At 60.1% G+C, this 56,615-nt stretch carries 54 protein-coding genes and 1 riboswitch (1 of these 55 cut by a window edge); of the genes, 12 read left to right on the plus strand and 42 right to left on the minus strand.

Going from position 1 to position 56,615, the window contains the following annotated elements:
- The 14 genes from KUIN1_RS18760 to mtnA form a co-directional block, all read right to left on the minus strand.
- A protein-coding gene (locus tag KUIN1_RS18760; RefSeq protein WP_024638889.1) for a ComEA family DNA-binding protein crosses the window boundary here: on the minus strand, nt 1-324 show its 5' portion. Its footprint begins 39 nt before the window's first position; only the first 324 of its 363 coding nucleotides appear in the window; the start codon lies at nt 322-324; the stop codon falls past the left edge of the window.
- A 159-nt stretch (nt 325-483) separates the two neighbouring features.
- Nucleotides 484-2,478 carry a polysaccharide biosynthesis protein gene (locus tag KUIN1_RS18765; protein ID WP_003404223.1) on the minus strand — a complete coding sequence of 665 codons (1,995 nt, stop codon included), beginning with the start codon at nt 2,476-2,478 and terminating at the stop codon, nt 484-486.
- 104 nt (nt 2,479-2,582) lie between these two features.
- On the minus strand, nt 2,583-3,593 hold the full coding sequence (locus tag KUIN1_RS18770) for an MraY family glycosyltransferase (protein ID WP_024660911.1): 1,011 nt from the start codon (nt 3,591-3,593) through the stop codon (nt 2,583-2,585).
- Nucleotides 3,586-4,566 (minus strand): UDP-glucose 4-epimerase family protein, encoded by a 981-nt coding sequence (locus KUIN1_RS18775; RefSeq protein ID WP_003404227.1) that lies wholly within the window; start codon nt 4,564-4,566, stop codon nt 3,586-3,588. The genes KUIN1_RS18770 and KUIN1_RS18775 overlap by 8 nt, the downstream gene beginning before the upstream one ends.
- Before the next feature lie 199 nt (nt 4,567-4,765).
- Nucleotides 4,766-6,208, minus strand: coding sequence for an MBL fold metallo-hydrolase (locus tag KUIN1_RS18780; protein WP_152092171.1), 1,443 nt, complete (start codon nt 6,206-6,208; stop codon nt 4,766-4,768).
- Between the two features lie 415 nt (nt 6,209-6,623).
- Complete coding sequence (locus tag KUIN1_RS18785) at nt 6,624-6,866, minus strand: lipopolysaccharide assembly protein LapA domain-containing protein (RefSeq protein ID WP_003404230.1); 243 nt, start codon at nt 6,864-6,866, stop codon at nt 6,624-6,626.
- Nucleotides 6,867-6,890: 24 nt separating this feature from the next.
- The gene (gene ihfB, locus KUIN1_RS18790) at nt 6,891-7,187 is read right to left on the minus strand and encodes an integration host factor subunit beta (protein WP_002554561.1); all 297 of its coding nucleotides are present in this window, start codon (nt 7,185-7,187) and stop codon (nt 6,891-6,893) included.
- Between the two features lie 320 nt (nt 7,188-7,507).
- Nucleotides 7,508-9,199: a 30S ribosomal protein S1 gene (gene rpsA, locus KUIN1_RS18795; protein ID WP_002554562.1), complete on the minus strand. Its 1,692-nt coding sequence runs from the start codon at nt 9,197-9,199 to the stop codon at nt 7,508-7,510.
- A gap of 121 nt (nt 9,200-9,320) precedes the next feature.
- Nucleotides 9,321-10,010, minus strand: coding sequence for a (d)CMP kinase (cmk, locus tag KUIN1_RS18800; RefSeq protein WP_002554563.1), 690 nt, complete (start codon nt 10,008-10,010; stop codon nt 9,321-9,323).
- Nucleotides 10,007-11,611 (minus strand): prephenate dehydrogenase/arogenate dehydrogenase family protein, encoded by a 1,605-nt coding sequence (locus KUIN1_RS18805; protein WP_103714421.1) that lies wholly within the window; start codon nt 11,609-11,611, stop codon nt 10,007-10,009. Before KUIN1_RS18805 ends, cmk begins: the two co-directional genes overlap by 4 nt.
- A 57-nt stretch (nt 11,612-11,668) precedes the next feature.
- Entirely contained in the window at nt 11,669-12,763 is a 1,095-nt protein-coding gene (gene pheA, locus KUIN1_RS18810; protein WP_003404232.1) for a prephenate dehydratase, read from the minus strand.
- Nucleotides 12,763-13,848 (minus strand): 3-phosphoserine/phosphohydroxythreonine transaminase, encoded by a 1,086-nt coding sequence (gene serC, locus KUIN1_RS18815; RefSeq protein ID WP_103714422.1) that lies wholly within the window; start codon nt 13,846-13,848, stop codon nt 12,763-12,765. Before serC ends, pheA begins: the two co-directional genes overlap by 1 nt.
- A gap of 204 nt (nt 13,849-14,052) precedes the next feature.
- Complete coding sequence (gene gyrA, locus KUIN1_RS18820; protein ID WP_152092172.1) at nt 14,053-16,830, minus strand: DNA gyrase subunit A; 2,778 nt, start codon at nt 16,828-16,830, stop codon at nt 14,053-14,055.
- 304 nt (nt 16,831-17,134) lie between these two features.
- Nucleotides 17,135-18,211, minus strand: a complete 1,077-nt coding sequence (gene mtnA, locus KUIN1_RS18825) for an S-methyl-5-thioribose-1-phosphate isomerase (protein WP_003404235.1) — start codon at nt 18,209-18,211, stop codon at nt 17,135-17,137.
- Between the two features lie 120 nt (nt 18,212-18,331).
- Between mtnA and KUIN1_RS18830 the strand changes: the two genes are divergently transcribed.
- From KUIN1_RS18830 to KUIN1_RS18850, 5 genes are all read left to right on the plus strand, one after another.
- Nucleotides 18,332-19,663 (plus strand): TRZ/ATZ family hydrolase, encoded by a 1,332-nt coding sequence (locus KUIN1_RS18830; protein WP_024652844.1) that lies wholly within the window; start codon nt 18,332-18,334, stop codon nt 19,661-19,663.
- 85 nt (nt 19,664-19,748) lie between these two features.
- Complete coding sequence (ubiG, locus tag KUIN1_RS18835) at nt 19,749-20,447, plus strand: bifunctional 2-polyprenyl-6-hydroxyphenol methylase/3-demethylubiquinol 3-O-methyltransferase UbiG (protein WP_003369710.1); 699 nt, start codon at nt 19,749-19,751, stop codon at nt 20,445-20,447.
- A gap of 3 nt (nt 20,448-20,450) precedes the next feature.
- Nucleotides 20,451-21,122 carry an N-acetylmuramic acid 6-phosphate phosphatase MupP gene (mupP, locus tag KUIN1_RS18840; RefSeq protein WP_024638882.1) on the plus strand — a complete coding sequence of 224 codons (672 nt, stop codon included), beginning with the start codon at nt 20,451-20,453 and terminating at the stop codon, nt 21,120-21,122.
- Nucleotides 21,123-21,134: 12 nt separating this feature from the next.
- Nucleotides 21,135-21,875, plus strand: coding sequence for a YciK family oxidoreductase (locus KUIN1_RS18845; protein WP_024652843.1), 741 nt, complete (start codon nt 21,135-21,137; stop codon nt 21,873-21,875).
- Nucleotides 21,876-22,082: 207 nt separating this feature from the next.
- Nucleotides 22,083-23,009, plus strand: coding sequence for a GGDEF domain-containing protein (locus KUIN1_RS18850; RefSeq protein ID WP_024638880.1), 927 nt, complete (start codon nt 22,083-22,085; stop codon nt 23,007-23,009).
- Between the two features lie 27 nt (nt 23,010-23,036).
- Here the strand turns inward: KUIN1_RS18850 and KUIN1_RS18855 are convergent, their stop codons facing one another.
- The 7 genes from KUIN1_RS18855 to KUIN1_RS18885 form a co-directional block, all read right to left on the minus strand.
- Nucleotides 23,037-23,819, minus strand: coding sequence for a TenA family transcriptional regulator (locus tag KUIN1_RS18855; RefSeq protein ID WP_152092173.1), 783 nt, complete (start codon nt 23,817-23,819; stop codon nt 23,037-23,039).
- Nucleotides 23,820-23,850: 31 nt separating this feature from the next.
- Nucleotides 23,851-26,313 (minus strand): EAL domain-containing protein, encoded by a 2,463-nt coding sequence (locus tag KUIN1_RS18860; protein WP_011268569.1) that lies wholly within the window; start codon nt 26,311-26,313, stop codon nt 23,851-23,853.
- A gap of 123 nt (nt 26,314-26,436) precedes the next feature.
- Nucleotides 26,437-28,263 (minus strand): ABC transporter ATP-binding protein, encoded by a 1,827-nt coding sequence (locus KUIN1_RS18865; protein ID WP_152092174.1) that lies wholly within the window; start codon nt 28,261-28,263, stop codon nt 26,437-26,439.
- Nucleotides 28,256-28,888 (minus strand): DsbA family protein, encoded by a 633-nt coding sequence (locus KUIN1_RS18870; protein ID WP_003404247.1) that lies wholly within the window; start codon nt 28,886-28,888, stop codon nt 28,256-28,258. The genes KUIN1_RS18865 and KUIN1_RS18870 overlap by 8 nt, the downstream gene beginning before the upstream one ends.
- Before the next feature lie 3 nt (nt 28,889-28,891).
- The gene (gene trhO / locus KUIN1_RS18875) at nt 28,892-29,830 is read right to left on the minus strand and encodes an oxygen-dependent tRNA uridine(34) hydroxylase TrhO (RefSeq protein WP_032607335.1); all 939 of its coding nucleotides are present in this window, start codon (nt 29,828-29,830) and stop codon (nt 28,892-28,894) included.
- A gap of 188 nt (nt 29,831-30,018) precedes the next feature.
- Entirely contained in the window at nt 30,019-30,312 is a 294-nt protein-coding gene (locus tag KUIN1_RS18880; protein ID WP_003404250.1) for a BolA family protein, read from the minus strand.
- A 15-nt stretch (nt 30,313-30,327) separates the two neighbouring features.
- On the minus strand, nt 30,328-30,855 hold the full coding sequence (locus KUIN1_RS18885) for a DUF2059 domain-containing protein (RefSeq protein WP_003314637.1): 528 nt from the start codon (nt 30,853-30,855) through the stop codon (nt 30,328-30,330).
- Between the two features lie 169 nt (nt 30,856-31,024).
- On the opposite strand from KUIN1_RS18885, the gene KUIN1_RS18890 reads away from it, so the two are divergent.
- Nucleotides 31,025-32,419, plus strand: a complete 1,395-nt coding sequence (locus KUIN1_RS18890) for a class II fumarate hydratase (protein ID WP_152092175.1) — start codon at nt 31,025-31,027, stop codon at nt 32,417-32,419.
- Complete coding sequence (locus tag KUIN1_RS18895) at nt 32,412-33,026, plus strand: NAD(P)H-dependent oxidoreductase (protein ID WP_011268572.1); 615 nt, start codon at nt 32,412-32,414, stop codon at nt 33,024-33,026. Before KUIN1_RS18890 ends, KUIN1_RS18895 begins: the two co-directional genes overlap by 8 nt.
- 20 nt (nt 33,027-33,046) lie before the next feature.
- On the opposite strand, the gene KUIN1_RS18900 is transcribed toward KUIN1_RS18895, so the two are convergent.
- Nucleotides 33,047-34,006 carry a DMT family transporter gene (locus KUIN1_RS18900; protein ID WP_152092176.1) on the minus strand — a complete coding sequence of 320 codons (960 nt, stop codon included), beginning with the start codon at nt 34,004-34,006 and terminating at the stop codon, nt 33,047-33,049.
- 100 nt (nt 34,007-34,106) lie between these two features.
- On the minus strand, nt 34,107-34,706 hold the full coding sequence (locus KUIN1_RS18905; protein ID WP_116799975.1) for a tRNA-uridine aminocarboxypropyltransferase: 600 nt from the start codon (nt 34,704-34,706) through the stop codon (nt 34,107-34,109).
- A gap of 225 nt (nt 34,707-34,931) precedes the next feature.
- Here KUIN1_RS18905 and KUIN1_RS18910 point away from each other — a divergent pair, with 225 nt between their 5' ends.
- Entirely contained in the window at nt 34,932-35,234 is a 303-nt protein-coding gene (locus tag KUIN1_RS18910) for a hypothetical protein (RefSeq protein WP_024638875.1), read from the plus strand.
- Nucleotides 35,235-35,320: 86 nt separating this feature from the next.
- On the opposite strand, the gene KUIN1_RS28380 is transcribed toward KUIN1_RS18910, so the two are convergent.
- Together KUIN1_RS28380 and rmuC are read right to left on the minus strand one after the other, a co-directional pair.
- Nucleotides 35,321-35,443, minus strand: a complete 123-nt coding sequence (locus KUIN1_RS28380) for a PA1414 family protein (protein ID WP_003418154.1) — start codon at nt 35,441-35,443, stop codon at nt 35,321-35,323.
- A 199-nt stretch (nt 35,444-35,642) separates the two neighbouring features.
- On the minus strand, nt 35,643-37,007 hold the full coding sequence (gene rmuC / locus KUIN1_RS18920) for a DNA recombination protein RmuC (protein WP_161429162.1): 1,365 nt from the start codon (nt 37,005-37,007) through the stop codon (nt 35,643-35,645).
- A gap of 755 nt (nt 37,008-37,762) precedes the next feature.
- Between rmuC and KUIN1_RS18925 the strand changes: the two genes are divergently transcribed.
- The 3 genes from KUIN1_RS18925 to KUIN1_RS18935 all read left to right on the plus strand — a co-directional run bounded on the left by KUIN1_RS18925 (nt 37,763) and on the right by KUIN1_RS18935 (nt 40,291).
- The gene (locus KUIN1_RS18925; RefSeq protein WP_003404260.1) at nt 37,763-38,068 is read left to right on the plus strand and encodes a hypothetical protein; all 306 of its coding nucleotides are present in this window, start codon (nt 37,763-37,765) and stop codon (nt 38,066-38,068) included.
- Between the two features lie 481 nt (nt 38,069-38,549).
- Nucleotides 38,550-38,768: a hypothetical protein gene (locus KUIN1_RS18930; protein WP_152092444.1), complete on the plus strand. Its 219-nt coding sequence runs from the start codon at nt 38,550-38,552 to the stop codon at nt 38,766-38,768.
- Nucleotides 38,769-39,007: 239 nt separating this feature from the next.
- Entirely contained in the window at nt 39,008-40,291 is a 1,284-nt protein-coding gene (locus tag KUIN1_RS18935; RefSeq protein WP_152092177.1) for an OmpP1/FadL family transporter, read from the plus strand.
- Between the two features lie 291 nt (nt 40,292-40,582).
- On the opposite strand, the gene KUIN1_RS18940 is transcribed toward KUIN1_RS18935, so the two are convergent.
- From KUIN1_RS18940 to cobO, 13 genes are all read right to left on the minus strand, one after another.
- Entirely contained in the window at nt 40,583-41,134 is a 552-nt protein-coding gene (locus KUIN1_RS18940) for a glutathione peroxidase (protein ID WP_003404262.1), read from the minus strand.
- 61 nt (nt 41,135-41,195) lie between these two features.
- Nucleotides 41,196-41,318, minus strand: coding sequence for a hypothetical protein (locus KUIN1_RS28290; protein ID WP_003404263.1), 123 nt, complete (start codon nt 41,316-41,318; stop codon nt 41,196-41,198).
- On the minus strand, nt 41,315-42,523 hold the full coding sequence (locus KUIN1_RS18945; protein WP_152092178.1) for an MFS transporter: 1,209 nt from the start codon (nt 42,521-42,523) through the stop codon (nt 41,315-41,317). Before KUIN1_RS18945 ends, KUIN1_RS28290 begins: the two co-directional genes overlap by 4 nt.
- A gap of 98 nt (nt 42,524-42,621) precedes the next feature.
- Nucleotides 42,622-43,353: an adenosylcobinamide-GDP ribazoletransferase gene (locus KUIN1_RS18950; RefSeq protein WP_024659854.1), complete on the minus strand. Its 732-nt coding sequence runs from the start codon at nt 43,351-43,353 to the stop codon at nt 42,622-42,624.
- Between the two features lies 1 nt (nt 43,354).
- Nucleotides 43,355-43,927 (minus strand): alpha-ribazole phosphatase family protein, encoded by a 573-nt coding sequence (cobC, locus tag KUIN1_RS18955; RefSeq protein WP_003404266.1) that lies wholly within the window; start codon nt 43,925-43,927, stop codon nt 43,355-43,357.
- Complete coding sequence (cobT, locus tag KUIN1_RS18960; protein WP_011268579.1) at nt 43,924-44,976, minus strand: nicotinate-nucleotide--dimethylbenzimidazole phosphoribosyltransferase; 1,053 nt, start codon at nt 44,974-44,976, stop codon at nt 43,924-43,926. Before cobT ends, cobC begins: the two co-directional genes overlap by 4 nt.
- Nucleotides 44,973-45,494, minus strand: a complete 522-nt coding sequence (gene cobU, locus KUIN1_RS18965) for a bifunctional adenosylcobinamide kinase/adenosylcobinamide-phosphate guanylyltransferase (protein ID WP_003404268.1) — start codon at nt 45,492-45,494, stop codon at nt 44,973-44,975. The genes cobT and cobU overlap by 4 nt, the downstream gene beginning before the upstream one ends.
- A complete protein-coding gene (locus KUIN1_RS18970) occupies nt 45,495-46,955 on the minus strand; it encodes a cobyric acid synthase (protein ID WP_003404269.1) in 1,461 nt (486 codons plus the stop codon).
- Nucleotides 46,952-47,956, minus strand: a complete 1,005-nt coding sequence (gene cobD, locus KUIN1_RS18975; protein WP_011268580.1) for a threonine-phosphate decarboxylase CobD — start codon at nt 47,954-47,956, stop codon at nt 46,952-46,954. Before cobD ends, KUIN1_RS18970 begins: the two co-directional genes overlap by 4 nt.
- A complete protein-coding gene (gene cbiB / locus KUIN1_RS18980) occupies nt 47,949-48,857 on the minus strand; it encodes an adenosylcobinamide-phosphate synthase CbiB (RefSeq protein ID WP_011268581.1) in 909 nt (302 codons plus the stop codon). Before cbiB ends, cobD begins: the two co-directional genes overlap by 8 nt.
- Nucleotides 48,854-49,504 carry a 5,6-dimethylbenzimidazole synthase gene (gene bluB, locus KUIN1_RS18985; protein ID WP_003404272.1) on the minus strand — a complete coding sequence of 217 codons (651 nt, stop codon included), beginning with the start codon at nt 49,502-49,504 and terminating at the stop codon, nt 48,854-48,856. The genes cbiB and bluB overlap by 4 nt, the downstream gene beginning before the upstream one ends.
- The gene (locus KUIN1_RS18990) at nt 49,501-50,796 is read right to left on the minus strand and encodes a cobyrinate a,c-diamide synthase (RefSeq protein ID WP_024659858.1); all 1,296 of its coding nucleotides are present in this window, start codon (nt 50,794-50,796) and stop codon (nt 49,501-49,503) included. The genes bluB and KUIN1_RS18990 overlap by 4 nt, the downstream gene beginning before the upstream one ends.
- A 25-nt stretch (nt 50,797-50,821) precedes the next feature.
- Complete coding sequence (gene cobO / locus KUIN1_RS18995; protein WP_003393737.1) at nt 50,822-51,433, minus strand: cob(I)yrinic acid a,c-diamide adenosyltransferase; 612 nt, start codon at nt 51,431-51,433, stop codon at nt 50,822-50,824.
- 91 nt (nt 51,434-51,524) lie between these two features.
- Nucleotides 51,525-51,738: riboswitch (cobalamin riboswitch) on the minus strand.
- Between the two features lie 119 nt (nt 51,739-51,857).
- On the opposite strand from cobO, the gene KUIN1_RS19000 reads away from it, so the two are divergent.
- Nucleotides 51,858-53,186, plus strand: a complete 1,329-nt coding sequence (locus KUIN1_RS19000; protein WP_011268583.1) for a PQQ-dependent sugar dehydrogenase — start codon at nt 51,858-51,860, stop codon at nt 53,184-53,186.
- Between the two features lie 328 nt (nt 53,187-53,514).
- On the opposite strand, the gene KUIN1_RS19005 is transcribed toward KUIN1_RS19000, so the two are convergent.
- The 4 genes from KUIN1_RS19005 to hda form a co-directional block, all read right to left on the minus strand.
- On the minus strand, nt 53,515-54,060 hold the full coding sequence (locus KUIN1_RS19005; protein ID WP_003369637.1) for a C40 family peptidase: 546 nt from the start codon (nt 54,058-54,060) through the stop codon (nt 53,515-53,517).
- 89 nt (nt 54,061-54,149) lie between these two features.
- Nucleotides 54,150-54,878, minus strand: a complete 729-nt coding sequence (locus KUIN1_RS19010; RefSeq protein WP_011268584.1) for a C40 family peptidase — start codon at nt 54,876-54,878, stop codon at nt 54,150-54,152.
- A gap of 75 nt (nt 54,879-54,953) precedes the next feature.
- The gene (locus KUIN1_RS19015) at nt 54,954-55,718 is read right to left on the minus strand and encodes an NAD-dependent deacylase (RefSeq protein ID WP_024641811.1); all 765 of its coding nucleotides are present in this window, start codon (nt 55,716-55,718) and stop codon (nt 54,954-54,956) included.
- Complete coding sequence (hda, locus tag KUIN1_RS19020) at nt 55,712-56,416, minus strand: DnaA regulatory inactivator Hda (protein ID WP_003369632.1); 705 nt, start codon at nt 56,414-56,416, stop codon at nt 55,712-55,714. Before hda ends, KUIN1_RS19015 begins: the two co-directional genes overlap by 7 nt.
- Between the last annotated feature and the right edge of the window lie 199 nt (nt 56,417-56,615).

A 56,615-nucleotide genomic window follows, 5' to 3' on the forward strand; every position in this document is an offset into this window, starting at 1 on the left:
GGCCTTGCCGATTCCCTTTACCTCGATCAGTTCATCAATCGACGTAAAATCGCCGTTGGCTTCCCGGTAAGCCACAATGGCATCAGCCTTGTTCTTGCCGATTCCCGCCAGTTCTTTCTGCAGTGTCTGCGCATCGGCAGTATTGAGATTGACCCTGTCCTTGCGTTGCTCATGCGCCATAGCGGGCGCTGTGCCTTCCAGCATCGGCGAATGGGATACCGCGGGCTCTGACATGGCGGGCTGAGACGCAGGGGCGGCGTTGACCGCAACCGAGGCACTGGTGAGCAAGGCAAAGATCAAGGCACTGAAGATAGGGGTTCGCATAGATAAAGCTCCATAGCAGTTCAAGGCAGCATTCCACATGCTGTGCCTGAAACTTAGACCAGCGTCCCCCCTTGGAAAAGCAGTCGAGCGTTGCTGCCTGTTGCCGGATCGTTCAACGTATTTCCGCCTCTGCCCGGCACCCCGACAGCACGGATGAAATCACGTTTCGCCGCTGCGTTCCTGATACATCCAGTCAACGATTTCACCCTCTGGCGTATAACCGTTTACCGTTTCGCGCAGCAACTGACGCACGCTGGTGTAATCGTCGCGGTCGACCGCATCCAGCAGTTTTGTCAGGCGGCCTTTCAATACGTCCCACGGCAGGCAATCTTCGTTTGCACTCATGATCATCGGGTGCTCGGTGGCAACCACGTTGTCGCCGATCAACAGCTCTTCATAGAGTTTTTCGCCAGGACGCAGCCCGGTGAACTCGATGGAGATATCACCGTGCGGGTTTTTCTCCGAGCGAATGGCCAGACCGGACAGGTGGATCATCTTCTCGGCCAGTTCGACAATCTTGACCGGCTCACCCATATCGAGAACGAAAACGTCGCCGCCATGCCCCATGGAGCCCGCCTGAATGACCAACTGAGCGGCTTCGGGGATGGTCATGAAATAGCGGGTGATCTTGGGATGCGTCACCGTCAGCGGCCCGCCTGACTGGATCTGCTTGTGGAACAGCGGAATCACCGAACCGGACGAGCCCAGCACGTTGCCGAAGCGAACCATGGTAAAGCGGGTCTTGTTGACCTGATAGACATTGGCCTTGTCACCGAAGATCACTGGCGCGGTTTCGCGGCTCAGTGCCTGCAATATCAATTCGGCGAGGCGTTTGGTGCTGCCCATCACATTGGTCGGGCGGACCGCCTTGTCTGTAGAGATCAGGACAAAGTTGGACACCCCTGCCTGCAACGCGGCCTGGGCGGTATTGAGCGTACCCACGACATTGTTGATGACGCCTTCGGCAATATTGTGCTCGACCATCGGCACATGCTTGTAGGCCGCAGCGTGATAGACCGTGTCGACTTTCCAGGTTTTCATGATCGACAGCAGTTTGGGGTGGTTGCGCACCGAACCGAGTATGGGCAGCAATTTAACCGAGAGTGACTCGCGAGCCGAGCGCTGTTCAAGCTCGGAGAGAATGCTGTAGAGATTGAACTCGCTATGGTCCAGCAACAGTAACTGGGTAGGTTTCAGCAGCAGTATCTGTCGGCACAGTTCAGAACCGATCGAGCCGCCTGCGCCGGTCACCAGCACCGTTTTGCCCTTGATGCAGTGCTCAAGCAGGTTATCGCGGGCCGGGACTGCATCGCGCCCCAGAAGGTCTGCGATGTCGACTTCCTGAAGGTCGTCGACCTTGACCCTGCCAGCGGCCAGGTCCATGAAACCCGGAACGCTTCGTACGTGCAGCGGAAAGCCTTCCAGAAAACCGAGGATTTCCCGACGTCGCCCACGCGACGATGACGGGATTGCCAACAGGATTTCCTGAGCCCCCGTGGAATCTATCATTCGCTGGATGTTTCGCGGTTTGTAGACCTGAAGGCCGGAAATGACCCGGTTGGAAATCGACTCATCATCATCGATGAACGCCACCGGATGCATCAGACGCCCCATGCGCAATGCAGCGACCAACTGGTTTCCCGCAGCACCAGCGCCGTAAATGGCGACCTTCTGCAAACCGTTGTCGCTCTTGGCGAAGGGCACGTGCTGCGCTGCAGCGAACCAGTCGCCGAGAAAGTACTGCCGCATGGCCAGTCGCAGACCGCCAATCATGACCATGCTCAGCCACCAGTAATTGAAGATCACCGAGCGCGGGACCAATTGCTGGTGATTACTGTAAACGTAAACCATGCAACCAAGGATCAACGACGACATCGTGACGGCCTTGATGATGGCAATCAGCGCATCATTGCCGAAATAGCGCATCACTGCGCGGTACATGCCGAACCGGATGAACAGCGGGATAGCCGCAACAGGCGCACTGATGAACAGCCAGGTGTGCTTCTCGAGAGGATTGATCAGCTCATCGATACCCAGTCGTACGACAAACGCCATCCACAGAGCCAGCCAGACCAGAATAACGTCGGCAGCAACCTGAATTATTCGTTTTTTGCGGCGTGGTAGAGCCAGTAACCTGGCCCGCAACCTGCTCATCAATTTTTTTATGCTCCGTTATGCTACCGGTTGCAACATGACCTGAAATCGGTATCAGTGAAACAGCTACGTGTCTGAGACAACCAGAAAAACACTTCGTTACCTTATTCTGCCTTGCCGGCGTGGAACTTCAACGCCAGTAGAATCAGCGGGCTGTAGGCAACTACCGCCCATATAAGCCCTTCTCCATCGCCCAGCGCAACCCATAGTGCAATGGGCAGCAACCAGACAAGATTGATCAGCCCCACTGTAAGCGTAACCGGCACATGCCTGCCGTAATGACGCGACGCAAACTGATACGCGTGGCTGCGATGCGCCTCGTAGAGCCTTTCTCTGCGTAACAGGCGTCGCACAAGGGTTACGGTCGCGTCGACGATAAACACTCCCAGCAGAATCAACCAGGACCAGAATAACTGAGGTGAGGCCCAGGAACCCTGAATGGATAGCACACCGAGCGCTATGCCGAGGAAACCGCTGCCCGCATCGCCCATGAATATCTTCGCCGGAGGGAAGTTCCAGTAGAGGAATCCCGCCGCGGCAGCGCCCAGCATGAGTACCTCCCAGGACAGTCCGGCGTGGCCGCTCAACGCATAGATAATGCTCATGCCCAGACATACCGTGACCGCCTCGATACCGGCGATACCGTCTATTCCGTCCATGAAGTTGTATAGGTTGAGCATCCACACCAGATAGAACGCCGCGAGCACCTGCCAGAGCGGCCCTGCGTCGAACGTCCAGCCCATGAACTCAAGCGGAGCGAGGCCGCCCAGCCAGAACAAGGCCCAGGCAGCCGCAGCAAAGTGTCCCAGCAGGCGCCATCGTGCGGCGATATGCCCGTGATCGTCCATGAAACCGATCACAGCCACCAGGCCTCCCGAGCCAACGATTGCGACAAGCGCAGAGGACGGCAGATGACCGGCCCACCCCAGGACAGCCATCGCCATGATGAAAGTGATGACGATGGCAACGCCGCCGCCTCTGGGCGTGGGCATGGAATGCGAACTTCGGGCGTTTGGAATGTCAATCAGACTTTTGGCAAGCGCATACTTGCGCAGCAACGCCGTTAGAATCAGAGACAGAAAGGCAATAGCGATTACCGACAGCCACTCAATCATGCTTGTCGTGTTCCAGATAATATCGAGCAGTGTCCTGCATGGCGTGTTCAATACTCACAGGTGGATGCCAATCCAGCATCGTACAGGTTTTACTGATATCGACCTGCAGCGAGTTGCACAGCCGTTGTGAAAAAGCTTTCTTGCCCAACAGTGCTGCAGCCGCTTTCAACAGCGAGGCCGGCACCGGCAGCAGCCGGGCAGGTTTGCCCAAGGCCTTGCCCATTTCGCGCAGCAGCCTGGACGTCGACAGATCGTCCCCGTCACTGACCAGAAACGTCTGGTCAGCCGCCGCAGGATGATCGACACAGACCGTCACCAGATCTGCCAGATTATCCACCGCCACCAGGCTTCTGCGATTATCGATGGACCCGAGCGGCAACGGCAGCCCTTTGTCCAGCCAGCGCATCATGCTTCTGAAATTAGCCTTGACCCCCGGACCGTAGACCAGCACCGGTCGAATGATCACCACCTGCATACCGGTGCGGGCAGACAACTCGCGCAAGCCCTCCTCAGCCCTGTGTTTTGACACGCCGTAGGCATCCAGCGGAGTGCACGGGTCGCTGGCCGTGAATGGCGCACCCGCAAGCGTAGACTCGCCATTGGCCTTGATGGAACTGATAAAGATGAAGCGCTTGACGCCTGCCGCTGCGGCCTGCTCGGCCAGATTCAGGGTTGCGGTGACATTGGCGCGAAAGTACTCCTGATCCGGTGCGTCGGCGGTCTCATTGAGCACATGAACTCGCGCAGCACAATGAATCAGCACATCCGCGCCGGTTACAAAGCTTGCCCATTGATTATCCGGTGCCAGTGATTGTGCACTGACAACATCGATGCGCGGGCTGGAAACGACATAAGCGCCCCGGACTGCAACCCTCACAGAACAGCCTGTGCGCTCGATCAGCCGACGAACCACGGCACTGCCCACGAAACCTGTCGCACCTGTTATTGCAACCAATGCAACATCACCGCTCATGCAAACACGTCCTTCCAAATCGGCCAAATATTGCTCAAGTAACGCTTTTTGACAACTGAAATATCGTTAATCCATTTTATAACTTTCATGATGACGCTCAACGTGCAACAGGAACAATTCACAATAATCAGGCCCGGGCACTCACTTGCAAACATTCGATTATCGCGTCAGCCGACAACTAAGGTGCTCATCGTGCTTTTCAAGGGATGAGCAGTTCCAACGGGCGTTTTTCGAGCGAGTACTTACGACTCAGAATATTACCCAGCACCTTTTTCGCCGCCGCCTCGCCATGCACCAAGCGAATCTGCGTCGGCCACTCTTTCATCCCCGTGACGAACTCGACCAGTTCGACCTGATCGGCGTGGGCAGAATAGCCTTTTGCGGTATGGACCCCCGCTTTTATATCAAAGCGCTCGCGATCCAGCTCTACATAGCCACCCGACGGGCCGTGCAACTGAATGGCCTCGCCCGGTGTTCCCTTGCCCTGATAGCCGACAAATACCACGTTATGTCGCGTGTCGCCGAGCATGGCTTTCAGGTAATTGACGATTCTGCCTCCGGCACACATACCGTTACCGGCAATCACGATGGCCGGACGCGCCGTGCTGGCCAGGTAGTTGACCGTGCGCAGGTGCTCCTCATGAGTATCGACGGTAACCAGTTGTTCGAAACCCAACGGCTTTCTGCCGACGCCGAGCCTCAGCCGGGCATCCTCATCCCAATAGTCTTCGAACGACTGATAGACCCTGGTAAAACGACTCGCCAGAGGCGAATCAAGGATGATCGGCAACCTCGACCAGTCTGCGCACGGTACGTCACCGTCATCCAGGTGCTCACTGTTCCCGGCGCAATGATCCAACGGCATCTTGCGTCGCAGTATGTCTTCCAGCTCGTAGAGCAATTCCTGGGTTCGGCCGATGCTGAACGCTGGTATCAGGACGGTCCCGTTATCCTCCAGCGCCTTGTCTATGATGCGCTCCAGCCCTTGCTGACGAATGCTGCGATCTTCATGAATACGATTGCCATAGGTGCTTTCCAGGACCAGCACATCCGCGCGCTCGGGCGGCTTCGGCGCAGGCAGAAACGGTGTATGGCTTGCCCCCAGGTCACCGGAAAATACCACCCGCACAGAACGCCCTTGTGCAGGGTATTGAAGATAACACTCTATATAGGCCGAACCCAGTATGTGTCCGGCACGCTGCAAGCGGACCCGGCAATGCAGGGATTCGTTGTCGACCAGACTGAACCATCCATTGAATGGCAAAGCGATGATTCTCTTGTTGATGACGTCCAGGTAGCGCGCGACTTGCCCGGGGTCGTGTGCAAATTCGATTTTCAGGAGATCTTCCATGACCAGTGGCAACAGATGAGCACTGGGCTCACTGCACAGTATCGGCCCCTTGTAACCGGATGCCAGCAACTCGGGAATACGCCCGACATGGTCATTGTGTACATGGCTGATCAACAGCGCCCTGATAGCCTCGGGATCGAATCCGAATGAAGCCGTCCCGGACCGTCTGCCGCGCTCCTGCACCGACCCACAGTCAATCAGCAGGCTGCTCGATGCATTCATGTGCAGTTGATGACACGAGCCCGTTACTGTATCGACAGCGCCGTGATGAATGATTTGCGGGTAGGACATGCAGTCACCTTTTCTTGCCAGCCTGCTCTGAATATGCGGAACATCCGGTAGCAGGTCTGAACATTAAGTTTCGGCGCATTCTGCACTTGAACGATTCATTTTCAAGCCTTGACACAAGGCGGTCAGGGCAGCAGTAATCGACGCTGAAAATGAATATAACCCGCACCCCCTTTAAAATGGGTACGCGAATTAAAAAAGCGAATATTCCTACACGGCGAAGTAACTACTCTTCATATAAGCGAAGAATAAACCGACAGAATTATAAGGCTACTTTTTCAAAAAAAATCGTTTGAAGACACAACGAAGCGCGCCAACTCAGCGGCAGCGCATGTTGCTTCATGAACAAAAGGGAGTGAAAGACGCGCGCTATCGTGTCGCCAGATCGATCTCCGACGACGAATATCATCAACGCTGCTCAGACAGAGCGAGGGGAAGGTGTGCGCTTTTTACGAAGGCTGGCTATCCACGCCAGTACCGGGCCGATGACCATGCCCACGAGCAAGGCAAGGACAACAGGCAATGCCAGAGGAAGCTGAGGCGCCGACCAACCGAAAAACGTCACGGCGACAGACTGCCGATTCTCAAGCACAAACACGGTCGTTGCCAAAACAACGAGCAACACGGCGACGATCAAAATGACTCGTTTGAAGATACGCATCTGGTGATCCTGTGGTGAATGGCTTTAAAAGCCCTCTTCTTCATCCTCGTTGACCCGGTCCCGCAGCTCTTTTCCCGGCTTGAAATGCGGGACAAACTTGCCATCGAGACTGACCGACTGACCGGTCTTCGGGTTGCGCCCTACCCGCGGTGCGCGGTAATGCAGCGAGAAGCTGCCAAAGCCCCGAATCTCGATTCGGTCTCCGGTTGCCAGGCACTGGGACATTTGTTCAAGCATGGTCTTGATGGCCAGCTCGACATCCTTGGATGAGAGCAGCCCTTGATGGGTGACAATTCGTTCGATCAACTCCGACTTCGTCATATTTTTCCCTTCTTTTTCAAGCAGCTAGATCAGCGCTTGGAAGGTTTTAGCATGACCGGATGAATTTGAACAGCCCATCTATTGACTTATGTTCAACACCGTCTAACCAGGCATGAACAGATTACAGCGACATGACAGGAGAGCGGTACTGGAAGGGAGCTGGAGCAATAGACGAATAAGACGGCCTGAGAGGCCACTGGAGACGTTTAGTGGCTCGGACTGTGCGTGAGAGCAAGCAAGAAGCATCCGAACCCGTAGGGCCTGAACGGCATAAACAAAAAAGGACGACCGAAGTCGTCCTTTTTTTGGTCAAGCAGAACTTAGTTCTGTTTTTCCATTTGCGCGCGCAGCAGGTCACCAATAGTGGTAGGACCAGTGCTTTCAGCGACTTCAGGCTTGCTACGCAGGCTCTGGATCGCTTCTTTCTCGTCTTCAACGTCTTTCGACTTGATGGACAAGCTGATTACGCGGCTCTTGCGGTCAACGCTGATGATCTTGGCTTCGATCTCTTCGCCTTCCTTCAGAACGTTACGCGCGTCTTCAACGCGGTCACGGCTGATTTCGGAAGCCTTGAGGGTCGCTTCGATGTCGTCGGCCAGAGTGATGATGGCGCCTTTGGCGTCAACTTCTTTAACGATACCGCGAACGATGGCGCCCTTGTCATTGACAGTGACGTACTCGGAGAACGGATCGCTTTCCAGCTGCTTGATACCCAGCGAGATACGCTCACGCTCAGGATCAACCGACAGGATCACAGTGTCGAGCTCGTCGCCCTTCTTGAAGCGACGTACGGCTTCTTCGCCCACTTCGTTCCAGGAGATGTCGGACAGGTGAACCAGACCGTCGATGCCGCCGTCCAGACCAATGAAGATACCGAAATCGGTGATCGACTTGATGGTGCCGGAGATTTTATCGCCCTTGTTGAACTGGCCAGAGAAATCTTCCCATGGGTTGGATTTGCACTGTTTGATGCCGAGGGAGATACGACGACGCTCTTCATCGATGTCCAGAACCATGACTTCCACTTCGTCGCCAACCTGAACGACTTTCGAAGGGTGGATGTTCTTGTTGGTCCAGTCCATTTCGGAAACGTGTACCAGGCCTTCCACGCCTTCTTCCAGCTCTGCGAAGCAGCCGTAGTCGGTCAGGTTGGTCACACGCGCGGTAACGCGGGTGCTTTCCGGGTAGCGAGCCTTGATAGCAACCCATGGATCTTCACCCAGTTGCTTCAGACCCAGGGAAACACGATTGCGCTCGCGATCGTACTTCAGGACCTTGACATCGATCTCGTCGCCAACGTTGACGATTTCCGATGGATGCTTGATACGCTTCCAGGCCATGTCGGTAATGTGCAGCAGGCCATCGACGCCACCCAGATCGACGAATGCGCCGTAATCGGTGAGGTTCTTGACGATACCCTTGACTTGCTGACCTTCCTGCAGGGACTCGAGCAGAGCTTCGCGCTCGGCACTGTTCTCGGCTTCCAGGACACTGCGACGGGAAACGACAACGTTGTTGCGCTTCTGGTCCAGCTTGATGACCTTGAACTCGAGCTCTTTGCCTTCCAGGTGAGTCGTGTCACGCACAGGGCGGACGTCAACCAGAGAACCAGGCAGGAACGCACGGATGCCGTTAACGTCGACAGTGAAGCCGCCTTTAACCTTACCGTTGATAACGCCCTTGACCACTTCTTCAGCTGCGAAAGCCGCTTCCAGAACGATCCAGCACTCGGCACGCTTGGCTTTTTCGCGGGACAGCTTGGTTTCGCCAAAGCCATCTTCGACCGCGTCCAGCGCAACGTGAACTTCATCACCGATCTTGATGGTCAGCTCGCCAGCGTCGTTGTGGAACTGTTCCAGCGGGATGAGGCCTTCAGATTTCAGACCGGCGTGAACCGTAACCCAACCTGCCTGGTAGTCGATATCAACGATGATCGCGGTGATGATCGAACCGGCCTGAAGGTTGAGGGTCTTTAGGCTTTCTTCAAAAAGTTCTGCAAAGCTTTCGCTCATTTTAATTCCTGTTGATCAAGGGCGAAGGATACGCCCATCTGCCACGCTCCAGACAACGTGGGTTTCGTTCAAGTAAAAGAAAGCCTGCGGGACTATGACTGGTCTCCCACACGCCTCTTCGTCATCCGGCAATACCGCGAAGCGCGATTTCACTCAGAATGCGTTCCAGCACCTGTTCGATGGACAATTCAGTGGAATCCAGCTGTATGGCGTCGTGCGCCGGCTTCAACGGTGCTACCGCTCGCTGGGTGTCACGCTCGTCGCGTGCACATATCTCATCTAGCAGACTCGACAGACTAACATCATCGCCCTTGGCCTTCAACTGCAAGTAACGTCGACGCGCACGCTCCTCGGCACTGGCGGTGAGGAATATCTTCAGCGGTGCATCCGGGAAGACCACGGTGCCCATGTCTCGACCGTCCGCGACCAGGCCCGGCTCTTCCTGAAACGCGCGCTGGCGCAACAACAACGCATCGCGCACCGCCGGCAGCGAGGCCACCTGCGATGCGCCGCTGCCGACCTGTTCGTTGCGAATGGCGTGGGTGACGTCCTCGCCTTCCAGAATGATGCGCTGCCCCTGCCCTGCCGCAGTCGCCTCGAACTGAACATCCAGATGAGCGGCCAAGAGCTTGAGCGCTTCTTCATTGGTCAGGTCGACACCGTGATTGCGCGCCGCGAAAGCCAGCAGGCGATACAACGCGCCGGAGTCAAGCAGGCACCAGCCGAGCTTTCTGGCCAGCAACCCGGCGACCGTGCCCTTTCCGGAACCGCTGGGTCCGTCGATGGTAATAACAGGAGCTTTGATTTTCACTTTTTGTCCTCTTGCGCTACACGCATGCCAACTTGAGCGCACAGCGCCAGAAAATGGGGAAACAATGCGGCGGCATCCGCGCACGCCTGAATACGGATGGGCGCCGAAGCCCTCAACGATGCAACGCGAAACGCCATGACGATACGCTGATCACCGCGAGCATCCACCTCGCCGCCACCCGGCACACCGCCTTCGATAATGATGCCATCCAGCACGGGCTCGGCCTCGATGCCGACAGCCAGCAAACCGTCAGCCATCAGCCTGACGCACTCTGCCTCATCGGCTTGCAGGGCCTGCGCGCCGCGCAGAATGGTACGCCCTTCTGCGCAGGCTGCGGCAACAAGAAGCACCGGAAATTCATTGAGCGCCAGCGGCACCAGCGCTTCGGGGATGTCAGCGCCTTTGAGCCGGGCCGAGCGAACGTGCAGGTCAGCGACCGTTTCATCCGCCAGCTTGCGGACGTTCTGCAGCACGATATCGCCGCCCATCAGGCGCAAGATATCGATCGCCCCCTCGCACGAGGAACTGACGGAAACGTCCTCCAGCAGCAGATCGCAGCCTTCACTGATCGACGTCGCGACCATGAACAGCACCGCCGACGTCACATCCACCGGCCCTTTGATGCGATGACTGACACCCTCCGCAGCCCCGCCGTGAATCGCACGAGGCTCGCCAGCTGAGCTATCGACACGGGCACGGCTGGCGAGGATTCTGCCAAAGTGCTCTCTCGCTGCGCGCGCGCGGGTAAATACGTCCATCAACTGCGCGCCGTCACCGGCATCCACTGCGTCGCGCAAGGCGTCGAGATCGGTGCGAAAGCTGTCCAGAGTGCGCAGTACAGCATCACGGTTGGCCATGAAAATGTCATGCCACATGGTCGGATCGCTGCCTGCGATGCGCGTGAAATCACGAAACCCGCCTGCGGCATACCTGAATATGTCGAGGTTTTCGTTGCGCTTGGCCAGCGAATCGACCAGACCGAATGCCAACAGGTGCGGCAGATGGCTGGTGGCAGCCAGCACCTCATCGTGGCGCTCGACCTGCATGCGCTCTACGTCAGCCCCCAGGGCAGACCACAACTGGTCGACAATCGCCACCGCATGAGGATCGGTTTCAGCCAGCGGCGTGAGAATGACCTTATGGCGACGAAACAGCGCCGCATTGGACGCCTCGACGCCGCTCTGCTCGGAACCGGCAATCGGATGGCCGGGCACGAAGCGCGACGGCATGTGCCCGAACGCCTGACGTGCAGCCCTCACCACATTGCCTTTGGCGCTGCCGACATCGGTCAGGATTGCCTGTCCCAGATCGATAGGCGCCAGCAGCGCAAGCAGCTTTTCCATGGCCAGTATCGGCACTGCCAGCTGAATCACGTCAGCGCCACGGCAGGCTACAGCAAGATCGGCCTCACAACGGTCCACGACCCCCAGCTCGACCGCCAGCTGTCGCGACTGCGGATCAAGATCGACACCGACCACCTCGCGACACAGCCCGCTTTCGCGTACGCCCTTGGCAAAGGAACCACCGATCAGCCCAAGCCCGACGACCACCAGACGACCGATCAGCGGCCGTACTGACTGCTCTGCAATCACATCAACCACGCGAACATACCTGACAGCCCGGCAAGGTAAAAAACATACGAATCATGGACCGCACCCTCAGAGAACCGCCTTCGGGTAAGAACCCAACACCTTCAAGGCGACGGCTTCGCTGCTGATTTGCTCCAGCACGGCCTTGACCAGCGGGTCCTTGTGATGCCCGACGAAGTCGATGAAGAACACGTAGGTCCACTTGCCACTGCGCGAAGGACGCGTCTCGATCCGTGTCAGGTCCAGGCCATTCTCGTGGAAGGGCACCAGCAGCTCGTGCAGCGCGCCCGGCTTGTTGCTCATCGACACAATGATCGAGGTCTTGTCGTCGCCGGTCGGCGGGACTTCCTGATTGCCGATAATGAGAAAGCGCGTGGAATTGTCCGGACGATCTTCGATCTTTTCCGCCAGCCGGGTCAGGCCATACAGACCTGCCGCCATATCGCCGGCGATGGCCGCCGAGTTCCACTCGCCCTTGACCCGTTTGGCAGCCTCGGCGTTGCTGGCAACGGCGACGCGCTCGACATTCGGGTAATGGGCATCCAGCCATTTACGGCACTGGGCCAGTGACTGAGCATGGGAATAGATGCGCGTGATGCTTTCGGTCTTGGTGCTTTCGCCCACCAGCAGATGGTGGTGAATGCGCAATTCGACTTCGCCGCAGATCACCATGTCGTGTTCAAGGAAGCTGTCGAGGGTGTGATTGACCGCGCCTTCGGTGGAGTTTTCCACCGGAACCACGCCGAAATTCACAGCACCGGCGACCACTTCGCGAAACACTTCGTCAATTGCGGCCATCGGCAGACTGATGACGGCGTGGCCGAAATGCTTCATCGCAGCGGCCTGGGTGAACGTCCCCTCAGGGCCAAGATAGGCAACCTTGAGCGGCTGTTCCAGCGCCAGGCAGGAAGACATGATTTCGCGGAACAGACGCGCCATTTCTTCGTTGCTCAACGGTCCGCGATTGCGTTCCATGACTCGCCTGAGCACCGCAGCTTCGCGCTCCGGACGATAGAATACAGGCACCTCGCCTTCAGCCAGCGAGGACATCTTGACCCTGGCCACTTCCTGGGCACAGCGGGCACGCTCGCTGATCAGTTCCAGAACCTTCTCATCGAGGCTGTCGATACGGACGCGAAGCGCCTTGAGTTCTTGCTCGGACATCAGCCGTGCTCCTTCTCGAAGTCTTTCATGTAGGCCACCAGCGCGTTGATGGCGTTGATATCGATCGCGTTGTAGATGGATGCACGCATGCCGCCCACCGAGCGATGGCCCTTGAGGTTGAGCAGACCGTTTGCATCGGCACCGGCCAGGAACGGCTTGTCGAGACGATCGTCAGCCAGACGGAACGGGACGTTCATCCACGAACGATCAGGCTTGTTGATCGGGTTGCTGTACAGCTCGCTGGCGTCGATGAAGTCATACAGCGTGCGCTGCTTGATTTCGTTGCGCTTGCCGATCGCTTCGACACCGCCCTGCTCTTTCAGCCATTCGAAGACCAGCCCGGACAGGTACCAGGCCAGGGTCGGCGGCGTGTTGTACATCGAGCCATTGTCGGCCGCGACCTCGTAGTCGAGCATGGTCGGGCACAGCGAGCGAGCGCGGCCCAGCAGGTCTTCGCGAATGATCACCACCACGATGCCGCTGGGGCCGATGTTCTTCTGGGCGCCGGCGTAGATCATGCCGAAACGCGAGATATCGAGCGGACGCGAGAGGATGTCCGAAGACATGTCGGCCACCAGGGGCACGTCGCCGGTTTCCGGAATCCAGTTGAATTCCAGACCGCCAATGGTTTCGTTTGGCGCGTAGTGGACGTAAGCCGCGTCCTTGGACAGCTTCCACTCGTTCTGGCCGGGAATCGCAAAGTAATCGTAGGCCTTGGCGCTGGCCGCGACGTTGATTGCGCCGTAGCGCGACGCCTCGTCGATAGCCTTCTGCGACCAGATGCCGGTGTCGATGTAATCGGCCTTGCCATTTTCAGGCAGCAGGTTCAGCGCAATCTGGGCGAACTGCTGGCTGGCACCGCCTTGCAGGAACAACACTTTGTAATTCGAAGGAATGGACAGCAGATCACGCAGATCCTGCTCGGCCTTGGTGGCAATGGAGACGAACTCATCACTGCGGTGGCTCATTTCCATGACGGAAAGGCCTTTGCCGTGCCAGTCGAGGAGTTCCGCCTGGGCACGCAGCAGAACAGCTTCAGGAAGCGCAGCAGGACCTGCGCAGAAGTTAAAGGCTCGCTTGCTCATATCCACTCTCGTCAAATACGTTGGGTCTGTACGCGCTTGTTTCTGGTTGCTTGCCACGAGCAGACAGACGCCGCAGCGACTGGCTGCTCCTTGCGGGAATCTTGATCCGGCCGCCGGGCTGGCCGAATGCCGCAAGGGCTGGACTTGCCTGGAATGCAGATGCATGCACAGACGAGCCAGCCCTTACCTGATTTACGTTAGCGCTTAGTTCTGTGGTTCGTCTTCGTCTGACGCAGCATCCGCCTGCAGGTCTTCACAGGCATCATCCACTTCAGCAGCATCGACGATCACGCCGTCGACAAGCTCACCCTCAAGCTCTTCGCCTTCGACCTCCGACGGCTCCTGAACACGCTCCAGACCGACCAGCTTCTCGTCGCTGGCCAGCTTGATCAGGGTAACGCCCTGGGTGTTACGACCCAGACTGGACACTTCGCCGACGCGGGTACGAACCAGCGTGCCCTGGTCGGAAATCAGCATGATTTCTTCGCCATCGAGCACCTGAACCGCGCCGACCAGACGGCCGTTACGCTCGTTGCTGACCATGGCGATAACGCCCTGACCACCACGCTTGTACTCGGGGAACTCGGAAATCGCCGTACGCTTGCCGTAGCCGCGCTCGGAAGCGGTCAGAATCTGGCTGCCTTCTTCCGGGATCAGCATCGAAATCAGCTTTTGCCCTTCCGGCAGACGCATACCGCGAACACCGCGGGCGGTACGGCCCATGGCGCGGACGTCGGATTCCTTGAAGCGGGTCACCTTGCCGCCGTCGGAGAACAGCATGATTTCCTGCTCGCCATCGGTAATGGCTGCGGAGATCAGGATGTCGCCCTTGTCCAGCTCAAGGGCGATGAGGCCCGAGCTGCGCTGACGGCTGAATGCGACCAGCGGGGTCTTCTTGACAGTACCGTTGGCGGTGGACATGAAGATGAACGGCGCCTTCTTCTTGTCGGCAGCCTTGATACGGGCCTTGCGCTCTTCTTCGGTCTCGCTGCTGTTTTCCGCGTCGTCCAGCTCGCCTTCCAGGGCCTCGCCTTCTTCATCGGCACGCTTGCGCATGGCTTCGAGGTCGACCGGCAGCATGGTGGTGATGTATTCGCCATCGCTCAACGGCAACAGGTTGACCAGCGGACGACCACGAGCAGCGCGGGACGCTTCCGGAATCTCGTAGGTCTTGAGCCAGTAGACCTTGCCCTTGCTGGAGAACATCAGCAGCGTGGTGTGGCTGTTGGCGACCAGCAGGTGAGCGATGTAGTCCTCATCCTTGATGCCGGTGGCCGACTTGCCCTTGCCGCCGCGGCGCTGAGCCTGATAGACCGCCAAAGGCTGAGTCTTGGCATAACCGCCGTGGGAAATGGTGACCACACGCTCTTCTTCGGTGATCAGGTCACCCAGCGTCAGGTCCAGGCGCGCATCGAGAATTTCGGTGCGACGGGCATCGCCGTATTCGGAGCGGATCAGTTCCAGTTCTTCGCGGATCACTTCCATCAGACGCGTTGCGCTGTTGAGGATGCGGATCAGCTCGCCGATCTGGTTGAGGATTTCCTGGTACTCGCCCAGCAGCTTCTCGTGCTCCAGACCGGTCAGGCGGTGCAGACGCAATTCCAGAATGGCCTGAGCCTGTTCCGGCGACAGGAAATATTTGCCTTCACGCAGACCGTATTGCGGATCGAGGTTCTCGGGGCGGCACGAATCGGCACCGGCACGCTCGACCATCTCGACCACTGCGCTCGACTCCCAAGGCGTCTTGATCAGCGCTTCCTTGGCTTCGGCAGGTGTCGGAGAGGCCTTGATGAGGGCGATGACCGGGTCGATGTTGGACAGCGCAACAGCCTGACCCTCAAGGATATGGCCACGCTCGCGCGCCTTGCGCAGTTCGAACACGGTACGGCGGGTCACCACTTCGCGGCGATGACGAACGAAGGCTTCCAGCAGGTCCTTGAGGTTCAGGATGCGCGGACGACCGTCGATCAGGGCAACGATGTTGATACCGAAAACGCTTTGCAGCTGGGTCTGGGCATAAAGGTTGTTGAGGATGACCTCAGGCACTTCGCCACGACGCAGCTCGATGACCACGCGCATACCGTCCTTGTCGGACTCGTCGCGCAGTTCGGTGATGCCTTCGAGTTTCTTTTCCTTGACCAGCTCGGCGATCTTCTCGATCAGACGTGCCTTGTTCAGCTGGTAAGGCAACTCGGTGATGACGATCTGCTGGCGACCGCCCACCTTGTCGATGTCTTCAACGATGGAGCGGGCACGCATGTAAATGCGTCCACGGCCCGTGCGATAGGCTTCGATGATGCCGGCGCGACCGTTGATGATCGCCGCAGTCGGGAAATCCGGGCCGGGGATGTATTGCATCAACTCGTCGACCGTCAACTCGGGGTTGTCGATCAGCGCCAGGCAACCGTCGATGACTTCACCGAGGTTGTGCGGCGGAATGTTGGTCGCCATGCCCACGGCGATACCGCTGGAACCGTTGACCAGCAGGTTGGGGATACGGGTCGGCATGACCGCCGGGATCATCTCGGTGCCGTCGTAGTTCGGCACCCAGTCCACGGTTTCCTTGTGCAGGTCGGCCAGCAGCTCGTGCGCCAGCTTGGTCATGCGCACTTCGGTGTATCGCATGGCGGCGGCGTTGTCGCCGTCGACCGAACCGAAGTTGCCCTGACCGTCTACCAGCAGGTAGCGCAGCGAGAATGGCTGAGCCATACGAACGATGGTGTCGTACACGGCGGTGTCGCCGTGCGGGTGATACTTACCGATCACGTCACCAACCACACGGGCGGATTTCTTGTACGGCTTGTTCCAGTCGTTACCCAGCTCGCTCATTGCGAACAACACGCGCCGGTGCACGGGCTTCAAGCCGTCGCGTGCATCGGGCAGTGCGCGACCGACGATTACGCTCATCGCGTAGTCGAGGTAGGACTGCTTCAGCTCGTCTTCGATATTGACCGGGAGGATTTCTTTGGCCAGTTCGCCCATGAGAAGCCTGATTCCTTTTTCTGGTGAAACCTCGCAAACCCATTCGGGGTATACGAAGCTCGCCGCTGCCAGCATGTGCGGGGCAGCGACTTACGACAAATCAACGAGTTATGCCATGAATCTACGCAGCGTGGGCGACCACAATCAGTGTCCCCGATAACCGCCGGATATTACCACAATCGCCGAGGCGCTCACATCCTTTGCAGGCGCTGAAAGCGAGCCGCAGACGCATAACACGCCTGAGAAACGCTTACAGGCCCGTCCAGCCGCATTGCACAACGGCGAAGGGTCGGGCCTGTCAGCCTCAGTGAAGGTGTTTACGGCTCATCAATTGAGCCATGCGCGCGGTATCGGGACGCTCGACAATGCCCTTTTCAGTCACGATGGCGTCGATCAGGTCAGCCGGCGTCACATCGAACACCGGGTTGAAAGCCTCGACCTCGGCGCCGACTCGCTGACCACCCACTTCAAGCAGTTCGCGACCGTCACGCTCTTCGATGACGATGTCGTCGCCACTGGCCATTTCCATGTCGATGGTCGAACTCGGCGCGACCACCATGAAGCGCACCCCGTGGTGCATGGCGGCAACGGCGAGCTGATAGGTACCGATCTTGTTCGCCACATCACCGTTGGCGGTGATGCGGTCGGCACCGACGATGACCCAGGTGATGCCCTTGGTACGCATCAGGTGCGCCGCGGCGGAATCTGCGTTCAGGGTCACCGGAATGCCCTCGTTGGCCAGCTCCCAGGCGGTCAGCCGCGAGCCCTGCAGCCAGGGCCGGGTTTCATCGGCGTAGACCCGCTCGATCATGCCTTCCAGATGCGCCGCGCGAATCACCCCCAGCGCCGTGCCGAAGCCGCCCGTGGCCAGTGCCCCGGTATTGCAGTGGGTGAGTACCGTCTGCAGATTGCCCTGGTGCTTGCGGATCAGGTCTGCGCCCAGCTGCGCCATGGTCAGATTGGCCTCGCGGTCGCTCAGGTGAATCGCCACGGCTTCGGCCTCGAGGGCTGCCAGCGGGTCATCGCCATCCTTGACGCGCATCAGCCGATCACGCATCCGGTTCAGCGCCCAGAACAGGTTCACTGCAGTCGGGCGCGAATCGGCCAGCAACTGCATGTCCTCTTCCAGCGCCGGATACCAGTCTGCACCCTGCGCGATACGCGCACGTGCGGCCAGCACAGCACCATAAGCGGCACTGATGCCGATAGCCGGCGCCCCGCGCACGACCATCGTGCGAATCGCTTCGGCGACTCCCTCGGCGGTGGTATAGCGGTGCCAGACTTCCTCGAACGGCAGTACCCGCTGGTCCAGCAGGTACAGAGCGTCGTCCCGCCAATCGATGGCCTTAACTTTCTCCGCAGCCAACAGTCGATCGCGCATCGCCAACTCCATCTTGAACATCCGAAACCCAGCATCAAAAGCCGCTGATTATAGCGAGCCGCCTGCGAAGACGCTCGGGTATACTTCGTCATCAACGTAATAAACGATGGAAACCTTCTCATGCCGAACGCTACAGCACCGCTCGACCTTTTGCTCCTGCCCGCCTGGCTGGTGCCGGTCGAGCCCGCAGGCGTCGTGCTCAAGGACCACGGCATCGGCGTTCGCGATGGCTGTATCGTCTATATCGGTCCACGTGCCGAAGCGCTGCGGCAGAACGCCGTGCAGGTGCAGGAACTGCCCGGCATGCTGCTCAGCCCCGGCCTGATCAACGCCCACGGCCATGCGGCGATGACCCTGTTTCGCGGGCTGGCCGACGATCTGCCGCTGATGACCTGGCTGCAGGACCACATCTGGCCTGCCGAAGGCAAGTGGGTCGATCAAGACTTCGTGCGTGACGGCACCGATCTGGCCATCGCCGAGCAGCTCAAGGGCGGCATCACGTGTTTTTCCGACATGTATTTCTACCCCAAGGTGGCCGCCGAACGCGTCCATGCCAGCGGCATGCGCGCGCAGATCACCGTCCCGGTGCTGGATTTTCCGATTCCAGGTGCCCACACCACCGCTGAAGCCCTGCACAACGGCATCGAACTGTTCAACGACCTCGCTCACCATCCACGCATCAAGATCGCCTTCGGCCCGCATGCGCCCTATACCGTGAGCGATGAGAACCTGGAGAAGGTCCGGGTGATCGCCGACGAGCTGGATGCCACGATCCAGATGCACGTCCACGAGACCGCATTTGAAGTCGAGCAGGCTGTCGAGCAACGCCAGGAACGCCCCCTCGCCCGCCTCAACCGGCTGGGCATGCTCGGGCCGCGCTTCCAGGCCGTGCACATGACGCAGATCAGCGACGACGATCTGGCCCTGCTGGTGGAAAGCAACACCAACGTCATTCATTGCCCGGAATCCAATCTCAAGCTGGCCAGCGGTTTCTGCCCGGTCGAACGACTGTGGCAGGCCGGTGTGAACGTTGCGGTAGGCACCGACGGCGCGGCCAGCAACAATGACCTGGACCTGCTCGGCGAAACCCGCACCGCCGCCTTGCTGGCCAAGGCTGTCGCCGGCTCGGCCACGGCGCTGGATGCACACCGCGCGCTGCGCATGGCGACGCTGAACGGCGCTCGCGCCCTGGGTATTCAGGCCGAGACCGGCTCGCTGGAGATCGGCAAGGCGGCGGACATGGTCGCTTTCGACCTGTCGGGCCTGGCCCAGCAACCGATCTACGACCCGGTATCGCAGCTTATATATGCCACTGGCCGCGATTGCGTGAGTCATGTCTGGGTGGCCGGCAAACAATTGCTCGACGCTCGCCGGCTGACCCGCATGGATGAGCCCGCACTGCGCGACACCGCGATTGCGTGGGGCCAGCGTATTTCCGGTAAAGCCGAATAATTCGATTCGGACCGAACACATGTCAGTCAGGCTTATCTATAAGCCTGACTGACGAAAAAGAATTTTGAGTTCAAGAGGGACACCCATGAGCAACGTCGACCGCGCAGAAATCGCCAAATTCGAGGCCCTGGCCCATCGCTGGTGGGACCGCGAAAGCGAATTCAAGCCGCTGCATGACATCAACCCGCTGCGCGTCAACTGGATCGACGAGCGCGTCGGTCTGGCGGGCAAGAAGGTGCTGGACGTCGGTTGTGGCGGCGGCATCCTCAGCGAGGCGATGGCCCTGCGCGGCGCCACGGTGACCGGCATCGACATGGGCGAAGCGCCGCTGGCAGTCGCACAGCTGCACCAGCTCGAATCGGGTGTCAGCGTCGAGTACCGGCAGATCACTGCCGAGGACATGGCCGAAGAAATGCCCGAGCAGTACGATGTGGTGACCTGCCTGGAAATGCTCGAGCACGTGCCGGACCCATCCTCGGTGATCCGCGCCTGCTACCGCATGGTCAAGCCTGGCGGTCAGGTGTTCTTCTCGACCATCAACCGTAATCCGAAAGCCTATCTGTTCGCTGTGGTCGGCGCCGAATACATCCTCAACCTGCTGCCGCGCGGCACCCACGACTTCAAGAAATTCATCCGCCCTTCCGAGCTGGGCGCCTGGAGCCGTGACGCCGGTCTGCAGGTCAAGGACGTCATCGGCCTGACCTACAACCCGCTGACCAAGCATTACAAGTTGACCTCCGATGTCGGCGTCAACTACATGATCCAGACCCTGCGGGAGGCATGACAGATGCGCCTGAGAGCGGTTTTATTCGACATGGACGGCACTCTGCTCGACACCGCACCGGACTTCATCGCCATTGCCCAGGCGATGCTTGCCGATCGCAACCTGCCGGCGGTGCCGGACAAACTGATCCGCGACGAAGTTTCCGGCGGCGCCAGAGCCATGGTCGCGGCCACCTTTGCGATGTCCCCCGAAGATCCACAATTCGAGGCGTTGCGTCTGGAGTTTTTGGAACGCTATCAGCGTGACTGCGCCGTCCACAGCAAGCTGTTCGACGGCATGGACGAATTGCTCGCCGACATCGAGAAGGCCGGCCTGATCTGGGGGGTGGTGACCAACAAGCCGGTGCGCTTCGCTCAGCCCATCATGGAGCGGCTCGGCCTGGCGGAACGCTCGGCGCTGCTGATCTGCCCTGATCACGTCACACACAGCAAGCCACACCCGGAACCGATGATCCTGGCCTGCCGGATGCTCGACCTGGACCCGGCCAGCGTTCTGTTCGTAGGCGACGATCTGCGCGACATCGAGTCCGGGCGCGACGCCGGCACAAAAACCGCCGCCGTGCGCTACGGCTACATCCATCCCGACGACAATCCCGATCACTGGGGTGCCGACGTGGTGGTCGATCATCCGCTGGAATTGCGCAAGGTGCTGGATAACGCACTGTGCAGCTGCTAAACGAGGCTTTACATGTTTGATTACTCCGCGCACCCGGAACTGCTCAAGGGCCGGATCATTCTGGTCACCGGTGCCGCTCGCGGCATCGGTGCCGCAGCCGCCAAAGCCTACGCAGCACATGGCGCCACCGTCTTGCTGCTGGGCAGGACCGACGCCAGCCTGGCTCAGGTTCATGACGAGATAAAGGCAGCAGGTCAGTTGCCGCCACTGGTCATACCCTTCGATCTGCAAAGCGCCGACCCGGCGCAGTACCACGCGCTGGCGGCCATGATCGAGCGCACAGTCGGCCGTCTAGACGGGCTGCTGCATAACGCCTCGATCATCGGCCCGCGTACCTCCGTGGAACACCTGCCCGGCGAAGACTTCATGCAGGTCATGCACGTCAACGTCAACGCCACCTTCATGCTCACCCAGGCACTGCTGCCGCTGCTTCAGCGTTCGGCGGATGCGTCGATAGCCTTCACCTCCAGCAGCGTAGGTCGCAAGGGGCGCGCACAATGGGGCGCTTACGGCGTGTCGAAGTTTGCCACCGAAGGCCTGATGCAAACCCTCGCTGACGAGCTGGAGGGCGTCAGCACGGTCCGCGCCAACAGCATCAACCCTGGCGCAACCCGCACAGGCATGCGCGCGCAGGCCTATCCGGATGAAAATCCGCAGGACAATCCGGCGCCTGAAGAGATCATGCCGGTCTATCTGTACCTGATGGGGCCGGACAGCAAAGGCATCAATGGGCAGGCATTGAATGCCCAGTGACAGGGACAGGCTGCTGTGACGAAAAACCGTCACAACGGCCGTTCAAAACGGCTTTTTAAGTCAAGGAATTGCCGATTTTTCGCCACTGTCAGAGAGATGGCGTCAGCTAAACCACTGATTTTAATAAGTCTGGCCAAAAATGAACCGAATGGCACCACGTCCCCTCTAACCCAGCCAAGCCAGCAATATGTGCTGAGGAGCGAAGAGATGAATTTTCCTACCCAGACCCATGCAATCGACTTCGATACGGCTGAACTGCAACGCCTCGGGTTTAGAAATCGACCTGACGCCGTGCTTCCACCCCCGTCACTGCCCGAGCTGATCTACCAGCTTGGGCGACAATTGCAGACCAGTCTGGAAGCCGAGCGGATACTGACCCTGTTTTTTCAGGGTGTACAACGCTTCCTGCCATTGAGCGGTCTGATGTATCGACATATCGAAAGCGACTTGCAGCTGCGTCTGGGCGAGATGTCATCCGACAGCGCCAGTTTTCACCTGCGTCATGAAGGCAAATGCATCGGCGAACTGGAGTTTCAAGGCGCCAGGCCATTCGACACGCGGCAATTGAGCGACCTTGAATCGCTGCTGGTCTGCCTGGTGTACCCGCTGCTGAATGCGCTGCTGTACCGCATTGCCACGCAAACTGCCCTGCGTGATCCGCTGACCAGCACTGGCAACCGCATCGCCATGGATCAGGGCCTGGCCCGAGAAATCGAAATTTCACGGCGCCACAAGCAACCGCTGTCACTGCTGATGCTGGATATCGACCACTTCAAGAAAGTGAATGATGAATACGGTCATCATACCGGCGACGATGTGCTGAAAACCGTTGCGCAGAGCCTGAAGGCGCAACTGCGCAATATTGATCGGGTGTTCCGCTATGGCGGTGAAGAGTTCGTGGTGATTCTGTCCAACACCGGCGCCGACTCTGCCGAACTGATTGGTCAGCGTCTGTGCCAGGCGGTGCGCAATCTCGAGTTTCGCGAACTCAGCCCGGCGTTGACCATGACCGTGAGCCTGGGTTGCTCGACACTGCTGCCGACGGAAACAGCCGACAGCCTGCTGCGCCGTGCCGATAATGCGCTGTACGTCGCCAAACGCGAAGGCCGTAACCGTATCGCCATGGCCAGCTAGCCCTCTCTCCCGCCTTTTCGCCCGCCCCTACGCCTCCAGCGCGGCAACACGTCCTCGCGGCTTGACCCTGTCCAGTTGCATGCAACGCTCAAGAAACAGGTACATGTAGTCGTAGCTTTTGGTAACGGCCTGACGCAGCTCGGTCTGCAATTGCACACTCGGCTTGTTGCCCACCAATGTACAAATGATCTCGAGCGCCTCCCAAGGGTGAGCGTCGTCGTATTGCGCATGCATCTTGAGCCACTTCATGGCTTTCTTGCGGGTCTCTTCAGGAAAGGCTTCGGCGTACACACCGCTGGAGCAGACCACGGCCGACCATTCGCCGGTCGCCCCTTCAATGGCGTAGTTGGTAGCCGCCATCGCCACGGCCAGCGAATCCGATGAGCTGGTCTGCCAGCACCAGTGGCTCAGCGCGTGCAACTCGGGCGCTACCCGTTGATCGTGCAAGTCTTCAAGCGTCACCCCATGGGCCGCACACCAGTTCACCCAGTAGTCGGCATGATTGAGTTCGACGCGGATATTGCGCATCAGCCAGCGGCGCGCCATGTCTTCACCCGGGTGACGACCGAAACGGGTCTTGGTGAGGTTCTTGGCCATGTACACGGCAAATTGCTCGACGACTGGCCACCCGCCGATCAGGTAATGACGCATGATCTGCGGACTCAGCGTCGCGTCACGCATCTGCTGGTACAACTCGTGCTCGACCACCCGTGCTTTTGCAGCGCTGCAATCCTTGATCAACTGCTGCGCCCAGGCCGGATAACTGCTGGCTTCCATGAGCGGACCGGTTCTATCGAAAGCATCGATCACTGGGGTATCTCCTTATGAGGGTTTCAACTGATTAACGTAGCGTTCCTGGCGCGCCGAACATCAGGGGGTCAGGCCGTACGGGCTGAATATAAAGACTCTCGCAAGTGAACAATTCAGGGCGGGAAATCAGATAGCCTTGTGCAAAATCCACGCCCATTTCCTGCAACGCAGATTCGATCTGCGGCGTTTCAACGTATTCAGCAATAGTGCGCTTGCCCATGACATGACCGATATTATTGATCACCTCGACCATAGCCTTGTTGATCGGGTTGTCGAGCATGTCCTTCACAAAACTGCCATCGATCTTCAGGAAATCCACCGGCAAGTGCTTGAGATAGGCAAAAGACGACATACCCGAGCAGAAATCATCAAGGGAAAACTGACACCCCAATGCCTTCAACTCGTTAATGAATCTGATCGCACTTTGCAGGTCGGCAATCGCACTGGTCTCGGTGATCTCGAAGCAGATCATCCCGGGCGATACGTCAAACGTCTTGAACTGCTGTTTCAGGTATTCGAGGAACGTATCATCCCCGATACTCGATCCAGACAAATTTATAGCACATAGTGCCTGCGGCACCTGATGCCGATCATCACTCTGGCACTGGGCAATGACTTTGAACACATTGTGTACCACCCAGCGATCGAGGGTGGTCATGAGGCCGTAGCGTTCGGCGGCCGGAATGAAATTGTCCGGTACGACCATTCGTCCAGACTCGTCGCGCAGGCGCAAGAGGATCTCAATGTGTCGTACTTCGCCCACTTCGCCCTTTATTGAGGCGATTTCCTGCGCATAAAGGCAAAAGCGATTCTCGTCCATTGCCATGTGCAGCCGCTGTATCCAGGCCATCTCGCCGAAACGCATCGACAGCGTCAGGTCATCCACACTGTAGGCCTGGACTCGGTTGCGACCTCTTTCCTTGGCCATATAACAGGCCATGTCTGCAGCAGACAATGATCCTTCCAGAGACGCAGGTGTATCGCCGAGGTGTACCAGGCCAATACTGACGGTAGTCATGAATGGCCGACCTTTCCACATGAAATGCAGACGCTGCACCACTTCGCGCAACGCCTCGGCCATATCGAGCGCCGTTTCGGCAGGACAATCGACCAGCAACACACCGAACTCGTCGCCTCCCAGCCGGGCCAGCGTATCCCCGTCACGCAAGCCCTGCGGCAAGGCCCGGCACAGCTGGCGCAGCAGTTCATCACCCGCCGCATGACCACCGGTATCATTGACCAGCTTGAACTGGTCCAGATCGAGAAACATCAGGCAATGGCTCCGGCCCTGACCGCAGTCTTCGTCGAGCACTCGCTGCAAACGGCGTTCGAACTCGCTGCGGTTGACCAGGCCGGTCAGAGGATCATGGGCAGCCTGCCACGACAGATCGGCGATGTACTGCTGCTCCTGGGTCATGTCATGCAGCACCAGCACCGCGCCACTGATCACGCCTTCGGTGTAGATCGGCGTGCCGACCAGCGCGACCGACACCGTGCTGCCATCAAGGCGCTGGATCAGCTTGCTGTTGGCGCTGCCACCCTTGAGCTTGCCGGTGATGATCTGCTCGACCAGCGTTGACTGGTCCTTCTGATCGTTTTCATCCAGCAGATTGAACAGCGCAGCCAGCGGAAGCCCGCTGGCCTGAGTGCCTTTCCAGTGGGTGAGGCCCTCGGCGGCCGGGTTCATGTAGACGATGGCGCCGGCCACATCGATGGTGATCACCCCGTCGCCGATGGACTCCAGCGTGATCTGCGCACGCTCCTTCTCCAGTTGCAGGGCATCGGCAAACACGCGCCGCTGGACGATCAGACGGCGCACCCGCAGCAGTGCCAGAAGAATCAATACCACGGCGGTGATCAGATTGACCGCTATCAACAGGTTGAGGATCAGCCTTGAGCCTTCGCCCAGCGCATCACTGAACGCACGCGCAGCAGGCGTGACGCCCTCATTGATGACATTGATCTGCTCGCGCCATTGATCGACCTCGGCGGCGCTCACAGCACCCTGACCGACCCGGTCGTGGATATGCCGGGCAAGTTCGTCGAGCTGCATGAGGTAGCCATCACCCACCTCCCAGAAATGAATGGCCTGTTTCATGAAACTGAAGTTGTGGAAGTTCAGGTACATCCAGATGATGCCATTCACATCATCCGGGTGATTGCCGCCCTGAATGATTCCGCCTCTGGCATCCGCCAGGGACGGGATGGGCTGATCGAGCGCCTTGCGCAGCGCATGGCCGCCCTGAGGTACGGAAAAGGCTTTTTGATACTTGAGGTAGTCACGCTCATCATGCCGGTTGGCGTACAGGCTCAGGTAGTGGATAGCGTCCTTCTGCCCCTTGGACCAGAGACTCTCCCCCGCCACATAGCTGCGCACGGCAGACATGGTGTAGAGACTGACGCATCCCAACAACGCCTGAAACAGCGCGACGGCAATGAAAGGCCATACGATGCCCAACAGACGGGGCTTGGAGAAGGTCCATGGTTGCTTCATGGGTTTCACGTCACCACATGCCTGAATAAACGTCTAGCGCAGAGACTAGGCTAAATTCGCCCATGATGGCAGGTGAATCTCCCGCAATCGAGCCAACCTGTGCGCTGATCGAGGCTTGGCACATCAGATTTGTTGCAAATGTCCGTACAGTTTTGCGTACAGACCTCCATCGGCAATCAACTGCTGATGGTCACCGTCCTCCGCAATACGCCCGCCATCAAATACCAGTACCCGGTCAGCCTGCTTCACGGCCGACAGGCGGTGGGCAATGATCAGCGTCGTGCGGCTGCGCAGAAAACGTGCGAGTGCCTGATGCAGGTTGTACTCGGTGGCAGCATCCAGCGCCGAGGTGGCCTCATCGAGGATCACCACCTTGGGGTCGGACAGGACCATGCGCGCGATTGCCATGCGCTGGCGCTGGCCACCCGACATTCTGACTCCGGAGCGTCCGACCACGCTGTCCAGACCCTGTGGCAGATCGCGGATCGCGGAATCGAGTTGCGCAACTTCCAGTGCACGCCAGCAGACTTCATCGCTGCAGTCGCGGCCCATGGTCAGGTTGGCGCGTACGGTGTCGTTGAACAGGGCCGGATGCTGCAGTACCACGGCGACGTTTTCGCGCACGGTCTCCAGGCCGATATCCTGCTGGCTGACGCCGCCAAAACGGATCACGCCGGTGCGCGCCGTATAGAGTCCCAGCAGCAACTGCACCAAGGTGCTCTTGCCACCCCCGCTGGCACCGACGATGGCGACTTTTTCTCCCGGCGCAATGTTCAGGTTCAACTGGTCCAGCACCAGGTCTTCGCCATAGCCAAAGGTCAGGCCACGGACCTCGACCCCTACGGTTTCCTTGCCCTCGAACGGGTCGGTGCCGCCGGCATATTGCGGCTCGTCGGCGCGCGCCAGCAACTCGTTGATGCGCGTCAGCGCCCCGCCTGCCGCGTAGTAGGCGTATTGCAGGTTCAGCAGTTGCTCAACCGGCGTCATCATGAACCACAGGTAACTGAACACCGCGAGCATCTGCCCGATGGACAGGTCCGAGAACAGCACGGTAAGCATTGCCGCGGCGCGAAAGATATCGATACCGAACTGGAACAGCAGCCCGCTGGCACGGCCCGAGGCGTCGCTTTTCCACTGTGAATTGATTGCGTAGTCACGCACTTCCTGCGCGCGTACGCCCAGGCGCCCCAGAAAGAAGCCTTGTCTGTTCCCGGCCCGGACTTCCTGAATCGCATCCAGCGTTTCGCTCAGTGCCTGGGTGAACCGCGACGTACTGTCGTTCTCCAGCTTTTTGAGGTGCTTGACGCGCTTGCCCAGTTTCACCGTGAGCAGGATGACCAGCGGGTTGAACAGCATGATCAGCAGCGCCAGCTTCCAGTGCATCCACATCAGAATGCCCGCGGTGCCTGCCAGGGTCAGCGTGGCCACCAGCAGACGACTGAGGGTTTCACCGACGAACTTGTCCAGCGTATCCAGATCGGTCACCAGGTGCGTGGTCACCGTACCGCTGCCCAGGCTTTCGTATTCACGCAGGGAAATGCGCTTGAGCCGCTCGATCAGCCGCAGCCGGATACGATAGACGATGTCCTTGGCCAGCCCGGCGAACAGCCGCGCCTGCAACACATTGAACACCAGCGCCCCGACCCGCAGCACCAGCGTCAACGACAGCATCAGGCCAATGTAGCCCGCTGCCTTTTGCCAGTTGCCAGGCAGCAGGTGATCCATGACCTTGAGCGCAGCATCGCCACGGCCCAGCAACACCTCGTCGACCAGCAACGGCAGCAGCAACGGGATAGGCACACTGCACAGCGTGGCCAGCACCGCGACACCGTTGGCCAGCCACAGGGCTTTTTTATGCCGCAAGGCAAGACGACGGATCTCGGCCCAGCTCAATGCGTCGCTGCGTGTGGCGTGCGGCTGTCGGGCAGCCTCAGGCACTTCATCATGCACTGGCTGCACGCTCCAGCCATCGACCCAGCAAGGGCGAAAGGCTGCTCAATGGCTGATAACCGTTGGTCAGCAGCGCCAGCTGACCGTTGCGCTCTGCCAGCAGGGTCGGGAAGCCGGCAATCCCCAGATCCTGTGCCCAGGCGAAATCGGCGGCGGTGGCCGCCTGGCGCTGCGGACTTTCGAACTCATCGGCAAATGCCTGACGCGACAGCCCTGTCTGCTCCGCGAGCTCAGCCAGCACCGACGGACGCGTCACGTCACGCGCCTCGTTGTAGAACGCCCGCTGGATGAGCCCGACCAGTTCCCAGGCGCGGTCCGGGTCCAGCTGCCGTGCCGCAGTGACCGCCAGACAGGCAGGCGTAGTGTCGTAGACAAACCCTTCCGGCAGCGCCCCTTCGCGAAGAAACGGCTGGCCGGTAGCCTCTTCGACCGCCTGCCAGTGCTCAAGAATGTAACGACGCTTGGCAGGCTCCAGCGCAGCACCTTCAGAGCGCAGACCGCCCATGACCAGATGCAGCGGCACGCCCGCCGCCCGAGCCTGTTGCACCAACGCGTCGGCAACCGGAGCAAAGCCCCAGCACCAGGAGCACATCGGGTCCATGACATAGATCAGGCGGGCAGACATGGCTCAGGCCTCGGAGGGTAAACGGTAGTTGCGACCGATCGGATGCGGCTGATTACGTGCCTTGGCCAGTTCGATCTGCTTTTGCCGGTCGATGGCGCTGCGACGCGTCTTCTCGCTCAGCGAATCCCAGCAATGCGGGCAACTGACGCCAGGCGAGTAATGCTCGCTGGCGCGGTCCTCGGCACTGATGGGCGTGCGGCAGGCGTGACACTGATCATAATCGCCTTCGGTCAGGTCGTGGCGCACCGTGACCCGATTGTCGAACACGAAACACTCGCCGCGCCAGTGACTTTCCTGCTCGGGGACTTCTTCCAGATACTTGAGAATGCCGCCCTTGAGGTGATAGACCTCTTCGAAGCCCTCGCCGAGCATGTAGCTCGAGGCTTTTTCGCAACGGATGCCACCGGTGCAGAACATGGCGACTTTCTTGTGCACTGCCGGGTCGAAATGCGCCTTGATGTATTCCGGAAACTCTCGAAACGACGTGGTCTTCGGATCGATGGCGCCCTCGAAGGTGCCGATCGACACTTCGTAATCGTTGCGGGTATCGATCAGCAGCACTTCAGGATCGCTGATCAGGTCGTTCCAGTCCTTGGGCTCGACGTACGTACCGACGCTCTTGTTCGGGTCGACGCCTTCGACGCCAAGGGTCACGATCTCTTTCTTGAGCTTGACCTTGGTGCGATAGAACGGCTGCTCGTCGCAGTAGGATTCCTTATGGTCGATATCGATCAGGCGCGGGTCGCTCTTCAACCACGCCATCAGGCCATCGATGCCTTCGCGACTGCCGGACACCGTACCGTTGATGCCCTCGTCGGCTATCAACAGCGTGCCCTTGATGCCGTTATCGACCATCGCCTGCAACAGCGGCTCGCGCAGTTCCACGTAATCGCTGAGGGTGACGAACTTGTACAGCGCAGCCACGACGATCGGCTGAGTCATCGGCTCTTGAGTCATGTATCTCTCCAGTGGCGACCCTCGCAAAGGGCCTACCGGGTAAAAAAATGCGGACCAAAAAAACGCACCGGCCAGGCGGCGCGGTGCGGATTCTAGCAAAAACCGGAGTGCAGCAGACAGCTCGGCGGGGCAATCGCCCCCGGCAAGGGGGCCGGATCAGTAAAAAGCCCTGATCAATGCCCGCCGGCGCAGGTCGGTGAAGCAGGCGCTGTACCGACCTTCGACCATTCTTCAGGCGTGTAGGTGTGCAACGCCAGTGCATGAAACTCGCCCATGAGCGGGCCCAGCGTGGCGTAGACCTTCTGGTGCCGCTTGACCGAGTTCAGGCCCTGAAACTGGTCACTGACCAGAACCGCCTTGTAATGGGTCTGCTGACCACGACTGTGCATATGACTCTCGTCGAGTACTTGCAGGTGGTGCGGTTGCAGCAGCGCAAGCGCCGACTCGATTCGTTGTTGCATGGTCATGATGGAAATCGCCTGTCAGGGCTTTTTGGCCGGAGCCGGAGCAGCTGCCTTGGCAGGTTCCAGTTCGGCAGTCATGTCAGCCAGCAGCTTGTTGACCACCGGAACAGCGCTTTCCAGCTTGCTCTGGGTCAGCTGGGCCGACTGCTGAGCCAGCTCAGGCATCTTGGTCATCACTTTCTTGCCCAGTGGCGACTGGTAGAACGCGACCAGATCCTTCAGCTCGCTTTCGGTGAAGTTGGCGGTGTACAGCTTGACCATCTCGGGCTTGAGCTTGTTCCAGCCAATGGCTTGGTCCAGAGCGGTGTTGGCCTTGGCCTGATAGGTTTCAAGCAGGGCTTTTTTCGACGCAGGTGCCTTGGTTTCAGCAAAACGCTGAGCGAACATCTGCTGAACCTGAGCGTAGACCGGAGCGCCCAGGCGATCGGCGTTGGCAAGCTTCAGGAACGTTTCGGCGCTCGCGTTGTGACTGGCGGTGTCGGCGAAGACCTGGCCGCTGGCACAGACCAGGGCTACCGCGGTACAAATGGCACGAAGACGGGTCATCGAGTTTCCTTATCTAGCAAACGAGGCATTACCCCAGGGCCGACCATTCTGCGCTTATCTGGGCTTTTGGCTCAACCCCCGGTTCACCCAGCGGTTAAAAAGCACTGCGCGGGAACCCTGTGGGCATATGGACACCTAACCCTGCAACGTACTTAAAGGAGTAAGACCAGTGAGCCGCACCGAAACCGACAGCATTGGCCCGATCGAAGTCCCCGAAGATGCCTACTGGGGCGCGCAGACCCAACGCTCACTGATCAATTTTGCGATTGGCGACCAGCGAATGCCGCTGCCCGTCCTGCACGCACTGACCCTGATCAAGAAAGCTGCCGCACGGGTCAACGATCGAAATGGCGACTTGCCTGCCGACATCGCCCGCCTGATCGAACAGGCCGCCGACGAAGTGCTCGACGGTCAGCATGACGCGCAATTTCCGCTGGTGGTCTGGCAGACCGGCAGTGGCACGCAGAGCAACATGAACGTCAACGAAGTGATCGCAGGCCGCGCCAACGAACTGGCTGGCCAGGGCCGTGGCGGCAAGTCGCCGGTCCATCCCAACGATCATGTCAATCGCTCGCAAAGCTCCAACGACTGCTTCCCGACAGCCATGCACATCGCCACTGCCCAGGCGGTCAAGGCGCAGCTGCTGCCGGCCATCGCCGAACTGTCCAGCGGGCTGGCTGAACAGGCCGCGCGGCACATGAAGCTGGTCAAGACCGGGCGCACACACATGATGGACGCGACGCCGATCACCTTCGGCCAGGAGCTGTCCGGGTTTGTCGCGCAACTCGATTACGCGGAAAAAGCCATTCGCGCCGCCCTGCCCGCCGTCTACGAGCTGGCTCAGGGCGGAACAGCAGTCGGCACCGGGCTCAATGCGCCCAAGGGCTTTGCCGAAGCCATTGCCGCAGAACTGGCCGCTCTCTCAGGCCTGCCATTCGTTACCGCACCCAACAAGTTCGCCGCGCTGGCCGGTCACGAGCCACTTGCAGCGCTGTCCGGCGCACTGAAGACGCTGGCCGGCACACTGATGAAGATTGCCAACGACCTGCGTCTGCTGGGCTCAGGCCCGCGTGCCGGTCTGGCAGAAGTCAGACTGCCTGCCAACGAGCCCGGCAGTTCGATCATGCCCGGCAAGGTCAACCCGACCCAGTGCGAGGCCTTGTCGATGCTCGCCTGCCAGGTCATGGGCAACGACGTGACCATCGGTTTCGCCGCCAGTCAGGGCCACCTGCAACTGAACGTGTACAAGCCGGTGATCATCCATAACGTTCTGCAGTCGATTCGCCTGCTGGCCGACGGCTGCAGCAATTTCAACGAGCACTGCATCGCGGGCATGGAGCCGGATGGCGAAAAAATGGCCGACCACCTGGAGCGCGGCCTGATGCTGGTCACCGCACTCAATCCGCATATCGGCTATGACAAGTCGGCGCAGATTGCCAAGAAAGCCTACACCGAAGGTCTGACCCTGCGCGAAGCGGCATTGGCGCTGGGTTACCTGACCGATAAAGAGTTTGATGCCTGGGTGCGGCCGGACAAAATGCTCGAGGCAGGCAGTAATGGCTGATGCCAGAAGCGGCGCAACGCCACTGGAAGGCAATGGCAAACGAATCCTGATGGTCTACGGCACGCCGAAGGCCATCAGTTTCTGCCACGCCCTGGGTGACGCCTACGCGCAAACGGCGCGTGGCGAAGGGCATGTGGTGCGGGTCATCAAGCTGGGCGAACTGGACTTCGATCCGATTCTGCATAACGGCTACGATCAGACTCAGACACTTGAGCCCGACCTGCTCGAAGCCCAGCGCCAGATTCACTGGGCCGAGCATCTGGTCTTCGTCTATCCGGTCTGGTGGGGCGGCTTGCCGGCGTTGTTGACGGGCTTTTTCGACCGGGTGTTGACGCCCGGTTTTGCGTTCAAGGTCCACGGCCGCAAGCACTCATCCAATGAACTGCTTCGCGGCCGGACAGCTGAGCTGCTGGTCGCCATGGACACGCCGCCGCGCTACTTTCACTGGATCTACGGCGCGCCGGCTCACCGCCAGATGGTAAGGACCATACTCGGCTTTTGCGGGATAAAGACCAAACGCCTGACCGAGTTTGCTCCGGTACACAGCGCCAGCGAACAGCAGCGCCAGGAATGGATTATTCAGGCGCAGGGGCTGGGCAGACGCTGATCTGCCCCGCCACCCGCCAGTCAGGCCTGCGCCAGCCGGGCCTTGCGTGCCCTGAGGCCGGCGACCAGCGAAGGGCCAAGCGCAGTCAGCGCCGACCCGGCCACCACCAGCAGCGCACCGCCATAACCCAGCACGTTCAACTCTTCAGCCTGCACGTAATCCGGCCACAGCCAGGCGGCAGCCGCCACGGCGGTCAGCGTGACCAGAGGCGTCAGCGCAAGCGTCGCACTGACCCGCGAGGCCTCCCAGTGCGCCAGCGCCTCGGCAAAGGCGCCGTAGGCCACCAGCGTGTTCAGGCAGCAGGCCAGCAGCAGCCAGCCTTGCAACGGGCTCAACAGCAATGCCTCGGCAGGATGCGCCCACGGCGTGAGCAACAGGGCGCAAAACAGGTAGATGACCATCATCACCTGCAGCGAATTCCATACTGTCAGAAGCTGCTTCTGACTCAGCCCGTAGAACGTCCAGATGGTCGAGGCCAGGAGCACCACCAGCACACCCAGGGTGTAGTCGCCCAACGAGGTGAAAAGCTCCACCAGACGCTGATTGAAAAACAACCCGAAGCCCACCAGCAGTACCATCAGGCCGATGCCCTGCCCCAGACTGAAACGCTCCTTGAACAGAAAGATGCTGCTGATCAGCAGAAAAATCGGACCGACCTGAACCAGCAATTGCGTGGTGCCCGGGCTCAGCAGGCGCAAGCCGATGAGGTACAACACATAGTTGCCGACCAGACCGAACACCGCCAGCCCGACCAGCACCCTGCCCTTGCGCCCCAGCATTTTGAAGCTGGGCAGGCGCCCGACCGACGCCAGCCAGATGAACAACAGCGCACCGGACACCGCCAGGCGAAACCAGGTCACGGTCACCGGATCCATCACCTGCAGCACCTGCTTGAGCTTGATCGGCAAAATGCCCCACAGCAGTGCGGTCAACAGTGACAGGCAGAGGCCATAGACCCAACGACCAGACGAGATGTGCATTGCAACTTCCGCAAGAGATAGAACAGAACACCCATTCTAGGCGCTGATCGGCAAAGCAACAGTTACAGCTGGATGCAGTTAACGGCGCGAATTGTGTTCCTTACCCCTGGCCGCCGTGGTTGCGCTGGTAGGTCTCACGGCCCATGGCCTGAATCTGACCTTCGATCAACGCATCGAACGGCTTGAGCAACGCCTCGAACGAGGCAGGTGCTTCCAGCGTCTGCAAGGTGTGCACGATGGCCTCGAGCGTCGACAAGGCATCAGGGCCCGGCGCCTTGCGCAAGCGATAACGCGAAACAGGCGCGGCGCCCGGCGTCACCCTTGGCAGCTCGGCGAGCAAAGGGTTGAGGTGCAGCAATTTGCGCGCCTTGCGCCAAGTGCCATCCGGCACGACCAGCAGCATGGGCAGCGAATCCTGTGCATAAGAAGTCAACGTCTGCGCAGTGTCCCCCGGAAACAGCAATCGCGCTTGATAGCCAGGCGGATTCAAAAGCGCTTGCAGATCGTCGAACACTTCGCCCACCAACAACTGCGCATTGACCAGACCGAGCGAGGCCAGTCGGGCGGTGTTCAAGGCATGACCGACTTCATCCGGATGCTGCAGGATCAACACCCGCGTGCGGCTGTCCAACTGCGGAATCAGGGCGCACAGACAATGCGTGGCAGGACGCAGGCAACGTTCACAACGGGCACGGGGCATCGATGGGTACTCGATCAATCTCACATGGTCAAAAAGGCTGCGCTGCGCGACGAATCAGCGTTGCCGCAAACCGCCTGTCGAACAGCCGTGCATTTTAAACAAATCAGCACCGCAACGGCGCGGCAATCCACAGCCGCAACGGCGATTTGAGCTAGCCTCATGGGTCTGGGCTGGAGAAATGAAGTACGCCTGCTGTATCTGACAAGATCCACATCAGGGGCTTTCATGAATCGCGAAGAGATCAGGCAAAAGGTGTTCGACGCCCTAGGCATCATTCTAGTAGACAAGAGCGCCATTCAGGATGACGCCACCTTCGTCGATCTGACCCTTGATGACGATGATATCGAGCTGTTTTTCCTCGCACTGGAGGAAGCCTTCGATTTCACCCTCCCTGAAGCCATCAGAACACAGGCAATCACCAGACCAGAGCAGTTTGCGCTGCACAGGATCATCGAGCTGATTTTTTTATTGCAGGAGGCGAAAAAGGGATCAGCAAAGCCGGGGGAAGAGACAGGACACCAGCATTGAACGCCAGCCCTTGTATCGGGACGCCCTGTGCGCCCCGACGAAACTCAACATGCGCATTACCCTGTAGCGAGGGTCAGGCGAGAAGCTTACCGGCGTTGGCGGCGACGATCATCGTCGGCACGAACCGGAATGGGTTGCAGTTTTGGGCGTTCTATCAAACCCAATGCAACGCCTACATCGTGGAGCCATTCTTGCAGTTTGCTATTCATAGAGCCCCCTTGAGGGAAATACTCGGCAGTCGATCCGTACTCATCACTCACTAGAGATCATAGAAGCAAATGAACTGTTAGCCGAGTGCAACGGGAAACAATTTTCCCGATGGAGTCAATGTGACATTTGTGCAGCGTAGCTTCTAGTCTTTGCGACGGACGGCCTGTTACTGAACATTACGCCGGGCAGTCGTACGGCTCAGTCAGGCGGGCTGATCAGGCCATCATTATCGGTCATCGCCCGCTCCAGCAAATCGGCAGGCAGACTCTTGCTCGCGCGCGCACCCAGCAGTTTGAGCTGTTCGCTGCGGCTGATCAGGTTGCCGCGCCCTTCCGTCAGCTTGTTGCGCGCCGCCGAATAGGCCTTGTCCAGCTGTTGCAGGCGGTTGCCGACCTCATCCAGATCCTGAATGAACAACACGAACTTGTCGTACAGCCAGCCTGCCCGCTCAGCGATCTCACGGGCGTTCTGGCTCTGACGCTCCTGCTTCCACAGGCTGTCAATCACCCGCAAGGTGGCCAGCAGGGTCGTAGGGCTGACAATCACGATGTTGCGGTCGAAGGCTTCCTGGAACAAATTCGGCTCGGCCTGCAGGGCGGCGGAAAAGGCGGCCTCGATAGGCACGAAAAGCAGAACGAAATCCAGACTGTGCAGCCCTTCGAGACGCTTGTAATCCTTGCCCGACAAGCCTTTGACATGGTTACGCAACGACAGTACGTGCTGCTTCAGCGCAGCCTGACCAATGACTTCATCATCGGCAGACACATATTGCTGGTAGGCCGTCAGGCTGACCTTGGCGTCGACCACCACCTGTTTGTCGCCCGGCAACATGATCAACACGTCAGGCTGAAAGCGTTCGCCGTCCGGCCCCTTGAGGCTGATTTGCGTCTGATACTCACGACCCTTTTCAAGCCCGGCATGCTCAAGCACACGCTCCAGGATCAGCTCGCCCCAGTTGCCCTGGGTCTTCTGCCCCTTCAAGGCGCGTGTCAGGTTGGTCGCCTCATCACTCAACCGCTGATTCAACTGCTGCAGACGTTCAAGTTCCTTGGCCAGGGAAAAGCGTTCGCGCGCTTCGTTCTGGTAACTCTCCTCGACACGCTTTTCGAACGACTGGATACGCTCCTTGAGCGGCGTGAGCAATTGGCCCAACTGCTGCTGGCTGGTTTCGGCGAAGCGCTGCTCGCGCTCATCGAAAATCTTGCCCGCCAATTCGGCGAACTGTGCACGCAGCTCATCACGGGAACCCTGCAGATCGTTCAGGCGCTGCTGATGGCCATCCTGCTGTTCACGCAGCTCAGCGTTAAGCGCCGCACACTGCGCATCAAGACGACGCAGTTCTGCCTCTCTGGCGGCACGCTCATGATTCCAGTCCTGGGCCGTTTCGCGCGCGTTATCGCTTTCCTGACGCAGCAACTCGACCTCGCGGCGTAACGCGGCAAGATCAGCCTGCTTGGCCGCATTGGCCTGACTGAGGTCGCTGACCTCGTCACGACACGCATCCAACTGGGCATTGAGACCTTCCTGCGCCATTTGCGCCATGCTCAGACGCTCATCGAGCAGCGCGCTCTCGGCCTGACGAGCGGCCAGACGGCGCTGCAGATGCCAGAGCAGAGCCAGCAAGGGCAGCGCTGCTGCGGCGAGCCCCAGTAACAGGCTGTTCAGGTCCAGTGCCATAAAGACTCCATGCGGGCTGAATAATAACGGCCAGCGGCAGTTTGGGTAGGGCGTGCGGATAGTGCAGCAGAAACACCGTCTCGGGCGAGACGAAATCAACAGGCGGGCATAAATCGGGGGAACGGATTGTACGCGTTTTCAGCGCAGCGCACAGCCCCTATTAGGGGGACATTTTCCTCGGGACAATCCACAGAAGCTGTGGATAACTCAGTGGACAACCCCCCTTTAACTTGCGCAAACGCAAGCAGCATGGGGCCTGCGCTCAAACTGACGATTTTTTCACCAGCTAAAAAAAACGATGTTTTTCATTGACTTAATAATTCACCATCATAAATCAAACCCTTAGCTTCGCTTGTGACAGTGATGTGGCAGCTTGTGCCGCTAATGTGCACAACTCCTCATCAAGGCCGTTTTTGGTCATTTCATGCATCATATTTTGCGTTCCCGAACGCATCGCATTCTCAATGAATACAAGGCTTTCAGCAGGTTTTCAGGTGCTGGACCGACATGACTGACGACCCATTTCGCGCATTATTCAGGGCAATGAAAGCGACGCAGGCGACAAATTGCACAAGTTGCGGTCCAAGCACTGGCAAAAATGCACCTCACTCTAATTTACCAACGATTCAGTGAAGGGACCCATGAAGGAGATCGCCAAGTTCTTCCTGCTGTTGTTGGCCGTTTGCCTCGTCGCCCTGGCAGTCAGTATCGTCCTGCCACCCCCGGACGGCGGCGTGTTCGCCTACAGCGTGCTGCTGTCAGCGATCGCCCTGATGCTGATCATCTGCGGTGACCTGAGCAACGGGCGTATCAACGCGACAGGCGATATCATGCGCGCCATCGAAAGCCGCAGGTCGCTGCGGCTTACCGTCGCCGCCTATCTGCTGGGCTGCTCGATGGTGGCGTCAGTCACCGTACTGATTTATCGGCTGGCCGGACACTGGTGAAGATTTGTTCACTGCCACTTGCAATGTTCTGATGGGGCGAGTAATATCGCTACCGTTAGTACCAAGCTGAAAATCAATTCCGGTCGACAAGTCCCCCGACAGACACTCCTCCATGCGACGAGAATGTTGGCAACAAGGGATCGACCACCTCGATGGTTTCCAGACATGAACCTTTCGCGCTGATTCACCATTTGGGGTGACAGTGCAGTCATGGCTCTCATGCTCTGCTTCAACCAGCCTGCAATTGATCAGGATCTTCACCCGGAGCGTAGAACCTTTGCTCCTGTTGTGTTGCCTGCCCTCCTAAGTACCTACCGGTCAGCCAGAGCGCCATACGATTAAGCGCGCTTCAACTGCCTGTCTTTGTTCCAGTCAGGTTCTCCGCCCAGCCAGGCTTTTGTATCAAATGTCGGCCCGCGTTTACTGGAATCTTTATTTTTGCACGGTATTGTTCCGTGTTGCTTCAGGAAACACCTTGAATATGAATACTCAGACTCAACATGCAATTCACACATTGACCAACGCTTTTGCCCCGATGAACTGCCTGATCATGGCCGCTCGCAAAGGCTGCTTCAGTTTCACCATCGTCAATGAATACGGCATCGCCCGCCACAGCGAACGCCTGTACCCCGATCAGTACGCCAGCGCCGAACCGCTGCAGGCCGTGATCGAGCGTACCCGTCAGGCCCTCATCGCCTGACGAAAACGCTGCACCGCAAGCCGAAAGCCCCGCACTGCAAAGGCGGGGCTTTTTTTATGCGCGCTTTATAACGCCGGCATTACGCAAGGATAAGGCTCTGGGCCTGCGCTAATTCGCAGGTCCTACTCCTGCGGCGGGATTGTCCTACAAGAATAGCTCTAAATCGGGCTCCTCAGCCTATAGCGCGCCATCGAAAATGTTGGTAATTTTCGAGCGGTGAACAACAAGGAGTTCTAATAATGAAAATAATGACAAAAGCACTGAACCGGACAACGCTTGGACTCGCACTGGGTCTGGCTTCTTCTCAACTGCTCGCTGCCGGCTTTGCCCTCAACGAACAAAGCATCAGCGGCATGGGCACCGGCTTTGCAGGTCGCTCCTCGTCAGCCGATGACGCAAGCACCGTATTCGGCAACCCTGCCGGTATGTCCCGCATCAAACGCGAAGAAATCAGCGTCGGTGCAGCTGCCGTGATCGCCAAGACCGATATCGACAATGGTCGTGGCACATTTGGCGGCAGCAACGACGGCGATATGGTTCCGGTGGTCGGCGTACCCATGGGCTATTACGTCAAACCAATCGATGATCACTGGGCATTTGGTCTGGGCGTGTACGTACCGTTCGGCCTGGTCACCGATTACGAAAAAGGCTTCGCTGGCCGCTACTGGGGTGACAAGAGTCACGTCCAGGTCGTGACCTTCCAGCCGACTGTCAGCTATGCATTCAATGACAAGGTGTCCATCGGTTTCGGCCCGACGATCAACCGTATCGACGGTGAACTGACCTCGGCAACATTGAACGCCGCAACACCGGGCCGTAACGACGGCAAAGTGAAGATCGAAGGCGATGACACCGCAATCGGCTTCAATGCCGGTATTCTGGTGCAGGCTACCGACACCACTCGCCTGGGCCTGACTTACCACTCCAAGGTCGATTACAAGCTCAAGGGCAAGACCAAGATCGAAGGTTCGGGTTTCGGTCCTTTCGGCGGCCAGAAGTATGACGCTTCGCTGGATATCTCCACACCCGAGTCCGTGGACTTCTCCATCACCCAGCAGATCGACGAAAACTGGACGGTCTATGCCGGCAGCACCTGGACTCGCTGGAGCCGCCTGCAAGACATCACCGTCAACAACGATGGCGTCCCTGCCTTACTGGGCGGTTCTGCCGGCCCAATCGGCACCATTACTGAAGAGCAGAACTGGCACGACACCTGGGCGCACGCCATCGGCGCCTCGTACAAGGTCAATAAAGAGTGGACGCTGCGCACCGGCTTCTCCGTTGATCAGTCGCCGACCAACAACGTCAACCGCTCCCCACGCATCCCGACGGGCGATCGCAAGATCATCAGCTTCGGTGCAGGCTGGAGCCCGACCGACGACCTGACCATCGACGTGGCGTACTCGTACCTGCGTGAAGACGAAACCAAGATCCGCGATTCCAGCGCGACCAAAGGTTCGTACAGCGCCGACTACCGTAACACCGCTCACGGCCTGGGCACTTCGGTTACCTATCGCTTCTGATAAGCAACTGCCAGGCTGCAAAAAAGCCCGCAACCCGTAATGGTTGCGGGCTTTTTAATTGGGCGCCTTGAGCTCTCAGACCTGCATTGATTGACTAGCGTGCAGATACTCCGAGTCATTAACTGACTATCGTGCCAATGCTCCGCGGCATTAACTGACTATCGTGCCGACGCTCCGCGTCGGCATGCAGTTCTGGACGCTCCGCGTCCTCTACGTGGCGCTCCGCGTCACACAAGGGTTGTGCGATGCCAGGTCGATTCAGACAAGACTCAAGCCACCCTTTTTTGCCCCCTAAGGCTTAGACGCAATCGCCTTCTCAATGGCTGCGATCAGCTCAGGATCATCCGGCTTGGTCATGCTGGAGAAGTTGGCGATGACCTTGCCCTGGCGATCGACCACATACTTGTAAAAGTTCCAGCGCGGCGCACTGCTCTGCTCGGCCAGTACCTTGAACAGATGGGTCGCATCGTCGCCGCGTACGGCCTGCGGCTCGGTCATGGTGAAAGTCACGCCATAATTGACGTAGCAGACCTTGGCGGTCTCCTCACCATCCTTGGCTTCCTGTTTGAAGTCATTGGACGGCACGCCCAACACCTCCAGCCCCTGCCCCTTGTAGCGCTGACTCAGCGCTTCAAGGCCTTTGAACTGCGGGGCAAAGCCGCAGAAACTGGCAGTATTGACCACCACCAGCGGCTTGCCGGCGAAGCGCTTGCACAGGTCGATGTTTTCCTTGGCGCGCAGCTTGGGCAACTCGCCTTGCAGCAACGGCGGGCAGTCGGCAGCCATGGCAGCACCGCTCATGGCCAGCAGCAAAAGAGGGATCGAAAAAAAGCGAAGTTTCATCATGGCGGCCCTGGATATTGTTGTCGTCTGCCGACACGCTACCGCATGCCGGAGCGTCTGCCTAGCAAGCGCCCATTCCCAGTTGCAATGCGGCCAGCCCGACATGCTGCCAAGCCCACCAGAGCAACCCCAGCACCACCGCGCCCACCAGCAGCGCCGCCAGCAACGGCCAGCGCCGACTCATGCCAGACTGCCCTGCGCCTGCAAGCGTGCCACCGGGCGCTCGCGCACCGGCCAGTTGAGTGCCGCGGCGAGCAGACTCAGGAGTATCGAGACTTGCCAGATCAGGTCGTAGCTGCCGGTACGGTCATACACAAGCCCGCCCAGCCAGCCACCGAGGAAGGCGCCTAACTGGTGAAACAAAAAGACAATGCCGCCCAGCATCGACAGGTTGCGCACACCGAACAGTGTCGCGACCGTACCGTTGGTCAGCGGCACGGTAGACAGCCACAGCAAGCCCATCGCCACGCCGAACAGATACGCTGTGGTCTGGCTCAAGGGTATCCACAGAAACAACACGATCACCACCGCGCGCAACAGGTAAAGCACGGTCAGCAGCCGGGGCTTGGACATGCGCCCGCCAAGCCAGCCTGCGGTGTAGGTGCCGAAGATATTGAACAGGCCGATCAGGGCCAGCACTGTAGTGCCGACCTTGGCGGGCAGGTGCTGATCCACCAGATACGCCGGTAAGTGCACTCCAATGAATACCACTTGAAAGCCGCAGACGAAGAACCCCAGTGCCAGCAGCCAGAACCCCGAATGCGAGCACGCTTCACGCAGCGCCTCGCCGAGGGTCAGCTCGACGCCGGTGGATACGCTCGGCGTATCCTTGAGCATGCCCACCAGAGGCAGGATCAACGCCACCATCACGCCCAGCACCAGAAAGGCGCCGGACCAGCCCAGCCAGCTGATCAGGCCCAATGTACCGGGCAGCATGGCGAACTGACCGAATGAGCCGGCTGCGCTGGCGATACCCATGCCCATACTGCGTTTTTCCGCAGGCAGCGCACGCCCCACGACCCCCAGGATGACCGAAAACGATGTACCGGACAGGCCGATACCGATCAGCAGACCGGCGCTCAATGAAAGGCTGAGGGAAGAATCGGCGGTACTCATGCACAACAGACCTGCGGCATACAGCACACCGCCGACGAAGACGACTTTCGCCGCCCCGAATCGATCTGCCAGCGCCCCGGCGAAGGGCTGTGCCAGGCCCCACATCAGATTCTGCAGAGCGATGGCAAAGGCAAAGACTTCGCGTCCCCAGCCAAACTCGGCGCTCATGGGCGCCAGAAACAGACCGAAGCCGTGCCGCGTACCGAGTGAAAGCGCAAGAATCAGCGCACTCCCCAGCAGAACCCAGCCACTGGTACGCCAGATCGATGTCATGGTTGAGCTCCCTGCGCTGTGTGTTACATGGTTTTACCCGCGATTGGCGAAGCTACGCGCTGCCGGTAAAAGCTGTCAACAAAGCGTTGCGCAGGGTCTCAAAGCAGCGCCAGCGTCAGCAGCACCGCCAACTCCAGCAGCTCGAGCAATGCCCCGGCTGTATCACCGGTGCATCCGCCCAGACGGCGCATCATCAGCTGCCGCAGCCAGAAGAAACAGACGGCGCAGACCAGCAATACGGCTACCCCCGACCAGCCGGCGAGCAGCACGCACGCAATGGCGGTGGCGAGCAAAACCTTGCGTCCAGGGCCGCGCGGCAGGTGATCGGCCAACGCCTGCCCCAGCCCGCCGGAACGCACATACGGCGTCCCCAGAAACAGCCCAAGCATGGCCGCGCGCCCGATCACCGGAGCCAACAGCAGCCAGACGCTGGCATGGCTCTCGATCAGCGCCAGAATCGCAGCAAACTTGAGCAGCAGTACCAGGACCAGCGTGACCACGGCGATAGGCCCGCTGCGTGGGTCTTTCATGATCTTCAAGGTGCGTTCACGGTCACCGAAGCCGCCCAGCCAGGCGTCAGCACTGTCGGCCAGACCGTCCAGATGCAGGCCGCCGCTGAGCAACACCCAGGCAGTGAGTACCAGCGCGGCGTGCAGCATCAGCGGCGCACCACTGAGCAGCGTGTTGAAGCCCAGCAGCAGCGTGCCGAACACCGCCCCCACCAACGGGTAGAACAGCAAGGAACGCCCCAGCTCTTCAGGGCGCGGCATGCCAGGCAGTCTGATCGGCAGGCTGCCGAGAAATTGCAGGGCAATCCAGAACGGCAGCATCTCAGACCTCCGTGAGTACGCGATCAGCAGCGACCTGAATCGACAACAGCGCGCCATGCCCGACCACCACCTGCAACAGTTGCTCACGCGGCAGGCCACGCGCCTGCGCCAACAGCAGGCGCATGACACCGCCATGACTGACCAGCAACACGCGCTCACCGGCATAAGCCTGATGCAGACGCTCAACGGCACTCAATACCCGGTTCGAGAAATCCACTACCGGCTCGCCATTGGGAGGTGTGAAGGCATAAGGATCCGCCCAGAACAGACCCAGGCCCTCAGCATCGGTTTCCATGAGTTGCGCAGGGCTGTGCCCTTCCCAGTCGCCGAAATGCAGCTCCTGCAAACCGGGCTCCAGGTGCAGGGGCAACGACAAGCGCTGCGCCAGCTCTTCGGAGAAACGTGCGCAACGTTGCAGCGGCGAGCTGACAATCCGCGTCCACGGTCCGCCACCAGCCACTGCCGCACGCATCTGCTGCCAGCCAGGCTCGGTCAGGGCGTCGTCGATGCTGCCGCGCAGGCCGCCGCCCCGTTCGGTTTCGCCGTGACGCAACAAGTCCAGGTGCAAGGTCATGCGGGGCGGTCCGCCACAGCCGCTTCGGCAAATGTCGCCATGCCGTTGTGCAGCTCGCACGCCAGGCGCACCAGCGGTACTGCCAGTGCGGCACCACTGCCCTCGCCCAGACGCAAACCGAGGTCCAGCAACGGTTCGGCCTGCAGCGTTTCCAGCAGATGCCGATGGCCCGGTTCGGCGCCCCGATGACCGAACAGCAGCCAGTTGCGGCAGGAAGGGTTCAGGCGTACCGCCACCAGCGCGGCCACGCTGCAAATGAAACCGTCGACCAGTACCGCAATTCCTTCCTGCGCGCAGGCCAGGTACGCACCGGCCAGTGCGGCGATTTCGAAGCCGCCCAGGCAGAACAGGCTGTTTAACGGGTCACCGGCCTGCTCGGCGTGCAAGGCCAGTGCGCGCTCAATGACGCGCGTCTTGTGCTGAATACCCTCGGCGTTCAGCCCGGTGCCCGGCCCGACCAGCAATGGCGCGGCGCACTCCAGCAGCGAGCAGGCGACTGCGCTGGCGGCTGTGGTGTTGCCGATGCCCATCTCGCCACCGATGAACAGTTCAGTGCCGACAGCCTTGGCGCGCAATACGCTGTCACGCCCGGCCTGCAGGGCGGCGAGTCCCTGCTCGACACTCATGGCCGGCCCATGGGCAAAATTGGCGGTGCCCGCGCCAATGCGCAGATGGCGCACCCCGGGCAGGTCCATTGGCGACACGGTGCCCAGATCGACCACGTCCAGTTGTGCGGAGAGCTGACGCGCCAGCACGCTGATCGCGGCGCCGCCATTGACGAAGTTGTGCAGCATCTGCCCGGTGACTTCCTGTGGGTACGCCGACACGCCCTCTGCGACGACCCCATGATCAGCGGCAAAAATCGCGATCCACAGTTGATCGACGGCCGGACGCTCACGTCCCTGCAGACCGGCCAGTTGCACCGCCAGGCGCTCCAGTTGCGCCAGTGATCCGGCGGGTTTGGTCAGTTGCTGCTGACGGGCCAGTGCCGCCTCGCGCATCGGCACATCAATAGCCTGTGCAGGCTTGAGCCACCAGGAATTACTCATAGCGCGGTTCCTTTCAACGTCAGGGGCAAGCCGGCAACGGTCAACACGACACGCTGGCAACGCTCGGCCAGCGCCTGATGCAACAGGCCGGCTTCATCGACATAGCGACGGGTCAGTTCGCCGAGCGGCACGACGCCAAGCCCGGTTTCGTTGCTGACAAAAATGATTTCACCCGGCAGCCCGGCGAGGCTGTCGAGCAGGGATTCACGTTCTTGAAGCAAGCGCTCGGGGTTGTCGAGCATCAGCAGATTGGTCAGCCAGAGAGTCAGGCAATCGACCAGCAGGCAGCAATCGGGCGCCGCCTTTTCGCGCAGCACCCGCGCCAGCTCGATCGGTTCTTCGACCAATCCCCAGTGCTCGGGACGGCGTGCGCGATGGCTGGCAACACGCTGATTCATTTCGCCGTCCAGCGGCTGACTGGTAGCGATGTAGGTCACCTTCAGCGCGCTGTCGGCGGCCAGTTTTTCCGCCAGGCGACTCTTGCCGGAACGCGCGCCGCCGAGGATCAATTGCAGCATTCAGTTCGCCTCCAGGCCACACAGTTCGCGAAGCAATGGGCCGTCCAGATGCTTTTCCACCAGGTCCGCCAGACGTTCGATGTCACGCTCGCGCAGGGCGTGATAATCGACGGATTGCACGTTCGCCAACCCCGCCCAGCGCAGCAACGCGCTACACGCAGCAGGTGATTCGAACAGGCCGTGCAGGTAAGTCCCCAGCACCTGCCCGTCGGCACTCTGCGCGCCATCGCAACGCCCATCGTCCAGTTGCACGGCAGCCTGCTCCAGCGCCGGCCCTGTCGTTACGCCGGCATGAATTTCGTAACCGCTGACCTCGGCATCTTCCAGGGTCAGACGACCGCGCACATTGCGCAGTTGCTTTTCCGCTTCCAGCACCGTGCTCATGGCCAGCAAGCCGAACCCGGCACTGGACCCGGCTGCGCCTTCCAGCCCGAGTGGATCGTGTACCTGCTCACCGAGCATTTGCAGGCCGCCGCAGATGCCCATCAGCTTGCCGCCGTAACGCAAATGCCGAGCGATGGCGGTGTCCCAGCCATTGTTGCGCAGGTAGTTCAGATCGCTGCGCACGCTCTTGGAGCCGGGCAGAATGATCAGGTCCGCAGGAGGAATCGCCTTGCCGGGGCCGATGAATTGCAGATTGACCTGAGGGTGCAGGCGCAACGGGTCGAAGTCGGTGTGATTACTGATGCGAGGCAGCACCGGGACCACCACGTTCAGCACATGCTCGACCTTGTCGGTCTGACGCTGGTCCAGGCCGTCTTCGGCCTCCAGGTGCAGATCCATCACATAGGGCAGCACGCCAACCACCGGCTTGCCGGTGCGTGCTTCCAGCCAGTCCAGGCCCGGCTGCAACAAGGCGATGTCGCCACGAAAACGGTTGATGATGAAACCCTTGACCCGCGCCTGCTCGCTGAGCGACAGCAACTCTAGCGTGCCGACCAGATGGGCAAACACCCCGCCACGATTGATGTCGGCAATCAGCAGCACCGGGCAGTCGACCGCCTCGGCAAATCCCATGTTGGCGATATCGTTGGCGCGCAGGTTGATCTCGGCCGGTGAACCCGCGCCCTCGACCACGATCACCGGATAGCTTTCACCCAGGCGCCGATGCGATTCCAGCACCGCCTGCATGGCGATCTCTTTATAGCCGTGATACGCCACCGCGTTCATGGTGGTCACGGCGCGGCCGTGAATGATCACCTGCGCGCCGGTGTCACTGTTGGGCTTGAGCAGCACCGGGTTCATGTCGGTGTGCGGTTCGAGGTAGCACGCCTGCGCCTGCACGGCCTGTGCGCGGCCGATCTCGCCGCCGTCTGCGGTCACCGCGCTGTTGAGCGCCATGTTCTGCGGCTTGAACGGCACGACCTTGACGCCCTGGCGGGTCAGCCAGCGGCACAGGGCCGTCACCAGGGTGCTTTTGCCGGCATCGGAGGTGGTGCCTTGTACCATCAGCGTGCTCATGGGTATTCCTTGCGGTATTCAAGCAGAACATCGTGCAGCCGCAGCCAGTCGGCCTCGTCGCAGGGCAGGCCAAAACGCAGACTGGACGACTCGGGGGAATCACCCTTGAACAGGCGCAGCAGCACGCCACGCAGCGCACAAAACTCATAGAGCGTCTGCGCTTCAGGGGTCACCAGCCATTGAAACAGCGCACAGCCGCCTTGCGGGGTCAGGGCGTACTGGTCGAGCAGCGCCACCAGCCGGTCGCGGGCCTGCTCACAGCGCTCACGCTGACGCGCCTGCCCCTGCTGATCGCTGAGGCACACCTGACCGATGATCCGGGTTGGCCCACTGACCGACCAGGGGCCGATTTCCTGCGCCAGCATCCTCAACAACACCGGTTCGGCCATGACAAAACCGAGCCGGACGCCGGCCAGGCCGAAAAACTTGCCAAACGAACGCAGGACGATCAGCCCGGTGCGCCACGTCTCGGCCGCCAGGCTCACGCCCGGCGTGTTATCCATGAACGCTTCATCGACGACCAGCCAGCCACCGCGCTCGGCCAGTCGCGCATGCCACTCCAGCAGGCGCTCGGCGCTCAGGTGCAGGCCGGTCGGGTTGTTGGGGTTGACCACCACCAGCACGTCCAGGCTGTCGAGGAAGTATTCGACCTCCTGCTCACCTACCTCACGCACCACGAAACCGTTCTTGCGCCAGGCATGCGCGTGCTCTGCGTAGCAGGGCGACAGAACGCCGACCCGCCCTCCGCTGCGCACCCGCGGCAGCGCCTGAATCGCAGCCTGCGAACCGGACACCGGCAATAACCGGGTCACGCCGTAATAAGTGCAGGCCGCCGCTTCCAGACCATCGTCGGTCTCGGGCAACCGCGCCCAGGCACGCGTCGGGATCTCCGGGATGGGCCACGACCAGGGTGCGATCCCGGTGGACAGGTCCAGCCAGTCGGCCAGATGAATACCGTAATGCTGCGCCGCCGCGCGCAACCGCCCGCCGTGCTCAAGCATAAAATTCAGCCGCCACGCAGATGACCAGCAGCCATAACCACACGCCGCGCTGCACCAGTTGCCAGCCGCGATCGATCGAGTCCGCATCGGCAGGCGCACCCTCGCCCAGTTGCGGACGCTGATGCAGCTCGCCGTGATAGATCGCCGCGCCACCCAGCTCGACACCCAGCGCGCCTGCGCCAGCGGCCATCACCGGACCGGCATTCGGACTGTCCCAGGCCGGAGCCTGTGTGCGCCAGCAACGCAGCGCCAGTCGGGTCTTGCCCAGCAAGGCGTAAGTCAATGCCACAAGACGTGCGGGAATATAGTTGAGCAGATCGTCGATCTTCGCCGCAGCCCAGCCAAAACGCTCAAAGCGCTCGTTGCGATAGCCCCACATGGCGTCCAGCGTATTGCTCAGCCGGTACAGCACCACGCCGGGCGCACCGGCCACCATGAACCAGAACAGCGCAGCGAACACCGCATCGCTGCCGTTCTCCAGCACCGACTCGGTGGCTGCGCGGGCGACTTCGGTAGCGTCCAGCTCAGTGGTCTGGCGACTGACCAGATAACCGACGCGCTGACGTGCTTCGATCAGATCATCACTGCGCAGCGCTTGCGCCACCGGCTGAACGTGCTCGCCCAGGCTACGCATGCCCAGCGCGCAATACAGCGCCAGAATCTCGAACAGCCAGCCCACGCCAGGCAACCAGCTCAGCAGCGTGGCCAGCAACGTCAGCGGCACAACAGTGATGACCCAGGCGGTAACGCCGTGACTGCGCCAGCCACGGCCGCCACTGTTGAAACGCTGCTCGACCCGACTGGCGAAGTTGCCGAACGCCACCAGCGGATGCCATCGTTTCGGCTCACCGAGCAGCGCATCCAGCGCGACTCCGGCGACGCTCAGCAGCGCCACACTCATTGACTCACTCCCCATTGATTCTCGTACAGCAACTCATGCAGCGGACGCGCCTGCGCCCAGCCTTCCATCACCAGCATTGGCGCGGGATAAAATTCCTTGACCGGGCCCAGGCAAATGATCGCCAACGGCTTGGCGCCGTCAGGCATGCCCAGCAGTTCGGCCAGCGCCTCGGGGTCGAACAGCGACACCCAGCCCATGCCCAGGCCTTCTGCACGCGAGGCCAGCCACAGGTTCTGGATCGCGCAGGACAGCGAAGCCATGTCCATTTCCGGCAAGGTGCGCCGGCCGAAAATGTGTTGCTCACGCCCTTCCATCAGCGCGGCGACCAGCACTTCTGCACAGTCGTTGATGCCTTCGACCTTGAGCTTCATGAATTCGTCGGTGCGCTCACCCAGCGCCTCGGCGGTCCGGATACGCTCTTGCTCTACCTGCGCCTGCATCCTGCCGCGCAATAGCGGGTCGCTGATGCGGATGAAGCGCCACGGTTGCATCAGCCCGACGCTGGGGGCCTGATGCGCGGCCTCCAGCACACGTGCCAGCAGCTCGGGCGCGACCGTGCCGCCGATGAAGTGGCGCATGTCGCGACGTTCGGCGATGGCGCGGTACACCGCAGCCCGCTCTTCGGGGCTGAACGCTTGCTCGGTCATGGTTTGAACAGCGCCGCGATCGCCTGAGGGCAGGAAGGAAAATAGAAATGCACGTAGGACGCGGTCAGGCGACCCAGGCGATAGACCGCTTCTGCGCCGCGCCCGCCATTGGGGCTGACGCCACGCGCAATCGGCTGCAGCTCGGTGCTGGTCAGCGAATGGTGATAAGTGTGACCGTGCAGCGTGCCCTCGGGCAGCTCGACGGCTTGCAAGGCCAGCGCGGCCAGACGCTTCTGCATGACCGCTTCACCGGACAGCAAGCCGACCAGTTCGGCGCGCACGCCCTCGACATCGGTCAAGGCTTCGAGCAAATAGAGCATGCCGCCGCACTCGGCGAGAATCGGCTTGCCGGCAATATGGTGAGCCCTGATCGAAGCCTGCATCGTGCCATTGGCGGCCAGCGCGACGTGGTGCAGCTCCGGGTAGCCGCCTGGCAGGTACAGGCTGTCGGCGTCGGGCAGCTCGCGATCATGGATCGGCGAGAAGAAGCTCAGTTCGGCGCCCATGTTCCTCAGCAGGTCCAGGCTCGCGCCATACAGAAAGGCAAAGGCTTCGTCGCGCGCGATGGCGATGCGGATGCCGCGCAGCAGCGGCTCGACCTGCACCGGGTCGGGCGCAGTAAAGGTCACGGCCGGCGGCAAGGCCACTTCGCAGGTGCTGGCCAGCGCCGCAGCCGCCATGTCCAGACGCACGTCCAGATCATTGAGCTCACTGGCCTGGACCAGCCCCAGATGGCGGCTGGGCAATTCGAAGCCGACCTCCCGGGACAGGGCGCCGTACCAGCGCAGGCCTTCGGTCAGGCTGTTCTCCAGCAACTGCGCATGGCGTACCGTGCCGACGCGATTGGCCAGCACGCCGGCGAACGGCAGATCAGGCTGATAGCGCGCCAGGCCCAGCGCCAGTGCGCCAAACGTCTGCGCCATGGCCGTGCCGTCGATCACACCGAGTACCGGCACGCCAAAATGCCGGGCCAGGTCGGCGCTCGACGGCGTGCCATCGAACAGGCCCATGACCCCTTCGATCAGAATCAGGTCGGCCTCGTCAGCCGCTTCCCACAACAGGCGACGGCTTTCATCGGCACCGACCATCCACATGTCGAGTTGATAGACCGGCGCGCCACTGGCCCGCTCGAGAATCATCGGGTCGAGAAAGTCCGGGCCGCACTTGAACACCCGGACCTTGCGCCCCTGGTTGCGGTGCAGGCGTGCCAGTGCAGCGGTCACCGTGGTTTTGCCTTGCCCGGAGGCAGGCGCAGCGATCAGTACCGCCGGGCAATCACGCGGGGCTCTCATTGCAATGCGCTCAATGATGAAGGGTTCACAGCTCGATACCTTTCTGCGCACGAATACCGGCCTGAAACGCGTGCTTGACCACGCCGATCTCGGAAACAGTATCGGCCAGGTCGATCAATTCGGCTTTGGCACCGCGGCCAGTCACCAATACGTGCTGCATCGGCGGACGTGCCTGCAGATCGCTCAGCACCTGTTCGAGGTCGAGGTAGCCATGTTTGAGGGCGATATTCAGTTCGTCGAGCACCACCAGACCAATGGCCGGATCGCGAAGCATTTCCTGAGACACGGCCCAGGCGGCCTCAGCGGCGGCGATGTCACGCTGGCGATCCTGGGTTTCCCAGGTGAAGCCCTCGCCCATCACGTGATAGCGCACCTGCTCGGGGAAACGGCGGAAAAACATTTCTTCGCCCGTGCTGTTGCGGCCCTTGATGAACTGCACCACGCCACACTGCATGTCGTGGCCCATGGCCCGGGCGAGCATACCGAACGCCGAGCTGCTCTTGCCCTTGCCATTGCCGGTCAACACCAGCAGCAGGCCGCACTCGTTGGGCGAGCTGGCAATACGCTGGTCCATGAAGGCTTTCTTGCGCTGCATGCGCGCCAGATGGCGTTCGTCGCGTTCGGGGGATTCGTTCATCTGGGCTCTCCGCTCGGGGCAGGCGACAACAGACGGAAGGACAGCACTGGACAGCACGGCAACGCCCTGCACAGAACATCACCCTCCGTGATGTCATTGAGTGATTCAGGCCGGTCTCCGGGCTCATGAGCGGGTCACCCCGGCTGCGCGCCTTCCCATGTCGAAACACAGTGGCGTCAGGCACAGCCTTGACTCATTTACCGTTGCGGGGGCAGCGCCGGGATCGGATCTGTCGACCCACACCGGCTTCCCTGTTTCACTCTGCCAATCGAGGATTGCAGAGCACCTGAAACAAACCGCGAAGGGTAGAGGGTTGGACCGGGAGCGTCAATCGACACCGTCGCTGCGGAACGTGATTGAACCTAGCGGGTTGGCGGCGCCTCTATCAGTTACTGGACCACGCCCTTGTTAATGGAGATCGACAATGTTCAAACTCAGACCCCACTACGCAGTGTTGCTGCTGGTCGCCGGCGGCCTCGCTGCCTGCGGCGAGTCGTCGAGCCTGCAAGTCTCGGATGGAACAGGCCCCTCGCCCAAGCTGCCGGAGCCCAACAAGACGCTGATTCCGACCGTCAACATCGCCCCTGCCGTAGGCTGGGAAAAAGGCGCCAGGCCGGTCGCCGCGCCGGGCACACAAGTGGCTGCGTTCGCCGAGAACCTCGACCACCCGCGCTGGCTGTATGTGTTGCCCAACGGTGACGTGCTGGTAGCAGAAACCAATTCCCCCGCCAAACCGGATGATTCCAAAGGCATTCGCGGCTGGGTGATGGAAAAAGTCATGGGCCGCGCCGGTGCCGGTGTGCCCAGCGCCAACCGCATCACCTTGCTGCGTGACGTGGACAAGGACGGTGTGGCAGAGACCCGCACGGTTTTCCTGCAAAACCTCAATTCGCCGTTCGGCATGACCCTGGTGGGCAACAAGCTGTATGTCGCCGACACTGACCGCCTGATCAGCTTCCCGTATGAATCCGGGCAGACCTCGATCAGCGCGCAAGCGACCAAAGTGGTCGACCTGCCGGGCGGTACGCTCAATCACCACTGGACCAAGAACGTCATCGCCAGCAAGGATGGCAGCAAGCTGTACGTGACCGTGGGCTCCAACAGTAACGTGGCCGAGAACGGCATGGACAAGGAAGAAGGTCGTGCGGCGATCTGGGAAGTGGACGCGGCCACCGGCAACCACCGGATCTTCGCGTCCGGCCTGCGCAACCCCAACGGCATGGATTGGGAACCGAAGACCGGCAAGCTGTGGACGGCGGTCAACGAGCGCGACGAGATCGGCAGCGATCTGGTGCCTGACTACGTGACCTCGGTGCAGGACGGCGCATTCTACGGCTGGCCTTACAGCTATTACGGCCAGCACGTCGACGAGCGCGTCAAGCCGCAGAACCCGGCACTGGTCGCCAAGGCGATTGCCCCGGATTACGCAGTCGGTCCGCACACCGCTTCGCTGGGCTTGGTGTTCGCCGACGGCAAGACACTGGCTGCGCCGTTCAACGAGGGCCTGTTCATCGGCCAGCACGGCTCCTGGAACCGCAAACCGCACAGCGGCTACAAGGTGGTGTTCATTCCATTCAGCGGCGGCAAACCCAACGGCACACCGGTCGATGTGTTGACCGGCTTCCTCAACAAGGATGAAAAAGCCATGGGTCGCCCGGTTGGCGTGGTCAATGACCAGCGCGGCGGATTGCTGGTGGCCGACGATGTCGGCAACAAGATCTGGCGCGTGACATCCGCCAAGGCTGCTCAGTAACGCCGAGCGTAGAGGTTTGACGCAGAGCGTCGCACGATAGTTGAGATCATCGCTCCCTACGCTCCAGCACTCGGCGTTACACACAAGTCCTGGAGAGCCCGGAATACGTGCCTTTCAGGGTTCTGCCCGAAGGGCGTAGGAGCGAACTTGTTCGCGAAGGCGGTGTTTCAGAAGATGCATTTTCGGCGATCATACCGGCCCTTTCGCGAACAAGTTCGCTCCTACGGCCTACGGCCAGAATCTAAAGTAACGTTGAGCGCTCCGCGTGGGCGTGGGCATGCAGTTCTGGACGCTCTTGAGTGCGCGCAGAGCAATCAGCGCGAAGCGCTTAAGGCCGATTCTGCGCCAGGCTGGACGGCTGAATCACGCGTTTGGCGTTGAGATAGGCTCTCTGCCAGTAAGGCTTGTCGAGGCTGTCGAGCTTGACCGTGCCGCCGGTGGCCGGCGCATGCACGAAGCGGCCTTCGCCGACATAGATCCCGGCGTGGGACACCTGAGAACCGCCCGATGTGGCGAAGAACACCAGATCACCTGACTGCAATTGCTCGCGACGAATATTCGGTGCGCCCATCACGATCATCTCGCGTGTGGAACGCGGCAGGGAAATGCCCGCCGCATCACGATAGACATAGCCTATAAGACCGCTGCAATCGAAACCGGAGTCAGGCGTGTTGCCGCCCCAGCGATAAGGCGTGCCAACCAGCCCCAACGCACGAAACAGCACGTCTTCGGCAGCCGGAGAAAGAATCTGGGGAGGTGCAGTGACCACCGGACGCTGAACGATCCGGGGCGCTTTGGGCGGAGGCGGCGCGCTGGCGCAGGCACCGAGCAACGCAGCAACAGAGATGACTAACAGGCGCAACGCAATCGACATAACCACAACAACCTATCCGGATGCGGCTTACGCTGCCGAGAAGCTCAAAAACGCAGAAAGACCCGAAGGTCTTGTACTGCGCGTTCTATTTATTTACGCCGCTTGGGCGCGGTCTTGACTGTAGTCGAAGTCATCGCCGTTGTCTGCGTGACTTCAGGTGTCGATTTTACTGCAACAGTACCTGGGGCCATCGCCAGAGGCCGCTTGGCCTCGATGAAGGTCTTGCTCCAGTAGGCGTCATCGAGGCTGTCGATGCGCACACCGCCGCTGCGGCGACTGCTGGAGTGGATGAACTGCCGATTACCGGCGTAGATCGCTGCGTGACTGACCTGACCGCGACCGCGAGTACTGAAGAACAGCACATCGCCCGGCTGAAGCTTGTTGCGCGCCACCAGAGGTGCGTTGACGTTGATCATTTCACGCGTGGAACGTGGCAGGCTCATGCCGGCCTCTTCGCGAAACAGATAACCGATGAAGCCGCTGCAATCGAACCCCGAAGAAGTCGACGTGCCGCCGAACTTGTAGCGGGTGCCGATCAGCGACTTGCCACGCTCCAGGATGCTGTCGGCCAGGGCCGGCAGTTGGTAAGACTTGTTATCAGCGAACTGGGACAGTTCGTCTTCGGTAGCGAGCTCGTCCTGCAGGACTGCCGCGTCGGCGCGACGGGCTGCGGACTGGGCATTGGCATTGATTGCGCTCTGATAGCGTGGAACCGGCTGGGCCTGTTCCTGCTGTGCGACCGGCATATTGGCCGAGCAACCGAAGAGAAATGTAACGAGTGCGAGAGGCACGAGGGGTGCGAAGCGAACAACTTGCATGGGCACAACCGTGGCTGACTAGTTAAGATGGCGAGACTATGCCTTTTATGAAGGTGATTTGCAAATTCAATCGAACTAGATGTGACTTATGAGTTCTGCCATGACATGTGCCGCGCGGTACGGCAAAAAGACGTCCATCTGCGCGCTGTGATCCGTCGGCTGCGGATTGATTTCTGCGGTAAAACCCCCGGAAACTCTGGTGCGAATGACCGGTTCGTGAATGTAGGGGAAGCTTGCGGTGGTGCCGATACTCAACACTGCGTCATAGCCTTTAGCCAGCTGTTCATGCAGTGTTTCCAGCGCTTTTTCGGGAAGCATTTCCTGAAAAAGAACGACGGACGGTCGCAAAATGCCACTACATGCCGGGCATAAGGGGGGCAAAGGACGCTGCAAGTGCTCACTCAATTGCGAATCCTCAGCACCGCAGGATTGGCAAAACAGTGGCGAGAGTTGCCCGTGAATTTCGATCAGGCGCTCCGGCGGACTGCCTGCCGCGCGATGGTAACCGTCGACGTTCTGGGTCAGTACCCAGCACTCGGGTTTGATGCGCTGCAACTGGGCGATGGCGTAATGCGCGACATTCGGCTCGCCACCCAGGCACGCCTTGCCCAGTTCGGCGATGTATTTCCAGCACAGCTCAGGATCACGACGCAGCATGGGCCCGGACAGGGCCATTTCGATAGGCAGGCCATCGTCGGTCTTGCCATTGTAGAGCCCGCCTACACCTCGATAGGTCGGCAGCCCCGAATCGGCAGACAGCCCCGCCCCGGTGATCACCAGAATCCGTTTTGCATGGCGCAAGGCAGCCGCCGTCTGCATCAACAGCGCCTGATCTACCACCCGAGGGTCTCTTTAAGGAAGGGAATGGTCAGCTTGCGCTTTTCCTGGAGTGACGCCTGATCGAGGCGCTCGAGCAATTCGAACAACGCGCTCATGCTGCGTGTACCACGCGTCAGGATGAAATGCCCGACATCGTCGGTCAGGTGCAGGCCGCGCCGTGAAGCACGCAGTTGCAGGGCACGCAGCTTGTCCTCGTCGGACAGCCCGCGCATCTGGAACACCAGCGCCATGGTCAGGCGCGATTTCAGGTCGGGAAGCTTTACCGGCAGTTCGCGGGGCGATTTGGACGCGGCAATCAGCAGACGACGGCCGCTGTCACGCAGGCGATTGAACAGATGAAACAGCGCTTCTTCCCAGTCCGGCTTGCCGACGATCGCCTGCAGGTCGTCCAGACACACCAGTTCGTACTGCTCCAGATGATCGAACAGCTCGATGCCTTCATCTATGACTTCGGCCAGCGGAAGATACACCGCTGGCTCGCCCAACTGTTCGAAACGCAGGCAGGCAGCCTGCAGCAGGTGCGTGCGCCCTACCCCGTCCTTGCCCCACAGATAGATGAGGCTTTCGGTCCAGCCAGCGTCGGCTTCGCACAGCCGCTCGACATAGCCGAGTGCAGCGGCGTTGGCGCCTGGATAGTAATTGACGAAAGTGGCGTCATCACGCAGACGCACACTCAGGGGCAGCTGAATCGGTTTCATGCTGACTAACGGCTCATGCAAACCGTCAAGGGCCTCTGTGTAAAGAGCGCAAAGTTTATACCCGTGACGCTGGTCGCACAATGCGACAGACCTCAAGCAAAATCAAAGGTTTGCGTCAGGGTGAGTGAAGCGCCGCCCAGTACGGGGCGTTTGAAGGGGCGCATACCCTCAAGGCATGAGCCTCTTCACCGGGCGGCGA

This window comes from Pseudomonas sp. KUIN-1 (assembly GCF_009176725.1).
Taxonomy (GTDB): Bacteria; Pseudomonadota; Gammaproteobacteria; order Pseudomonadales; family Pseudomonadaceae; genus Aquipseudomonas; species Aquipseudomonas fragariae.

What these genes read in the sequence shown, in the direction of transcription:
- KUIN1_RS18765 (WP_003404223.1), bottom strand. Translation starts at nt 2,478, where the DNA reads ATGAGCAGGTTGCGGGCCAGGTTACTGGCTCTACCACGCCGCAAAAAA.
- KUIN1_RS18770 (WP_024660911.1), bottom strand. Translation starts at nt 3,593, where the DNA reads ATGATTGAGTGGCTGTCGGTAATCGCTATTGCCTTTCTGTCTCTGATT.
- KUIN1_RS18775 (WP_003404227.1), bottom strand. Translation starts at nt 4,566, where the DNA reads ATGAGCGGTGATGTTGCATTGGTTGCAATAACAGGTGCGACAGGTTTC.
- KUIN1_RS18780 (WP_152092171.1), bottom strand. Translation starts at nt 6,208, where the DNA reads ATGTCCTACCCGCAAATCATTCATCACGGCGCTGTCGATACAGTAACG.
- KUIN1_RS18785 (WP_003404230.1), bottom strand. Translation starts at nt 6,866, where the DNA reads ATGCGTATCTTCAAACGAGTCATTTTGATCGTCGCCGTGTTGCTCGTT.
- ihfB (WP_002554561.1), bottom strand. Translation starts at nt 7,187, where the DNA reads ATGACGAAGTCGGAGTTGATCGAACGAATTGTCACCCATCAAGGGCTG.
- rpsA (WP_002554562.1), bottom strand. Translation starts at nt 9,199, where the DNA reads ATGAGCGAAAGCTTTGCAGAACTTTTTGAAGAAAGCCTAAAGACCCTC.
- pheA (WP_003404232.1), bottom strand. Translation starts at nt 12,763, where the DNA reads ATGTCCGAGCAAGAACTCAAGGCGCTTCGCGTCCGTATCGACAGCCTC.
- serC (WP_103714422.1), bottom strand. Translation starts at nt 13,848, where the DNA reads ATGAGCAAGCGAGCCTTTAACTTCTGCGCAGGTCCTGCTGCGCTTCCT.
- gyrA (WP_152092172.1), bottom strand. Translation starts at nt 16,830, where the DNA reads ATGGGCGAACTGGCCAAAGAAATCCTCCCGGTCAATATCGAAGACGAG.
- mtnA (WP_003404235.1), bottom strand. Translation starts at nt 18,211, where the DNA reads ATGCGCGATCGACTGTTGGCTGCGGAGAAAGTTAAGGCCATCGATTGG.
- KUIN1_RS18830 (WP_024652844.1), top strand. Translation starts at nt 18,332, where the DNA reads ATGCCGAACGCTACAGCACCGCTCGACCTTTTGCTCCTGCCCGCCTGG.
- ubiG (WP_003369710.1), top strand. Translation starts at nt 19,749, where the DNA reads ATGAGCAACGTCGACCGCGCAGAAATCGCCAAATTCGAGGCCCTGGCC.
- mupP (WP_024638882.1), top strand. Translation starts at nt 20,451, where the DNA reads ATGCGCCTGAGAGCGGTTTTATTCGACATGGACGGCACTCTGCTCGAC.
- KUIN1_RS18845 (WP_024652843.1), top strand. Translation starts at nt 21,135, where the DNA reads ATGTTTGATTACTCCGCGCACCCGGAACTGCTCAAGGGCCGGATCATT.
- KUIN1_RS18850 (WP_024638880.1), top strand. Translation starts at nt 22,083, where the DNA reads ATGAATTTTCCTACCCAGACCCATGCAATCGACTTCGATACGGCTGAA.
- KUIN1_RS18860 (WP_011268569.1), bottom strand. Translation starts at nt 26,313, where the DNA reads ATGAAGCAACCATGGACCTTCTCCAAGCCCCGTCTGTTGGGCATCGTA.
- KUIN1_RS18870 (WP_003404247.1), bottom strand. Translation starts at nt 28,888, where the DNA reads ATGTCTGCCCGCCTGATCTATGTCATGGACCCGATGTGCTCCTGGTGC.
- trhO (WP_032607335.1), bottom strand. Translation starts at nt 29,830, where the DNA reads ATGACTCAGCCGATCGTCGTGGCTGCGCTGTACAAGTTCGTCACCCTC.
- KUIN1_RS18880 (WP_003404250.1), bottom strand. Translation starts at nt 30,312, where the DNA reads ATGACCATGCAACAACGAATCGAGTCGGCGCTTGCGCTGCTGCAACCG.
- KUIN1_RS18885 (WP_003314637.1), bottom strand. Translation starts at nt 30,855, where the DNA reads ATGACCCGTCTTCGTGCCATTTGTACCGCGGTAGCCCTGGTCTGTGCC.
- KUIN1_RS18895 (WP_011268572.1), top strand. Translation starts at nt 32,412, where the DNA reads ATGGCTGATGCCAGAAGCGGCGCAACGCCACTGGAAGGCAATGGCAAA.
- KUIN1_RS18900 (WP_152092176.1), bottom strand. Translation starts at nt 34,006, where the DNA reads ATGCACATCTCGTCTGGTCGTTGGGTCTATGGCCTCTGCCTGTCACTG.
- KUIN1_RS18905 (WP_116799975.1), bottom strand. Translation starts at nt 34,706, where the DNA reads ATGCCCCGTGCCCGTTGTGAACGTTGCCTGCGTCCTGCCACGCATTGT.
- KUIN1_RS18910 (WP_024638875.1), top strand. Translation starts at nt 34,932, where the DNA reads ATGAATCGCGAAGAGATCAGGCAAAAGGTGTTCGACGCCCTAGGCATC.
- KUIN1_RS28380 (WP_003418154.1), bottom strand. Translation starts at nt 35,443, where the DNA reads ATGAATAGCAAACTGCAAGAATGGCTCCACGATGTAGGCGTTGCATTG.
- KUIN1_RS18925 (WP_003404260.1), top strand. Translation starts at nt 37,763, where the DNA reads ATGAAGGAGATCGCCAAGTTCTTCCTGCTGTTGTTGGCCGTTTGCCTC.
- KUIN1_RS18930 (WP_152092444.1), top strand. Translation starts at nt 38,550, where the DNA reads ATGAATACTCAGACTCAACATGCAATTCACACATTGACCAACGCTTTT.
- KUIN1_RS18935 (WP_152092177.1), top strand. Translation starts at nt 39,008, where the DNA reads ATGAAAATAATGACAAAAGCACTGAACCGGACAACGCTTGGACTCGCA.
- KUIN1_RS18940 (WP_003404262.1), bottom strand. Translation starts at nt 41,134, where the DNA reads ATGAAACTTCGCTTTTTTTCGATCCCTCTTTTGCTGCTGGCCATGAGC.
- KUIN1_RS28290 (WP_003404263.1), bottom strand. Translation starts at nt 41,318, where the DNA reads ATGAGTCGGCGCTGGCCGTTGCTGGCGGCGCTGCTGGTGGGCGCGGTG.
- KUIN1_RS18945 (WP_152092178.1), bottom strand. Translation starts at nt 42,523, where the DNA reads ATGACATCGATCTGGCGTACCAGTGGCTGGGTTCTGCTGGGGAGTGCG.
- KUIN1_RS18950 (WP_024659854.1), bottom strand. Translation starts at nt 43,353, where the DNA reads ATGCTGCCGTTCTGGATTGCCCTGCAATTTCTCGGCAGCCTGCCGATC.
- cobC (WP_003404266.1), bottom strand. Translation starts at nt 43,927, where the DNA reads ATGACCTTGCACCTGGACTTGTTGCGTCACGGCGAAACCGAACGGGGC.
- cobT (WP_011268579.1), bottom strand. Translation starts at nt 44,976, where the DNA reads ATGAGTAATTCCTGGTGGCTCAAGCCTGCACAGGCTATTGATGTGCCG.
- cobU (WP_003404268.1), bottom strand. Translation starts at nt 45,494, where the DNA reads ATGCTGCAATTGATCCTCGGCGGCGCGCGTTCCGGCAAGAGTCGCCTG.
- KUIN1_RS18970 (WP_003404269.1), bottom strand. Translation starts at nt 46,955, where the DNA reads ATGAGCACGCTGATGGTACAAGGCACCACCTCCGATGCCGGCAAAAGC.
- cobD (WP_011268580.1), bottom strand. Translation starts at nt 47,956, where the DNA reads ATGCTTGAGCACGGCGGGCGGTTGCGCGCGGCGGCGCAGCATTACGGT.
- cbiB (WP_011268581.1), bottom strand. Translation starts at nt 48,857, where the DNA reads ATGAGTGTGGCGCTGCTGAGCGTCGCCGGAGTCGCGCTGGATGCGCTG.
- bluB (WP_003404272.1), bottom strand. Translation starts at nt 49,504, where the DNA reads ATGACCGAGCAAGCGTTCAGCCCCGAAGAGCGGGCTGCGGTGTACCGC.
- KUIN1_RS18990 (WP_024659858.1), bottom strand. Translation starts at nt 50,796, where the DNA reads ATGAGAGCCCCGCGTGATTGCCCGGCGGTACTGATCGCTGCGCCTGCC.
- cobO (WP_003393737.1), bottom strand. Translation starts at nt 51,433, where the DNA reads ATGAACGAATCCCCCGAACGCGACGAACGCCATCTGGCGCGCATGCAG.
- KUIN1_RS19000 (WP_011268583.1), top strand. Translation starts at nt 51,858, where the DNA reads ATGTTCAAACTCAGACCCCACTACGCAGTGTTGCTGCTGGTCGCCGGC.
- KUIN1_RS19005 (WP_003369637.1), bottom strand. Translation starts at nt 54,060, where the DNA reads ATGTCGATTGCGTTGCGCCTGTTAGTCATCTCTGTTGCTGCGTTGCTC.
- KUIN1_RS19010 (WP_011268584.1), bottom strand. Translation starts at nt 54,878, where the DNA reads ATGCAAGTTGTTCGCTTCGCACCCCTCGTGCCTCTCGCACTCGTTACA.
- hda (WP_003369632.1), bottom strand. Translation starts at nt 56,416, where the DNA reads ATGAAACCGATTCAGCTGCCCCTGAGTGTGCGTCTGCGTGATGACGCC.